Genomic DNA, 55,633 nt, shown 5'->3' with positions numbered 1-55,633 from the left:
GCCCCGCCCTCCTCACAGCAGCGCGTCCCCCCGTCCCCCGCCCCCCTCCGCCACGATCTCCCGCAAGGTCTGGGCCGGGCGGGCCTCCGTGAAGCGGGTGGCGCCGGCGGGGGACTGGGTGAAGCCGTGGACGGCCGGGCGCGGGAGGCTGTTGTAGCCGTAGTGGGCGGTGAAGAAGTACGCGCCCGTGTCCGGGATGGCGATCACGTCGCCGGGGGCGAGGAGCGGCAGCTCCCGTGCCGTGGCCAGGAGGTCGCCCGCGAAGCAGGCCGGGCCCGCGATGTCCTGGGCGACCGGCGGGCCGGTGCGCGGGGTGCCCTTGGCGTCGTACGGGAGGATGCGCACCGGCCATGCCGCCGGGGCGTACACCGTGCGCGTGGCCAGCTGGACGCCGGCGTGGGTGACGGCGATCGGGCGGCCCCCGGCGGACTTGGTGTACTCCACCCTCGCCAGCACCAGCCCGTGCTTGGCCAGCAGGGACCGCCCGAACTCCGTGACCAGGCCGTACGAGCCGTCGAAGAGGGCGGGTACCGCCTCGCGCAGGGCGGCCACGTAGTCCGCGTAGGTCGGGGTCTGTTCGTCCGAGGTGAAGTTCACCGGCAGGCCGCCGCCGATGTCGAGGGTGTCGACCTGGCGGCGCCCGGCCGCCGCGTTGATCTCCTCGGCCAGCGCGTGCAGTTCCCGTACGCCCTCCGCGATCAGCGCCAGCGGCACCCCCTGCGAGCCCGAGTGGGTGTGCAGCCGGGTCAGCCACGGCCGCTCCGCGTACGCCCGTACGAGCCATGCGCGCGCCTCCGGATCCCGTAGCGGCACCCCGAACTTCGACGTCGCCGTGGCGGTGGACAGCGCGCTGATGGTGCCCGCGCCGGTCTGCGGGTTGATCCGCACCCCGATCGGCGAGGCGGTGGTGGCGGCGGACGCGACGAGGGCGTCCAGGCGCTCCAGCTCCTGCCGGTTGTCGGCGTTGACGGCGATGCCCAGCGCCAGCGCCTCGCGCAGCTCGGCCACCGTCTTGGCGGGGGAGTCCAGGACGGTCCGCCCGGCCGGCAGCCCCGCCGCCCGGGCCAGCGCCAGCTCGCCCGGGCTGGCCACCTCGCAGCCGAGCCCGGTGTCGGCGAGCAGCCGCAGGACCGGGACGAGCGGGGCGGCCTTGACGGCGAAGGCGTGCAGGACGGGGGTGCCGGCAGGCAGCGCGGCGGCGAAAGCGCCGGTCAGGGCGGCGGCGGAAGCCCGGATCCCGGCCACGTCCAGGAGGCAGGCGACGGGATCGGAGTCCAGCAGGCCCTGCTCGACCGCGGCCCGCACGGCCAGGTCGCGGCGCTCGGCGGCGCCTTCCGTGTGCGTCTCGGCAGCCATGTCCCTCAGCCAATCATCCGGCGGGTCGGCCCGCAGCTGTTGACTGAATCTATTCAGGCAGCCAGGATGTGAATGGATTAACCAACATCGGAGGAGGCACCCGCCATGTCAGGACCCCGCCCCGTACGTGCCGCGCGAGGCACCGAGCTCAGCACCCTGGGATGGCAGCAGGAGGCCGCGCTGCGGATGCTCCAGAACAACCTCGACCCCGAGGTCGCCGAGCACCCCGACAAGCTCGTCGTCTACGGCGGCACCGGCAAGGCCGCCCGCGACTGGCGCTCGTACGACGCGATGGTCCGCACCCTCCAGACCCTCAAGCAGGACGAGACGATGCTCGTCCAGTCCGGCCGTCCGGTCGGCGTGATGCAGACCCACGAGTGGGCGCCGCGCGTCCTGCTCGCGAACTCCAACCTCGTCGGCGACTGGGCCAACTGGGAGGAGTTCCGCCGCCTGGAGCAGCTGGGCCTGACCATGTACGGCCAGATGACGGCCGGTTCCTGGATCTACATCGGCACCCAGGGCATCCTCCAGGGCACCTACGAGACCTTCGCCGCCGTCGCCGCCAAGCTGCATTCAACCGGTAAAGGAGGGGTCGACGGGACCCTCGCGGGCACCATCACCCTCACCGCCGGCCTCGGCGGCATGGGCGGCGCCCAGCCGCTCGCCGTGACGATGAACGACGGCGTCGCGATCTGCATCGACGTCGACCCGCGCGCCATCGAGCGCCGCATCGAGCACCGCTACCTGGACGTCAAGGCCGACAACCTCCGCCACGCCCTCCAGCTGGCCGTCGAGGCCCGCGACGCCCGCAAGCCGCTCTCCATCGGCCTGCTCGGCAACGCCGCCGAGCTGCTCCCGCAGATGCTGGCCGAGGGCGCGCCGATCGACATCGTCACGGACCAGACGAGCGCCCACGACCCGCTCGCCTACCTCCCCGTCGGCGTCGACTTCGACGACATGGCCGCCTACGCCGCCAAGGACCCGGCCGGCTTCACCACCCGCGCCCGCGAGTCGATGGCCACGCACGTCGAGGCCATGGTCGGCTTCATGGACGCGGGAGCCGAGGTCTTCGACTACGGCAACTCCATCCGCGGCGAGGCCCAGCTGGCCGGCTACGACCGCGCCTTCGCCTTCCCCGGCTTCGTCCCCGCCTACATCCGCCCCCTCTTCTGCGAGGGCAAGGGCCCCTTCCGCTGGGCGGCCCTGTCCGGCGAGGCCTCGGACATCCACAAGACCGACAAGGCGATGCTGGAGCTCTTCCCCGAGAACGAGTCCCTGCACCGGTGGATCAAGATGGCCGGCGAGCGCGTCCACTTCCAGGGCCTGCCCGCCCGCATCTGCTGGCTCGGCTATGGCGAGCGCGACAAGGCCGGCGAGCGCTTCAACGAGATGGTGGCCGACGGCACGCTCGCCGCCCCGCTGGTCATCGGCCGCGACCACCTCGACTGCGGCTCGGTGGCCTCCCCGTACCGCGAGACCGAGGCCATGCTCGACGGCTCCGACGCCATCGCCGACTGGCCGCTGCTCAACGCCATGGTCAACGTCGCCTCCGGCGCCTCCTGGGTCTCCCTGCACCACGGCGGCGGCGTCGGCATGGGCCGCTCCATCCACGCCGGCCAGGTCACCGTCGCCGACGGCACCCCGCTCGCGGGCGAGAAGATCCGCCGCGTCCTGACCAACGACCCGGGCATGGGCGTCATCCGCCACGTCGACGCCGGCTACGACATCGCCGAGACGGTCGCCGACGAGCGCGGCGTCCGCATCCCGATGCGCGAAGGCGACGACGCGTGACGTTCCACGAGATGTGGGCCGAGCTCGCGCCCATCGGCCGGCACGCGGAGTCCGGCGGCTACCGCCGCTTCGCGTGGACCGGCGCCGACGCCGACTGCCGGACCTGGTTCCAGGCGCAGGCAGAGGCGCGCGGGCTGACGTACGAGACCGACCGCAACGGCAACCAGTGGGCCTGGCTCGGCGACCCCCTCGCGGGGGACGCCGTGGTCACCGGCTCGCACCTGGACTCCGTCCCCGACGGCGGGGCCTTCGACGGCCCCCTCGGGGTGGTGTCCTCCTTCGCGGCCCTGGACGAACTCCGCAGGAGGGACGCGGAGTTCGCCAGGCCCCTGGCCATCACCAACTTCGGTGACGAGGAAGGGGCCCGCTTCGGGCTCGCCTGCGTCGGCTCCCGGCTCGCCGCCGGGCAGCTGACCAAGGAGAAGGCGTACGAGCTCCGCGACGCGGACGGCATCAGCCTGCCCCGGGCGATGGAGGCCGCCGGTTACGACCCCGAAGCCATCGGGGCCGACCGCGAACGCCTCGGCCGCATCGGCGCGTTCGTCGAGCTCCACGTGGAACAGGGCCGGGCCCTGGACCTGTCCGGCGACCGCGTCGGCATCGCCTCCGCGATCTGGCCGCACGGCCGCTGGCGGTTCGACTTCCGCGGCGAGGCCAACCACGCCGGCACCACCCGCCTCGTGGACCGCCGCGACCCGATGCTCACGTACGCGGCGACCGTGCTGGCCGCCCGCCAGGAGGCGGCCCTCTCCGGGGCCGTCGCCACCTTCGGGAAGATCGCGGTGGAGCCCAACGGGGTCAACGCCATCCCCTCCCTCGTACGCGGCTGGCTCGACTCCCGCGCCGCCGACCAGGTCACCCTCGACACGGTCGTCACCGCCATCGAGAAGGCCGCCCGCGAGCACGCCGACCGGGACGGCATCGACCTGGACGTCATACGGGAGTCCTTCACCCCGGTCGTCGAGTTCGAGCACGCCCTGCGCGACGAGCTCAACCGGATCCTGGGCGGGGCCGTCCCCGTCCTCGGCACCGGGGCGGGACACGACGCCGGAATCCTCTCCGCGGCCGTGCCGACCGCGATGCTGTTCGTACGGAACCCGACCGGCGTCTCCCACTCCCCGCGGGAGTTCGCCGCCGAGGACGACTGCGTGGCCGGCGTCCTCGCCCTCGCCGACGTACTGGAAGGTCTCGCGTGTCGCTGATCGCGCACAAGACGTACTGGCTGGAGCACGCCTGGCTCGGCACCCATGTCGAGCCGGGCGTCGCCCTGGAGGTGAACGGGGACGGCCGGATCGCCGCCCTGCGCACCGGCGTGGCCGTCCCGCCCTTCGGCACGGAGGTCCTGCGCGGGCTCACGCTGCCGGGCCTGGCCAACGCGCACTCCCACGCCTTCCACCGGGCGCTGCGGGGCACGGTCCAGGTGGGCTCCGGCACCTTCTGGACCTGGCGCGAGTTCATGTACACGGTCGCCCAGAACCTCACCCCGGACAGCTACTTCGCCCTCGCGCGCGCCGTGTACGCCGAGATGGCGCTGGCCGGCATCACCAACGTCGGAGAGTTCCACTACGTCCACCACGCCACCGGCGGCGCCGCGTACGCGGACCCGAACGCCATGGGCGAGGCGCTGATCGAGGCGGCCGCCGCGGCCGGCATCCGGATCACCCTCCTGGACACCGCCTACCTGTCGGCGGGCTTCGGGGAGGCCCCGCACCAGCACCAGCTGCGCTTCTCCGACGGCACCGCCGACGCGTGGGCGGAACGGGTGAGCGCCCTCAAGCCGCGCGGGCACGCGCTGATCGGCGCCGCGATCCACTCGGTCCGGGCGGTCCCGGCGGCGCAGCTGGCCACCGTCGCCCGCTGGGCCGAGGAGCGGCAGGCCCCCCTGCACGTCCACCTCTCGGAGCAGACCGCCGAGAACGACGCCTGCCAGGCCGCCCACGGCCGCACCCCGACCCAGCTCCTGGCCGACCACGGGGTGCTCGGCCCGCGCACCACCGGCGTCCACAACACGCACCTCGCGGATGCGGACATCGACCTCCTCGGCGGCGCCGCCACCGGCACCTGCATGTGCCCCACCACCGAACGCGACCTCGCCGACGGCATCGGCCCGGCGACCCGCCTCCAGCAGGCGGGCAGCCCCCTCTCGCTGGGCAGCGACAGCCATGCGGTGATCGACCTGCTGGAGGAGGCGCGGGCGATGGAGCTGAACGAGCGGCTGCGCAGCCGGACGCGGGGTCACTGGACGGCGAACGCGCTGCTGGCCGCCGCGACGGCCGACGGCCACGCCGCGCTCGGCCGGCCCGACGCGGGCCGCCTGGCGGCGGGCGCGCTCGCGGACTTCACCACGATCACGCTGGACTCCGTACGGACGGCGGGTCCGCTGCCGCGGCTGGGCGCCGAGACTGCGGTCTTCGCGGCCACGGCCTCGGACGTGCGCCACACGGTGGTGGCGGGCCGCCACATCGTCCGCGACGGCCACCACACCCTGGTCCCGGACGTCCCGTCCGCCCTGTCCGAGTCCATCGCGGCCCTGCGAGCCTGACGCCGCCTTTCCCCCACCCCGCCCCTTCCCGGCAGTACCGAATATGCGGCTCCGCCGCGTGGGGGCTCCGCCCCCGACCCCGTGCCTCAAACGCCGGCGGGGCTGATTCAGCCCGCCCGGCGTGTGAGGGCACCGGCGCGAAGCGCACGTACGGGGAAGGGCGGGGTGGGGGAAAGAACCTCGGCCGTCGGGCGCCCCGGCCCGGGCCTGGCGCTGGCCCCGCCGCCGTGGCGTCCCGCTCCCGCTCGGCCGCGACACCTGAGAGGAACCCCATGACCGGCACCACCACCGCCATCACCAACATCGGCAGCCTCGTCACCAACGACCCCGCCCTCGGCGAAGGCCCCCTCGGCCTCATCCGGGACGCCGCGGTCGTCATCGACGCCGACCGCATCGCCTGGGTCGGCCCCGCCGACAAGGCCCCCGCCGCCGACACCGCGTTCAACGCGCAGGGCCGCGCCCTGATCCCCGGCTTCGTCGACTCCCACTCCCACCTCGTCTTCGCCGGCGACCGCACCGCCGAGTTCAACGCCCGCATGTCCGGCCGCGCCTACTCCGCCGGCGGCATCCGCACCACCGTCGCCGCCACCCGCGCCGCCACCGACGCCGAGCTCGAAGCCAATCTGCTGCGCCACCTCCACGAGGCCCGCCGCCAGGGCACCACCACCTTCGAGACCAAGTCCGGCTACGGGCTCACCGTCGCCGACGAGGCCCGCGCCCTGCGCATCGCTGCCGCGCACACCGAGGAGGTCACCTACCTCGGCGCGCACATCGTCTCCCCCGACTACGCGGACGACCCGGCCGGCTACGTCGACCTCGTCACCGGCGAGATGCTGGCGGCCTGCGCCCCGTACGCCCGCTGGGTGGACGTCTTCTGCGAGAAGGGCGCCTTCGACGGCGACCAGGCCCGCGCGATCCTCACCGCGGGCGCCGCCGCCGGCCTGATCCCCCGGGTCCATGCCAACCAGCTGGGCCACGGCCCCGGCGTCCAGCTCGCCGTGGAGCTGGAGGCCGCCTCCGCCGACCACTGCACCCACCTCACCGATGCCGACGTGGACGCCCTCGCCCAGGCCGCCGGCACCACCGTCGCCACGCTGCTGCCCGGCGCCGAGTTCTCCACCCGCGCCCAGTGGCCCGACGCGCGCCGCCTGATCGACGCGGGCGTGACCGTCGCCCTGTCCACGGACTGCAATCCCGGCTCCTCCTACACGAGTTCCATGCCGTTCTGCATCGCGCTCGCCGTCCGGGACATGCGCATGACCCCCGACGAGGCCCTCTGGTCGGCCACCGCCGGCGGCGCCCGCGCCCTGCGCCGTGCCGACATCGGCTCCATCACCCCCGGATCGCGCGCCGATCTGGCCCTGCTGGACGCCCCCAGCCACGTCCACCTGGCCTACCGCCCGGGTGTCCCGCTCGTTTCCGCGGTGTGGCAGAAGGGCGTGCGCGCCCACTGACGAACGGTCAATCCCGGCCTGCCCTTTGTCTTCCCTCCGCAAGGCCCCGGGCGTACCTTGAGCCACCAATCTGATGTGTCGTCAGTAACTTGTGGTCCCAAGGTCCGAGGGGAAGACGAAGGTGTCCGACCGGAAACGCTCCACCGCGCTCGCGCTGGCCTCCGCGCTGGCGGCCGGATCGGCGGTCCTGCTGGCCGCCCCCGCAGCCCACGCCGACGTCGTCGACGTCGCGTACGACTGCAAGACCCCGATCGGGGACAAGTCGGCGGTATCGCCCATCGACATCAAGGCCGTCAAGGAGGGCGACGGGTACAAGCTGACGATGTCCTTCCAGAAGGGCGTCTCCTCCAGCCCCGTCGAGCTCGGCAAGGGCGCGATGAGCCCCAGCGCCGTCATCCTCGTCGACGGAGCCGAGAAGGCCTCCGTACCGGTCTCGGGCCCGCCCAACCCCGAGGCGGTGCCCGCCAACACACCCATCAAGATCACCGACCTCTCGGGCACCTACACGCCCAAGAAGACCGGCAAGGCCACCTTCACCGCCGGCGTGCTCACCATCAAGGCGCTGGGCACTACGACCACCTGTACTCCCGGCAACAGCCCCAAACCCTCCCTGGAACTGGACGTCACGGCCGCCGGCGGCTCCGGCGCGCAGTCCGGCGGCGGCACCGGCGAGGACACGCTCCCGCAGACCGGACCCACCGACTCCGCCCTCGCCCTCGGCACCCTCGGCGGCACCGTGCTGCTCTCCGGCGCCGCCGGCGTGCTCTGGCTGACCCGGCGCGGCCAACGGGCCCGGTCCTGAACGGAGCACCCGGCCATGCCCGTGCTCCCTACATTCCGAAGGCTCGGGGTGCTGCTCCTCGCCGCCGCCGCGCTCCACACGGCCCCCGCGGCCCCGGCCGCCGCCGAGGAGCCCGGCTGGACCGCCGAGCCCGCCGCCGGGACGGCCGCCGCCGCCCGGCCCGGCGGGGCCCGCCCGTACTTCTACCTCGCGGGCACCGCCGGCACCGTACTGGAGGACCGCCTCGCCCTGGCCAACACCACCGACCAGGAGCACACCGTCACCCTGCGCGGCGCCGACGCCTACAACACGGCTGACGGCGCCCTCGAGGTGCGCCCGGCCGACCCCGCGGCCGGAGGCCGCTCGACAGACCCCGCGACCGCCGCCGGGGCCTGGATCAGCTTCGGCGCCGGCGCCACGGTGAAGATCCCGCCCCGCACCCGCGCGGTCGTCCCCTTCACCGTCACCGTCCCGCCCGCCTCCCCGCCCGGCGACCACCCCGCCGCCGTGGTCGCCACCGAAGCCGGCCACGAGGTGGGCGTACGGGTCCACCTGCGGGTCGGCGGCCCCACCCTGGCCGCCCTCACGGTCGAGGACGTCACCGTCCGCGGCAAGGGCTCGGCCGCGGTCGTCGCGTACACCCTCGTCAACCGGGGCAACGTGGCGCTCACCCTCGAGCTCGCCCTCCACGCCGACGGCCTCTTCGGCGAGGTCCCCGGCCGCAGCCCCCGCACCCTGCCGGTGGAACTGCTCCCCGGCCAGCGCGTGGAGCTGACCGAAAGGTGGCCCGGAGCCCCGGTCCTCGACAAGGTCCGCCTCGGCCTCACGGTCACCGCCCCCGGCGGCGCCCGGGCCACCGCCACCGCCTCGGTGTGGTGCGTGCCCTGGGGGATCGCCGCCCGCACCGGCCTCGGCCTGCTCGGCCTCGGCGTGACCACGTCGGCCGCGCTGCTCCTCGTACGCAACCGGCGGACCCGCCGGGACCCGCCCGACGGCGCGGCGCCCGCGGCCGAACCGACGACCCCCGCACCGGAACACGAACTGACGGGAGCCTCCAGGTGAGAAGACTCGGAGCCCTGCTCGCCGCGGGGACGGCAGCGTGCGCGCTCATCTTGCTCCCGGCGGCCCCGGCCACCGCGGCCGTCACCACCGCCGCCGGGGCCGCCGCCGTCACCGCTGTCGCCGCCGAGCCGAAGCCCGCCGTTGCGCTCTCCCTCCAGGAGGCCGCCAAGGGCACCGAGATCACCGTCGACGGCACCGGCTGGCCCGCCAAGACGCTGGTGATGCTGCTGGTCTGCGGCCAGAACATGATCGGCGGCACCAACAGCTGTGCCAACGCGGACGGCGCCGCCGTCTCGGTCGCCGACGACGGCCACTTCACCGCCAAGCTGCCCGTGGTGGCACCGCCGAAGCCCTGCCCCTGCGTCGTCAACGTCACCTCCGTCAACGGGGACCAGTCCACCGTCGCGACCGCCCTGAAGATCACCGACCACCCGGTGGCCGAGCTGCCCGCCGAATCCGGCACGGCCCGCCTCGCGCTGCTCACCGGGGTCCGGCTGGAGGGCGACGACGGGGTGCTGACCTGGTTCGGCGCTCCGCCGAGCCGCACGTTCAAGGTCACCGTCGGCAATCTCGGCTCCGCCCCGGTCAAGGACCCGGTCTTCCAGCTCGGCACCGCCCACGGGGTGTTCGCCCCGCTGTGGGAGGAGGTCCGCTGGAAGGGCACGATCCCGCCCGGCGGCAAGGCGGAGGTCGCCCTGGACGCCACCCTGACCGCGGGGGCGTACGGCGACTACGCGCTCTCCCTCAAGTACGGCGAGACGGTCCTGGCCACCCAGCCCTGGGGCGTGGACCGCCCGTACGGGGTCCTGCTCTTCTGGGGCCTGCTCCTGCTGGTGGTCCCGGCCGCGGTCTTCCGTGTCGGCATGGCCGTCGTCGACAAGGTCCGGCCCCGCGTCCCGGGCACCGCCGGCCGCCACCGCGGCGCGCGGTTCCCCGAGGCGGCGGCGGCCGTGACGGCCCGGCTGCCGAGGATTCCCGCCGTACGGGGCCGCGCGCCGGCCGCGTCGGAGCCGCCGGCGGCATCCCCCCAGACGACCACGGCGGTCCTGCCGTGGTTCACCCCGGACAGCGCGCCGGGCCCAGCACCACAGGCGTCCGCACCGTCTGAGAACCGTTCGACGACGAAGGGACATACGTGAAGACCCAACGGAGGGTGAGCGCGGCCGTGGTCGCGCTGCTGCTCGGCGGCGCGGGTATCGCCATGGGGGCTTCTCCCGCCCAGGCCGCCGAGGCCACATTCAAGGTCAAGTGCGTTCCGCCGGCCGGCGGCGGCGACCCGGTGGAGGGTGAGACCACCGCCAAGATCACGGCTCCGGCCACCGCCAAGGTCGGGGACGAGGTCGAGGTGTCCTGGGAGACGGTGAAGCCGGCCTCGAACAACACGGACCTGATGGACATCCCGCAGGACTCGGTCCAGCCCACCGGCTGGATCACGGTGGGCGGCGGGGGAGGCGAGCTGAAGGTCGTCGGGGAGAAGAAGAACCCGCCGATCCCGAAGAAGGCGCCCATGGTGATGTCCACGATGAAGGGCAAGCTGAAGCTCACCAAGGCGGGCAAGATCACCCTGACGCCAGGCAAGTACGACGTCGCCGTCACCTTCTCCTTCGGCACGTTCGTCACCAAGTGCGCGCCGGTGGGCGAGGTGAAGGGCGGGGCCACCATCGACGTGGCGGCCGGCTCCAGCGGCGGTACCACCAGCGGCGGTACCACCAGCGGCGGTACCACCAGCGGTGGCACCACGAACGGCGGCACGACCACCGGTGGCACGACCACCGGCGGCACGACCACTGGCGGAGGCGGCGGCCAGACCGACTTCCCGGGCAAGGCCGTCGAGGTCGCCTTCGACTGCGGTCCGGTCGTCCCCGGGGGCATCAAGACCCCGGTCACGATCAACGCCAAGAAGAACGGCGGCAGCTACGACCTGACCGTCAAGACGGCGAAGGGCGCGATGGCCGCGCCCATGGCCCTGCCGGCCGGGGCCCTCAAGCCCTCGATGAACGTCAAGCTCGGCGGCGCCGACAGCGGCATGGTCAAGGTCTCCGGCCCGGCCAACGCGGAGCCGATCGCGGACAAGGCCCCGGTCAGCCTCAACGACATGACGGGGACCTACAAGCCCGGCAAGTCCGGCAAGGTCACGCTGAGCCCGGACCAGCTGACGATCGACGTCACCATGGCCCCGGGCTCGACGCCGATCAACGTCCCCTGCAAGGCGACCAGCAGCGGCGTCTCGCTGGAGCTGGACACCGCCGCCCAGCCGGGCGGCTCCGGCTCCCCGTCCACCACCGGCGCCGCCACCACCACCTCCGGCGGCCTCGCCGAGACCGGCGCCGAGGACGAGGGCGGCATCAAGGCCCTGGCCCTGGTCGCCGGCACGGTGATCCTGCTCGGCGGCGCGGTGTTCACGTTCACCCCGTGGCGCCGCCTGCGCGGCACCCGGTAGACACGGAGGCAGACACGCAGAACAGCCCGGCACACCGTGAGGAGTGCCGGGCCGTTCCGTCTATTTCTTACTGCCCGTGGGCGGGGTGCGTCAGTGGACGCCACCCATGAGGCCCTGGACCTTCTTGCGGTACGAGTAGACCGCGAAGCCGGCCAGGGCGGCGGCGGCCGCCTGCAGGGCGATCACGCCGAGGCCGTTCAGGTCCACACCGGCGATGGAGAGCAGGCTGGTGATGCAGTCACCGGCGGTGACCGCGAGGAACCAGACGCCCATCATCTGGGAGGCGTACTTCTGCGGGGCCATCTTCGTGGTGACGGAGAGGCCGACCGGGGAGACGCACAGCTCACCGATGGTCTGGATCATGTAGATCGAGACCAGCCACATCGGGGAGACCTTGGCGTCGCCGCCCGCCATGTTCATCGGGACGATGAAGACGAAGAACGAGGCGCCGATCAGGACCAGGCCCATCGCGAACTTCACGATGGTGTTCGGCTCCTGGTTCTTGCGGGCCAGCCACAGCCACAGCCAGGCGAAGACCGGGGCCAGGGCCATCACGAACAGCGGGTTCAGCGACTGGTACCAGGTGGCCGAGAAGCCGAGGCCGAAGACGGTGCTCGCGGTCTTGTCGTCGGCGAACAGGGACAGCGTGGAGCCACCCTGGTCGTAGATCATCCAGAAGACGGCGGCGGCGATGAAGAACCAGATGTACGCGGTCATCTTCGACTGCTCGGCGCCCGACAGGTCCTTGTCGCGCTTGATGCGCGTCAGCACGGCGATCGGGATGATCAGGCCGGCCAGCGTCAGCGGGACCAGGGCCCAGTTCAGGGTGTAGGCGCCGAGGGCGACCACGGCACCGTAGAAGACGGCGATGCCCAGAACGGCGAAGACGGCCTTGGTGAGGACGGCCTTGCGCTCCTCCGGCGTCAGCGGGTTCGGGACCAGGCTGCTCTTCGGGCTCAGGTGCTTGGTGCCGAGCAGGAACTGGGTCAGGCCCAGGCCCATGCCGACGGCGGCCAGGGCGAAGCCCAGGTGCCAGTTGTGCTCCTTGCCGACCGTTCCGACGACGAGCGGGGCGACGAAGGCGCCGAGGTTGATGCCGATGTAGAAGAGGGTGAAGCCACCGTCGCGGCGCGGGTCCTCCGGGCCGTCGTAGAGGTGGCCGACCATCGTCGAGATGTTGGCCTTCAGCAGACCGGAGCCGGCGGCGACGAGGATCAGACCGACGAAGAACATCGCCTGGCCGGGAAGGGCCAGCGACAGGTGGCCGGCCATGATCACGAAACCGGCGATGGCGACCGTCTTGCGGGCGCCCCAGACACGGTCGCCGAACCAGCCGCCGGGCATGGCCATGAGGTAGACCATCGACACGTACACGGAGTAGATCGCCGTGGTCGTGGCCGCCGTCATCGCCAGGCCGCCGCCCTGGCTGCCCGTGGCGGCGTCGGCGCCGCCCGAGACCAGGTAGTAGACCAGAAGTGCGCGCATGCCGTAGTAGGAGAAACGCTCCCACATCTCGGTCATGAACAGAGTGGCCAGGCCACGGGGGTGGCCGAAGAAGGTCTTCTCGGCGGACGCCGCAGAACCCTCCGTCAGGCTGGAAGCCATGGTCGATCCTTGCTTGCTCGGGACGCCTGGCTTCGTGAGCTCATCAGCGCCCGGTGGGGGGTGGCCGGCACCGGCAACAGAGGCCCTGCCCCACGCCCGGGGGTCCGCCCCCCTTGTGCGGGGAGCGAAGGAACATCCGTCACCGGGATCCACGCCCGGCCGCGCACCATCGCGCGGCGGGCCCGGCCCACAGGTCATTCACTGTCATCAAGCCCGGCAGGCCAGTCCCTCAGGACTGTCCGGTCCGGTCAGGACAGAAGTAGAGACCCTTGGCGCGCTTTTCGGCACAAAGGTCCCTGAGGTAGTGCATCAGGCGTCTCGCCACCATACGACACGACACGGCGGCATATGAATGGACTTGAGATATGGATCACAGGCGTCGCGGGAACCGCCAGACCATATTCGAAGGTGGTTGATAGGTCATAAGCGCAGATAGGCAGGGGTCTGCAGGCAGGGCTCTCGATCCACCTCCTGCGGACTACCATCACCCACATGACGCGTGTACTGCTCGCCGAGGACGACGCATCCATCTCGGAACCCCTGGCCCGCGCCCTGCGCCGGGAGGGCTACGAGGTCGAGGTCCGGGAGGACGGCCCCACCGCCCTGGACGCCGGACTGCAGGGCGGCGTCGACCTCGTCGTCCTGGACCTGGGCCTGCCGGGCATGGACGGTCTGGAAGTCGCCCGCCGGCTGCGAGCCGAGGGCCACGGCTTCCCGATCCTGGTCCTCACCGCCCGCGCGGACGAGGTCGACACGGTCGTCGGCCTGGACGCCGGCGCCGACGACTACGTGACCAAGCCCTTCCGCCTCGCCGAGCTGCTGGCCCGCGTCCGGGCCCTGCTCCGGCGCGGCGCCACCGAGGCCAGCCAGCCCCCCGCCACCCACGGCGTGCGCATCGACGTCGAGTCGCACCGCGCCTGGATGGGGGAGGAGGAGCTCCAGCTCACGGCCAAGGAATTCGACCTGCTGCGGGTCCTGGTCCGCGACGCCGGCCGCGTCGTCACCCGCGACCAGCTGATGCGGGAGGTCTGGGACACCACCTGGTGGTCCTCCACCAAGACCCTCGACATGCACATCTCCTGGCTGCGCAAGAAGCTGGGCGACGACGCCGCCAACCCCCGGTACATCGCCACCGTCCGGGGCGTCGGCTTCCGCTTCGAGAAGAGCTGACCTCCCCCTCGCCATGCGCCGCCGCCTGATCAACTCCACCCTCGCCGTGGTCCTCGTCGTGATCGCCGTCTTCGGGATCTCCCTGGTCATCGTGGAGACCCGGACCATCACCAGCAGCGCCCAGGACCGGGTCGGATCCGAGGCGCTGCGCGTGGTGGGCATCGTCGAGTCGAACGTCCTGGAGAAGAAGCCCGTCGACCCCGACGCGCTCGCCGAGCAGCTCGAAACCGGCCGCTACGCCCGGATCACCATCCCGGGGCAGCCCACCGTCGAGGTGGGCGACCGGATCCCCGGCAGCGTCATCCGGGGCACCGCACGCGGCGAGCAGGGCGAGGTCGTGGTCGTCGAGGAGCCCCGCTCCACCGTGACCAAGGAGGTCGGGCGGACCCTGGCGGTCGTCGGCGCCGTGGCCCTGCTGGCCGTCGTGGCGGCCGTCCTGCTCGCCGTACGGCAGGCGAACCGGCTGGCCTCCCCGCTCACCGACCTCGCCGAGACCGCGGAGCGGCTGGGATCGGGCGACCCGCGGCCCCGGCACAAGCGGTACGGGGTCCCCGAGCTGGACCGGGTCGCGGACGTACTGGACTCCAGCGCCGAGCGGATCGGCCGGATGCTCACCGCCGAGCGGCGCCTCGCCGCGGACGCCTCGCACCAGCTGCGCACCCCGCTCACCGCACTGTCGATGCGGCTGGAGGAGATCACGGTCACCGAGGACCTGGAGACCGTACGGGAGGAGGCGACGATCGCGCTCACCCAGGTGGAGCGGCTCACGGACGTGGTGGAACGGCTGCTCACGAACTCGCGGGACCCGCGGACGGGCTCCGCGGTCCCCTTCGACCTCGACGAGGTCGTCAAGCAGCAGGTGGAGGAGTGGCGGCCCGCCTACCGCAGCGCCGGCCGGGCCATCGTGCGCTCCGGGAAGCTGGGCGTACGGGCCTTCGGCACCCCGGGGGCGGTCTCGCAGGTCCTGGCGACGCTGGTGGAGAACGCCCTGATGCACGGGGGCGGCACGGTCGCGCTGCGCACCCGGGTGGTCGGCAACCAGGCGGTGCTGGAGGTCACGGACGAGGGCCCGGGGGTCCCGCCGGACCTCGGGAACCGGATCTTCGAGCGGGCCATCAGCGGCCGCAACTCCACCGGGATCGGCCTCGCGGTCGCCCGGGACCTGGCGGAGGCGGACGGCGGGCGCCTGGAGCTGCTCCAGGCGCAGCCGCCGGTCTTCGCCCTCTTCCTCAGCCGGACGGCGCCGGAGCGGGCCGAGCCGGAGGCCACCGTCCGCTGAGCCCGCCCGCTAGTTGTTCGCGGGCTCCGGCTCGGGCGCGGGGACCGGCTCGGGCCTGCGCTCCGGCTTCGGCAGGGGGGCCGGCTCGGGCACCGGCTCGGCAGCGGAGGCCGGGGCAGCCGCGGGCAGGGCCTTGAAGACCCACGTCCGGTACGACCAGAAGCGGAAGACGGTGGCGGTGCCGATGCCGATGAACTTGAAGACGTTGGTGGCGACCGGGCCGTCCCAGCCGAAGCCGTAGGTGGCCGTGTACAGCACGCCGTTCTCGATGACCAGGCCGATCGCGCTGAAGGCGGCGAACAGGACCAGCTCGCGGGTGCGGCCGCTCTTGGCGCGGTCCCGGTAGGCGAAGTAGCGGAAGCCGATGTAGTTGGTGGCGATGGCCACGACGGTGGCTATCACGCTCGCACGCACCACCTGGAGGTCGGTGGTGTTCCGGATCAGGTTGAAGACACCCAGGTTGACCAGGACACCCAGGCCGCCGACCGCCCCGAACTTCGCGACCTCGCGGACGAGACCGCGGGCGCGTTCGAGGACAGATCCGTTCCCCGGCGTGCTCATCAGATGGTTCAGTCCCGTCGGTCACCGCCCCGCGCGGGGCGTCCGGTGTTCGAGGTCAACCCACCCATCGTAAGTGTCGCCCCTGGGGTCCGTCTGCGCCTTCCGGCACCGTGCGACACACGGCACACCAGGCCGTGGCCGGCCCGGACCCGGGGCCGGCCGACCGGTCCGCGCCAGAGCCCGCGTCCGGATGGCGGAATACCGCCGGATATCCTGGAGGAGTGACGTTCCCGGTAGTCGGCATGGTCGGCGGCGGACAGCTCGCCCGCATGACCCACGAGGCGGGTATCCCCCTCGGCATCAAATTCAAGATCCTCAGTGACACCCCACAGGACTCGGCGGCCCAGGTCGTGAGCGACGTCGTCATCGGCGACTATCGCGACCTGGAGACGCTGCGCGCTTTCGCGCGCGGCTGCGACGTGATCACCTTCGATCACGAGCACGTACCCACCGAACACCTCAGGGCCCTGGAAGCGGACGGCATCCCCGTCCGCCCGGGGCCCGACGCGTTGGTGCACGCCCAGGACAAGGGGGTGATGCGCGCCAAGCTCGACGAGATCGGCGCGCCGAGCCCCCGCCACCGGATCGTGCGCGATCCGGCGGACGTGGCGGCCTTCGCGGACGAGGTGGGCGGCTTCCCGGTCATCCTCAAGACGGTGCGCGGCGGGTACGACGGCAAGGGCGTGTGGTTCGTCCGCACCCCCGAGGACGCGGACGCGCCCTTCCGGGCCGGTGTCCCCGTCCTCGCCGAAGAGAAGGTGGACTACGTCCGCGAACTCGCGGCCAACATCGTCCGCTCCCCGCACGGCCAGGCGGTGGCCTACCCCGTCGTCGAGTCCCGCCAGGTGGACGGGGTCTGCGACACGGTGATCGCCCCCGCCCCGAACCTCTCGGAGGCCCTGGCGGGCGAGGCCCAGACCCTCGCCCTGCGCATCGCCCGGGAACTCGGCGTGACCGGCCACCTGGCCGTGGAGCTGTTCGAGACCACCGACGGCCGCATCCTCGTCAACGAACTGGCCATGCGCCCGCACAACAGCGGCCACTGGACCCAGGACGGGGCGATCACCTCCCAGTTCGCCAACCACGTGCGCGCGGTCCTGGACCTCCCGCTGGGCGACCCGCGCCCCCGCGCCAAGTGGACGGTCATGGCGAACGTACTGGGCGGGGACTACCCCGACATGTACACGGCGTACCTGCACTGCATGGCGCACGACCCCCAGCTGAAGATCCACATGTACGGCAAGGACGTGAAACAGGGCCGCAAGGTCGGCCACGTCAACACCTACGGCGACGACCTGGACGATGTGCTGGAGCGCGCACGCCACGCTGCCGACTACCTCAGAGGAACGGTCACGCAATGAGCACCTCCCCAGCAGGCCCCGTCATCGGCATTGTCATGGGCTCCGACTCGGACTGGCCGGTCATGGAGGCCGCCGCCCAGGCCCTGGACGAGTTCGAGATCCCCTACGAGGTCGACGTCGTCTCCGCGCACCGGATGCCGCGCGAGATGGTCGCGTACGGGGAGGAAGCCGCCGGACGCGGCCTCAAGGCGATCATCGCGGGCGCGGGCGGCGCCGCCCACCTGCCCGGCATGCTCGCCTCGGTCACCCCGCTGCCGGTCATCGGCGTCCCGGTGCCGCTGAAGTACCTCGACGGCATGGACTCGCTGCTGTCGATCGTCCAGATGCCCGCCGGAGTTCCCGTCGCCACCGTCTCGGTCGCCGGGGCGCGCAACGCCGGGCTGCTGGCCGTACGGATGCTGGCCGCGCACGACACCGAGCTGCTGGCCCGCATGCGCGAGTTCCAGCAGGAGCTGAACGACCAGGCGACCGAGAAGGGCAAGCGGCTGCGTACGAAGGTCGCGGGCGCGGAGTCCTTCGGATTCGGCAAGTGAGCGCCGCGCAGCGCCTGGCCGAGGCGCGCGAGCTGCTGGCCGAGCACCCCGTCGTGGACGGCCACAACGACCTGCCCTGGGCGCTGCGCAAGCAGGTCCGCTACGACCTGGACCAGCGGGACATCGCCGGCGACCAGTCGGCGTACCTGCACACCGACATCCCGCGACTGCGGGCCGGCGGCGTCGGCGCGCAGTTCTGGTCGGTGTACGTGAGCACCGAGCTCACCGGCGACGAGGCCGTCAGCGCCACCCTGGAACAGGTGGACGCCGTCGACCAGCTGATCGGCCGTTACCCCGCCGACCTGGTACGCGCGCTGACGGCGGACGACATGGAGGCGGCCCGCGCCGAGGGCCGGATCGCCTCCCTGATGGGCGCCGAGGGCGGCCACTCCATCAACAACTCGCTCGCCACCCTGCGCGCCCTGCACCAGCTGGGCGTGCGGTACATGACGCTCACGCACAACGACACCCTCGACTGGGCGGACTCGGCGACCGACGAGCCCCGGCACGGCGGCCTCACGGACTTCGGCCGCGAGGTCGTCCGCGAGATGAACCGCGTCGGCATGCTGGTGGACCTCTCCCACGTCGCCGCGACGACGATGCGCGACGCGCTCGCCGTCTCGGCTGCGCCGGTGGTCTTCTCGCACTCCTCGGCGCGCGCGGTCTGCGACCACCCGCGCAACATCCCGGACGACGTGCTCGCGCAGCTCCCGGCCAACGGCGGGGTGGCGATGGCCACCTTCGTACCGAAGTTCATCCTCCCGGCGGCCGTCGAGTGGACGCTGGCCGCGGACGAGAACCTGCGGGCGCACGGCCTCCACCACCTGGACACCACGCCCGAGGCGATGGCCCTGCACCGGGCGTTCGAGGCGGAGCGCCCGCGCCCGGTCGCCACGGCGGCGACGGTGGCCGACCACCTCGACCACATGCGCGAGGTGGCCGGCGTCGACCACATCGGCATCGGCGGGGACTACGACGGCACGGCCTTCACCCCCTCCGGGCTGGACGACGTGGCGGGCTACCCGAACCTGATCGCCGAGCTGCTGGCGCGCGGCTGGTCGAAGACCGACCTGGCCAAGCTGACCTGGTCCAACGCGGTACGGGCGCTGCGCGACGCGGAAGCGGTGGCCCGGGACCTGTCGGCCTCCCGCGGCCCGTCGAACGCGGTGATCCAGCCCGTTTGAGGGCGCGTAACGGCGGTTGCGGCGACCGGGTGTGACCTGCGGGTTTCACCCGAACGCCGCATCCGCCGGGCGACCCGGGCGCCCCCCGTGTCACGGTGGCACCATCTCTCCCTGCTGCCGCCGAGACCGGAGCGAACGCCATGGCCGACCTGCAGGATGAACCCCACTCAGTGGGCATCGGAGCAGAAGACCTTCCCACACCCGCGGTGGTGACCGGCGCCCTCGACCGGGCCGCCGTGCTGCTGTCCGAGCATCCCGTCGCGGACGGGTGCAACACCCTCGTCTGGACGCTGCGCCAGAGCCCCTACCACGACATCGACAAGCCGGGTGACAGCGGAGTCGACACCGACATCCCGCGGCTGCGCGCCGGAGGGGTCGGGGCCCAGTTCTGGTCCCTGCTGACCCCGCCGCCCGAGCCCGAGGCCGCCGACCAGCTGCTCTCCGGCACCCTGGAGCAGATCGACGTGGCGCTCGCCCTGATGCGTCGCTACCCCGACAACCTGCGCCTGGCGCTCTCCGCCGACGATATGGCGGACGCCCGCAACCGCGGCCGGATCGCCTCGTTCCTCGGCCCGGTGCCCGGCCGCACGCTGACCGACTCCCTGAGCGCGCTGCACGCCTTCCACGCCCTGGGCGTACGGCTCCTCGCGCCGGCGGGAGCGCCCTGGGCCCAGGAGGGCCTGACGGCCTTCGGCCACGAGGTGGTCAAGGAGGCCAACCGGCTGGCGATCCTGCTGGACCTCACCGGCTGCCCGCCGGCGGCGGCCTGCCAGCTCGCGGCCGCCTCCAAGTCACCGGTGGTCATCTCCAACACGGCCGCGGCGGCGCTGAACCCGTATCCGGGGAACGTGACCGACAAGGTCCTGCTGGAACTGCGGGCCGCCAACGGCCTGGCGATGATCACCTTCGACACCGCGCGCACCGGGGACTCCCTGCACGCGGTGGCCGACCACCTCGACCACGTCCGCGCGGTCGCGGGCCCCGAGTGCGTCGGTCTCGGCGCCGCCTTCGGCACCGAACCCCGCCACCCCCGCCCGGCAGGCCTGACCGACCCCTCCGGCTACCCGCACCTGATCGCGGAACTCCTGGAACGCGGCTGGCCGGAGTCCGACATCGCCCTCCTCACCTGGGGCAACGCCCAGCGCGTCCTGCGAGACGTGGAATTCACCTCGCGAGCCGCCCACCACCGCCGCCCCGACGCCACGTGACGCGCCGCTGCGCCGGGGGCGCCTCCCACGCCCGGCGCCGACGCCGGGCATTTCCAGCCCCGCCGGCGTGTGGGGCGCGGGGTCCGGGGCGGAGCCCCGGGAAGCGGCGCGGCACCCTGCCCCAGACTCCGTCCGGGGGACTCCCAGCGGGTCAGGCCCTCGGGCGCCCCATCGCCCGATAGGTCCAGCCCGCCCCCCGCCACCGCACCGGATCAAGCGCATTGCGGCCGTCCAAAATGAGGCGGTCCGTCACCACCCCGCCCAGCTCGGCCGGATCAAGGTCGCGGAACTCGCGCCACTCCGTGAGGTGGAGGACGACCTCCGCACCCCGGACGGCCTCCACCGCGGAGCCCGCGTACCCCAGCGTCGGGAAGACGCGCCGCGCGTTGTCCATGCCCTTGGGGTCGTAGACGGTGACCTGCCCGCCCTGGAGGTGGATCTGCCCGGCCACGTTCAGGGCGGGGGAGTCGCGGACATCGTCCGAATCCGGCTTGAAAGTGGCGCCGAGCACCGCCACCCGCTTGCCCAGGAAGGACCCGCCCACCGCCTCCCGGGCCAGCTCCACCATGTGCCCGCGGCGCCGCATGTTGATCGAGTCGACCTCCCGCAGGAAGGTCAGCGCCTGGTCGGCGCCCAGCTCGCCGGCCCGCGCCATGAACGCCCGGATGTCCTTCGGCAGGCAGCCGCCGCCGAAGCCGATGCCGGCCCGAAGGAACTTCGCGCCGATCCGCTCGTCGTAGCCGATGGCCTCGGCCAGCTTGACCACGTCGCCGCCCGCGGCCTCGCACACCTCCGCCATCGCGTTGATGAACGAGATCTTGGTGGCGAGGAAGGAATTGGCGGCGGTCTTCACCAGCTCCGCAGTCGGGAAGTCGGTCACCACCAGCGGGGTCCCCTCCGACATGGGGGTCTCGTACACCTCGCGCAGCAGCTTCTCGCCGCGCTCGCCCTGTACGCCGATCACGATCCGGTCGGGGTGCAGGGTGTCCTGCACGGCGAAGCCCTCCCGCAGGAACTCCGGGTTCCAGGCCAGCTCCACCCCCTCGCCCGCCGGGGCCAGCTCCACGAGCTTCGCCGCCAGCCGCTCCGCCGACCCCACCGGCACCGTCGACTTGCCGACCACGAGCACCGGCCGTGTCAGGTGCGGGGCCAGGGATTCGATCGCGGAGTCGACGTACGACATGTCGCACGCGTACTCCCCGTGCTTCTGCGGAGTGTTCACGCACACGAAGTGGACGTCGCCGAAGTCCGCGACCTCCTCCCACGAGTGCGTGAAGCGCAGCCGCCCCGTCGACCCCGGCAGCCCGGCCACGTGCTTGCCCAGCAGCTCCTCCAGCCCGGGCTCGTACATCGGCACCCGGCCCGAGGCCAGCATCTCGATCTTCTCCGGCACCACGTCCAGCCCGAGCACCTCGAACCCGAGCTGCGCCATCGCCGCAGCGTGCGTAGCGCCGAGGTAACCGGTGCCGATCACAGTGATCCTGAGGGGGGCCATGGGTGCTCCAGAGGTGCGGGGCCGTTTGCGGCCACTGAGCATAGTCGGGCCCACCAGCGAAGACGCTCCCCAGGAGGCCACCGCTGTCACGCAACTCACGTAGGCCGCCCATATCGCCATCCGTGACCGGCCCACTAAGCTTGGGTTACTTAACGGTAGTTAGCATCACGCATCACCCTGGGGAGTGAGAGATCTTGGCGGGTTCTGCCGACTTCGACCTGTACCGCCCGGCCGAGGAGCACGACATGCTCCGCGAGTCCGTCCGCTCGCTCTGCGAGGCGAAGATCCTCCCGTTCGCCGCCGCGGTCGACGAGGAGTCCCGCTTCCCGCAGGAGGCCCTCGACGCCCTGGTCGCCAACGACCTGCACGCCGTCCACGTGCCCGAGACCTACGGCGGCGCGGGCGCCGACGCCCTCGCCACCGTGATCGTGATCGAGGAGGTGGCCCGCGTCTGCGCGTCCTCCTCCCTCATCCCGGCGGTCAACAAGCTCGGCTCGCTCCCGGTGATCCTCTCCGGCTCCGAAGAGCTCAAGGCCAAGTACCTCGGCCCGCTCGCCAAGGGCGACGCGATGTTCTCGTACGCGCTCTCCGAGCCCGACGCGGGCTCCGACGCGGCCGGCATGAAGACCCGCGCCGTGCGCGACGGCGACTTCTGGGTGCTCAACGGCGTCAAGCGCTGGATCACCAACGCGGGCGTCTCCGAGTACTACACGGTCATGGCCGTCACCGACCCTTCGATGCGCTCCAAGGGAATCTCCGCCTTCGTCGTCGAGAAGTCGGACGAGGGCGTCTCCTTCGGCGCCCCCGAGAAGAAGCTCGGCATCAAGGGCTCCCCGACGCGCGAGGTCTACCTCGACAACGTCCGGATCCCGGCCGACCGCATGATCGGCGCCGAGGGCACCGGCTTCGCCACCGCGATGAAGACCCTGGACCACACCCGCATCACCATCGCGGCCCAGGCGCTCGGCATCGCCCAGGGCGCCCTGGACTACGCCAAGGGCTACGTCCAGGAGCGCAAGCAGTTCGGCAAGCCGATCGGCGACTTCCAGGGCGTGCAGTTCATGCTCGCGGACATGGCCATGAAGATCGAGGCCGCCCGCCAGCTGACCTATGCGGCGGCCGCCAAGTCCGAGCGCGTGTCCGCCGGAGGCGGCAAGGAGGACCTCACCTTCTTCGGCGCCGCGGCCAAGTGCTTCGCCTCCGACGTGGCCATGGAGGTCACCACCGACGCCGTCCAGCTCCTCGGCGGGTACGGCTACACGCGTGACTACCCGGTGGAGCGCATGATGCGCGACGCCAAAATCACGCAGATTTACGAAGGCACGAACCAGGTCCAGCGCATCGTCATGGCCAGGAACCTTCCGTAGCAGGGTTTTCGCAGATCAGCCGCCCTCTCGGGTGATCGGGGGGCGGCGGTCGGCTTCCGGTCCGTCCAGGCCCGTTCCGGGCTGTTCCTGCCCCATTCTGGTGAGCAGCTTCCTCGCACCCAAGACTGTTGCGGTTGCGGTTGCGGTTGCTGACGCTTCCCGCATCGTTGTCGGCGTTCGCCGAAACGCTCAGGTGAAGGTGAGCAAGGACGCTCGCTTCTCCTCGGATCAGGTCGGCTTCAAGCTGACCATGCGTATGGCTGGCGTTTCCCTCGCCGAGCCTGGCTCGGTGCAGATTGTGAAGGCTGCGGCAAGCTAGGCCCGTACTTCGCAGGTCACCCGTTAGGAACGCCTCAACTCAAGATCGTTGGCCGATCTCGGCCGCGTTGGCCCAGCCGTGACAGACCGCACGGCGTCAACTATCCGATGGCGACCGATCGCGACCGGTTGATCTTCACGATCGGGTGACCTGCGAAGTCCGGGGCTAGGTCGACTGCAAGTGGAAATCCCCGCACCCGAAAGGGTGCGGGGATTCTCTGCGTTTCAGCCCCAGGCAGGCGCTAGGCGGTGTAAATCGTGGGTTGCTCCGCTACCTGGTCTGGGGTGAGCCCGTCGACGGTCAGGTTTCCTGTCCAGAGCTGGTCACGGTTGGCGTACGTCGTATCGAATCGGACGCGCTTCCCGCCCGGTTCCAGCTTCCACCCCTGATCTGGGAAATGCGCGATGAGGTCGCTGCCGCACACGAATGCCCGGGTGGCTTGAGTGAGTACCCATTGCACCAACTCGTTTTCGCTGGCCGTGGGCCGGCCGCAGTTGCGGGCCATCTGCCATAGGCGTCCCCATTCGACTCCGGGGGTTAGCGGGCCGATGATGGCCACGTCTCCGATTCGCCGTTCGTCCAGGTGATGCGTGGCATACCCGAAGGCCACGCCGAACATGGCGAATACGGTGACTCTGCTTCTCCCGGTTAGACCCTCGTCAGATGCCATGGGCGGTACCTTTGCTCAGGGTAGGACCCGGGTACCTGTGACGTGCCCGGGTCCTACTTCGTTCGAAGGGATCAGCAGCCGTCGCCGTCACCACAGCAGGCGGGCGGGTTGCAGTCCTTCGCGGCGCCCCACAGCCGTTCGTCGACGTAGAAGCCTGCGGCCTTGACCCGGTCGACCACCGAGCCGATCAGCGGACGCGTGCGGACGGTGGCCTTCGGTTCGTGGTCCAGGAAGTAGCCGAACTGCTCCTGACACCACGCCGCGTAGGCGCGGGTGTGGAGCGCGAACGAATGCCACCCAGGGTCAACGACCTGGGACGGGGTCATGTCGAACGCGCGAGCGTCGCCCATGACCTTCAGGAAGGCAAGGGCCTGGTCCACGATGCTTCGGGCCGTGGACAGTTCGTGCCCGTACTCCTCGGCGCAGAACTCGGAGACCTTCTCGAACAGTTCGGGACTGACAAGGTCCCGACCGCGCCGTAAGGTGACAGGTGATTCCACCATCGTCGTCATAGCGAGACTCCTTCTGTCGTGGGTGAAGGTCAGGCGGCAGGCGGGGGCGGGAACTGGTCCCCGCCGGTACCGCCGGACTTGCTGCCGGGGTCAGGGTTGGCTCGCATCTCAGATCACCCCCTTGCGGCTGTGGCTTGCCTTTCTGCCCGCCCTGGTGGGGGCGGGAGGCTGTGTCAGGTCGTCCCGACCCGATGAACAAGGGCGATGTCCTCGAACCCTCGTATGAAGCGGCTGTGACCGCCGTTCAGGCCCGTGTGGGTCATGCACTGCCGATCTACCTCGGCCACGTCGGGGCCGGGCACGGCCGACCATCCACACCCCTCGTAGAGGCAGCTCGCCACCACGGTGGGTGTGGACGCGGGGTCCCTGATGATTCGGTGTTCGGTGTGCCGGATGACTGAGCGGGTCATCGGCGCGATCCGTCCGCCTTGACGCACCGGGCGTGCCAGTACGCAACCCTGGGTGGGCCGTCCTTCCCGGCGAGCATCCCTCGCCGGGCGAGCTGGTGAAGGGGGATGGGCATGCTGCACGACGGGCACGTCTCGCGCTCTTTCGTGTAGGTCGCGTACTCGTACGTGTCCGCCTGCTGCGTAGCCATTGCGCACCCCTTCACCGCCGTCGTCGGGAATCGACAGCCAATGGTGGCCGGGTGCGGGGTGTGTTTCTAGCTGGTTTCCTGTTCCCTCAAGAAGTCGTCCCGGATGCGCGCGGCGAGGTCCCACATATTGTCACCTGAAAGGGCGACCGCGTGAAAAGCGTTAAACTTGTCTTCGTACAGCTCGATATCCCGTACTTCGGTGGTGGTGATTTCAGCGTGGGGGATCTCGATGATGGCGAGCCGGCTGTCGAAGAGAACAAAGGACGATGTGGGCAGCCCCGGCATGGGCTCACTCAGCGGGACAATGCCTATCTCGATGTTCGGCATCCGCGACATGGTGACGAGCTTGTCTATCTGCGCGGCCATCATGGGGGCCGGAATAAGTCGCCACCTGAGCACTGATTCGGTAATCAGAAATCGAAAGGTTCGCGCCCTGTCATAGAGTGCCTCCTGGCGGCGCAGGCGTGCGCCGATCATCTTTTCTAGAGCATCGTCGGTCAGCTCCGAACTCTGCTGTACCCCTCGGACGTATTCGGGGGTCTGGAGTAGACCGGGAATACATGAAGGCTGGAACACCCTGAGTAGGGTTGTTTGGGCCTCGACTGCCTGGATCTCTTCCTGGTGCTTGTAGAGGCCGGTACGCCGGTAGATGCGCCAGGCCGTGGCTTCTGTGGCTACCTTGCGGGCCACCTCCGCTAGCTCGGCCTTTATCTCGGCGGAGACCTCCAGGGCCTCCAGGACGCGTTCGACATCGAGAACGGAGGGAGGCAATGCCCCGTTCTCAATCTTGCTCAGTTTGCTTGGGGACATGGCTGCGCTGCGGGCGACCACTTTTGCCTGCTTTCCGCTGGCTACTCGCAATTCCCGCAGCGCTTTACCCAGGTCGGTTCTGTTCACACTTCCCCGTACTGCTCCCACCAATCGGCGAATGGTACGGCGTGACTCAGGGCTAGGTCACGGAGAGCCACCCATTCCGCAGCGGCGGAGTGGGATTCGGCCCCCAGGAACCTTCCGCCCTCTCCGTAGTTCATTGAGACCACGGATGATTCATCGAACATCCAGAAGTCCGGAACCCCTTGCAGCGGGTTCGGCTGGTCTGTGGTGTCCAGGATGAAGAACTCTTCTCCGGCCTTTGCGTTCTTGCGATAGCCCCATCCGAGCTCGAATCGGAGATAGTCCGTCATGGGACGCGAGAGGATGTGGACGCGGTACATGCGCTTTCCAGCCTGAATATTGCCGCGTACCTCGTCGGCCCATTCCTGGTTGTAGTTATCAGGCTGGTCCTCACCGGCCAGGAATGCGCGGATCATCTCTGGGTCAGATGATCCGCTGTAGTCGTCCAGTGTCTCCAGCCGGAAAGCCTGCCGGCGGAAGTTGGAGAACAGCTTCTCGAACTCAGCGGGCGAGATGCTCACGCGCGTACCTCTCGATGATCTCGGCGGGGATGCGGACCACGGACTCACCCGCAGGGATCTCGATGCCGACGACGACCCCCGCGTCCGCCACGTCGTAGCCCTGCACCAGAAGGTCTCCGGTTTCCTCCACGCGGTACAGCGTGGCGCATGTCCCCTTCTCGCACTCCCCGACCAGCCGTGTCACTGCCATGCCGTCCCCCTGCTGTGAGGTCTTCGGTTGTGTCCCGTTCGATGCTCGCGACCCCGCGCCCACGGGGTCAAGGGATCACAGTTGAGAGAACGGGAAACCGGTGAGGTCACACCCGACCCGTTCACCGACTCGGCGGACGGCCCCGTGCGCGGCCCTACGGGCTGGAGAAGGGGGGAGGTACGGTGAGAGCCCTCGCAGGCGCCGGGGGCTCCTAGGTGGGAGCGTTCCCGTACGTCGCCCCAGGCTGGCTTGGGGCGACGTGCTGGCGATCATGGGGGAATCCTGGGGAGACCCCCTCTCTAGAGGGCGTCTTCGCTGGTCAGAGCGGTGCGTACCGTGAAGCGCGCAGATTTACGAGGGCACGAACCAGGTCCAGCGCATCGTCATGGCGAGGAACCTGCCGTAACCCCTGCCTGACCCGCACGTACGCGAATGGCCCCCGGCTGCTGCCGGGGCCATTCGCGTTGCGCTGTTCGGGCTGCCCGATGACGTACGTGCCCTTCGCGGGGCAGGGTCGCCACGAGCCCGCTGAGCCCGGGGCCGACGGCCGGAGACTGCTCGTGGGCCATCCGCCCTACGGCCGGTCCAGGATGTCCGTCACGCGGTGGGCGTAGATCACGCGGCCGCAGGGGGAGCCGGTGTCGGTGCAGCCCGGGTCCGTGGTGTCCATGCGGTGCTCGGTCAGCGACCAGAGGTACTGGGTACCCGTGCCCACGGGGACGGCGCTCTGGGCGTGCTCGAAGGAGAGGTCCTCGGGCCCGACCGCATTGGTGATGTTGCCGCCGTAGTCCACGAGGCGGCCGCCGGAGACGGTGGCCCGGCGCAGGCTGCCGCTGTTGTTGAGGTAGCTGCGGTTGAAGTAGTACATACCGTTGTACCGCGCCGCGCCCTGGGTGAGGTCGCGCGGCAGGTAGTACGCGTCGGTCGCGCTGACCACGCCGTTGGCCATCTTCAGGAGCCCGGTGGCGTCGTCGATGGGCAGGGCGCCGACCCGGCCCTTCTCGGGGTGCGTGGAATCGACGTTGCAGTACTCGCCCATGACCAGCGCCGGCGCGGCGGTGTTGCTGCGGTCGATCGAGATGTAGGACGCCTTGGGGGCTCCGGTCGCCACGCAGGTCGCCGCCGACGAGGAGTTGCCCTGGGCGCTGACGAACTTGTACGAGGCCACCTGCGGCATCACATAGCGGTACGTGTGGCTGTAGTAGACGTTGCTCTGCCGGCCGATCTTGGTCTCGTCCGTGACGTTGCTCTTCAGGCCGTCGAGCGTGGTGTCGTCCACCGAGGCGTTCTGGTCCGGGTTGAGGTCCAGGATGGAGCGCATGTCGAAGACGCGCAGGCCGTTCATGGTGTCCGTGACGTACAGGTAGTACTTGTACCAGGCGATGCCGCCGGCGTGGACGTCGATCGCCTTGTAGGAGATGTGGTTGTACGAGTTGTAGTACGGCTCGACCAGCAGGACGTGACGGTACCGGCGGCCATCGGGGTCGCCCGGTACCTCGGTCTTCGGGTCGAGGAACGACAGCCGCACGCCCTTGCTGCCGACCTTGTCGTACCAGGCGGTGACCAACGGCTTGCGGGAGCCCCAGAGTTCGTCGGCCTGTGCGTCCGAGACGCCGGTGATGCCCTGGGGTATCCATTCCTCGGTGGTGGAGTCGCCCGGGTCCCAGCAGAACTTCTCGGCGGGGGCCAGCACGGTGCCGTTGTCGCCGGTGCCGAACGGGTCGGTGGTGCAGGAAGCGCCCGTCTTCGCTGTCCGGTTGGCCTGCTCGAGCAGGTTCTGAACGCCCTGCACCGGCAGGGCGGCCTTCAGGTCGGCCACGTGGCCGCTCAGATCCGGTCCGGACTTGAGATTGAACGAAGACGCGGTTGCCGCGTCGCCGGGAGCGGCCTGCGCGGGGGCGCCGAGCACGGGGACCAGGAGCACCGCCGCGGCGAGCATGGCGGCCCAACTGGCGTGCCGGAAACGGGATGGGGGGGACGTCGGCATCTCTGACCTTCACTCAGGGGAGGGGGGGAGGTCGAGATCATTCCAGTCGACGCGCTGTCATGTCCACCGAATGTCGGCGGGCCCGGCTCCGCGGGGCGGAGCCGGGCCCGGTGAGGTGACGGGAGGTCAGGGGCAGCTGATGCGGATGCCGCCCGTCACCACGGACGCCGTCCAGCTCCTCGGCGGCCATCGCTGCACCCTCGACTACCCGGTCGAGCGCATGATGCGCGATGCCAAGATCACCCGGAACGGCGAGGGCGCGAACCAGGTCCAGTGCATCGCCATGGCGCGCAACCTGCCGTAGTGGCGGGGCCCTGACCTGCGTGAACGCGAAGGCCCTCAGCTCCGTTCGGTGGTCGTTCGGGTGCCCCGTGCGGCGTGGTTAGGCTGTGCGCCGGTCAGTTGTCGGCGCGAGGTTGGGGCAGGGAAACAAGTTGTCCGTAGACAGCCAGATATCGGGGATGCTCCGGCAGATCGCCCGCCAGGACGTCATCGAGATCGGACCCGAGCAGACGGTCGGCCGGGTGGCGGCCCTGGCCCACGTCGCGGAGCAGTACGGCTTCGCGTACGGCGAAGCGCGCCGGGCGGGACACAAGAAGGCGCTCGTCCTGGTCCGGATGTACCGCGACCCGAGCCCCGAGGCGCGGGTCCGGGAGTCGGCCACCCTCGCCGCCCACCCGCAGGCGGGCCACGGCGGGACGGTGCCGGGGATGCGGCAGGGGGCGCTGAAGCCGCTGCCCGAGGCGCAGGAGGCCGTGGCCCGGCTGAAGGACCGGATCATGTACGACGCCATGGCGCAGGCCGCCGACAAGCGGCAGCAGGCGATCGCCTGGGGATACTGCGCGGTCCTCGTCCTGGTCCTGCTCATCGCCGGGATGCCGCTGGGGGCCCTGTTCGGCGGCGCCGCCCTCGCGGTGTTCCTGGGCGGCGCCTTCCGGCTGGGTACCGTCCGGCGGCAGCGGATCGCCCGGCGGCTGACGGATGCCGGGTTCGTCCCGGTACGCGACGAGGTGGGCAGGCAGCGCTTCCTGGCGCCCGGGCAGCAGCTGCCTGGCCACGCCAATCCGTTCGCATCCTGATCGCCTCCCGCCCGTTCGGCACGGCCTCGGGGCGTCCTGCGCATGGGCTAAATTTGGACCTTCGTACGCCGAATCGGTTGGGGAGAACGCAATGACGGAAGCGATCCTGCTGGTCGGCGGACAGGGGACGCGGCTGCGTCCGGTGACGGTGAACACGCCCAAGCCGATGGTCCCGACGGCAGGCGTCCCGTTCCTCGCCCACCAGATAGCCAGGGCCGCCGCCGCCGGTGTCACCCACATCGTGATGGCCACCTGCTACCTCGCCGAGGTCTTCGAGCCCTACTTCGGCGACGGATCCGACTTCGGCCTGCGCCTCGAGTACGTGGTCGAGGAGGAGCCGCTGGGCACCGGCGGAGCCATCCGCAACGCCGCGCAGCGGCTGACCGGCGGCCCGGACTCCTCCGTCCTCGTCTTCAACGGGGACATCCTCACCGGCCTGGACATCGCCGGTCTCGTCGCATCCCACCGGACCGCCGACGCCGATGTCTCCCTGCACCTGGTGCAGGTCGAGGACCCGCGCGCCTTCGGTCTGGTCCCCACCGACTCCGAGGGGCGGGTGCTGGCCTTCACCGAGAAGCCGCAGACGCCCGAGGAGATCATCACCGACCAGATCAACGCCGGCTGCTACGTCTTCCGCCGCAGCGTGATCGACTCCATCCCGGCCGGCCGCCCGGTCTCCGTCGAGCGCGAGACCTTCCCCGGCCTGCTCGCCGCCGGGGCCAGGCTGCACGGGGTCACCGAGAACACCTACTGGATGGACCTCGGCCGGCCCGAGTCCATCATCCAGGCCTCCGCCGACCTGGTCCGCGGCGTGGTCTCCTCCCCGGCCGTACCCGGCCGCCGCGGGGAGTCCCTGGTGCTGCCCGGCGCAGAGGTGGCGGCCGGGGCCAAGCTGTCGGGGGGCACCGTCGTGGGCGCCGGAGCCCGGATCGAGGCCGGAGCGGTCGTCCAGGGCTCCATCGTCCTCGACGGCGCCGTCATCGGCCCGGACGCGCAGGTGAGCGCCAGCCTGGTCGGCGCCCGCGCCTCGGTGGGCGCCCGTACGGTCCTGGACGGCGCGGTGATCGGCGACGGCGCGGTCGTGGGTGCCGACAACGAACTGCGCGCGGGCGCCCGGGTGTGGTGCGGGGCCGAGCTCCCCGCCGCCGCGATCCGCTTCTCCCCGGACGCCTGAAAGCCCTCCTGACCCCGCCCGGGGTCAGGAGGGCCGGCGCCGCCGTCAGTTTCCGCTGACGGTGACCTTCTCGTCGTTCTGGATCTGCTTCACCAGCTGCTGCACCTTCGCCTTGTCCCAGACGAGGTTTCCGGCGTGCTGGCCGGAGATCGGCATGTTCATCGAGACGCCGTCACCGCCGTTGACGCCCTTCATCGCGAAGAACATCTGGCCCATGTCCCACAGGCCCATGTCCTTGTCCACGATGAGCGTGTCCAGGCCCGCGCCCAGCAGCGGGTACAGCTCGAACGGGTTGAGGACCGTCGAGGGGGTGGCCGCCTGACTGGCCAGCGCCGACAGGAACTTCTGCTGGTTCTTGGTCCGCTGGAGGTCCGACTCCGCGAAGGCGTAGCGGGTCCGTACGAAGGCCAGCGACTGCTCGCCGTTCAGCGTCTGCTTGCCCGCCTTGAAGTCGGCCCCGGACTTCTCGTCCTTGAAGCCCTGCTCGATGTCCAGCTCCACCCCGCCCAGCGCGTCCACGATGTTCGCGAAGCCGGCGAAGCCGATCTCCGCGTAGTGGTCGATGCGCAGCCCGGTGTTGTGCTCCACCGTGCGCACGAGCAGCTCGGGGCCGTCCTCCGCGTACGCCGCGTTGAGCTTGACCCGCCGCCCCTGCGCCGGGAACTTCTTGCCCGACTGGGAGCCGACGAAGGAGGGGATCTCCACCTCCGAGTCGCGCGGCAGCGAGATCATGGTGTTCCCGCTGGAGCACTTGGCCAGGATCATCATCGAGTCGGTCCGCTTGCCCTCGGCCGAGCCCGTGTGGAGCTTCTTCTTCTCCTCGTCGGACATGCCCTCGCGGCTGTCGGAGCCCACGATCAGGTACGTCGTGCAGTCGCCCTCCTTCGGGCGCTCGATGACCTTGGAGAGGTCCACCTCGCGGCGCACCTTGGAGTCGGCCCAGAAGTAGGTGGAGACCGTGGTCACCAGCAGCGCGGAGACCAGGACGATCGAGCCGATCTTGATCCGCTTGCGCCAGTCCGGCACGGGACCGGGTGCCCGCCCGGGCCGGCCGGGCCCCGACGGGGGCTGCCCGGGCCCACCGGGCTTGCCCGGAGCGCCGCCCGCGGGCGAACCGTAGACATGGCCGGTGCTGTAGCCGCTGTCGTAGCCGCCGTAGGTGCCGGGGCTCTGCGCCTGCTGCGGGGGCACGGACGGCCTCGCCGGGCGCGGGGGCCCCTGGGGCTGCGTCGGCCGTGCGGGCTGCTGCGGGGGCCGCGGCGGCTGCTGCCGCTGCACGTGCCGCATCCGCTGCGCGCCCTCGGGCTGCGCCTGCGCGCTGCCGCGCCCGTACCCGTCGTCGCGGCGGCCGCGGTCCTCGCGGTCGCCGTTCCACCCTGCCGGCCATTCATTCATGCGCCCAAGGATGCCTGGCCGGGCGTGTCGTCCGACAGCCCGGGGCAGGTTCCGTACCGCGGCTGTTGCGAAGCTGATGCCTGCCTTGCGCATCTAAGGTGGCCGTATGACAGAGATAGCGGACGCGCCGGCCGGGAAGCCGGTGTCGGCCTCCCGGACCACCCTCAGCCACATCATGACCGCCAACGACACCAACCTCCTGGGCACGGTGCACGGCGGAGTGATCATGAAGCTGGTGGACGACGCGGCCGGCGCCGTGGCCGGCCGCCACTCCGGCGGTCCGGCGGTCACGGCGTCCATGGACGAGATGGCCTTCCTCGCCCCCGTACGGGTCGGCGACCTCGTGCACGTGAAGGCCCAGTGCAACTGGACGGGCCGCTCCTCCATGGAGATCGGCGTACGGGTCCTCGCGGAGCGGTGGAACGAGTCCACCCCCGCCACCCAGGTCGGCAGCGCCTACCTCGTCTTCGCGGCCGTGGACGCCGACGGCAAGCCCCGCCGGGTCCCGCCCGTCGTCCCCGAGACGGAACGGGACGAGCGGCGCTACCAGGAGGCCCAGATCCGCCGCACCCACCGCCTGGCCCGGCGCCAGGCCATCATGGCGCTGCGCGAGGAGCGGGCGGCCCAGGGCTTCGACGAGTGACCCCGCCGGCGGGCGCCGGCGAGTGACCCCGCCGGCGGTCGCCGACGAGGCGCCCTCACTTCCCGCAGACGACCTCGTCGCCCGTGACCACTCCGAAGGAGCCCTGGTACGGGTCCTCCGCCCGCACCGGCACCACCTTGCTGTAGTCCGCCCCCGCGATCACCAGCACCGTCCGGCCCTGGCCCGCCACCGCCCGCAGCTCGCTGCCCGGCAGCGCGGTCGCCACCGACCGGGCGGAGCGGTCCCAGCGCGGGTCGTAGGCGACCACCGTGCGCTTGACCTCGCGGCTGGCGCCGTTGCCCGGGGCCCCGGTGGTGTCGAAGCCGGTGGCGCGCAGCGCCGCGTCGACCCGGCCGCCCATCCCGTCGATCCGCGTGCCGTTCTCCACCTGGACCCGGACCTGCTGCGGGGGCACGTCCACCGGCACCGCCGCCGGCCGGGCGCCGGTCTTCCCGGGCCGGGCCGGGGCGAGCGGCCGGTCCTCCCGCAGCGCCTCGAACAGCTTGGCGGCCTTCGGTTCGTCCCACTTCACCGTGGAGCCGATGCCCTTGACCGGGAAGGAGGGGTTGCCGACGGGCACGGAGGCGAACTCCGAGGAGGACGGGGCGAAGTCGCGCATCGCCTGCCCGAGGGCGAGCATCTGCTCCGAGCCGAAGCCCTTGTCGGCCCGGACCGAGCCGAGCAGTGTGGAGCTGACCTGCTTGAACTTCACGGGGTTGAGCAGGACCCCGCCGCCGGCCGCCTGTTTGATCAGCGCGGCCATGAACCGCTGCTGGCGCTGCATCCGGCCGAGGTCGGAGGCCCCGTCGATGTGGCGGGAGCGCACGTACTGCAGGGCCTGTCCGCCGCTCAGCCGGTGGTTGCCCGGCAGCAGGTCGAGGCCGGTGTTCGCATCGCGCATGGTCTTGGCGGTGCAGATGTCCACGCCGCCGATCGCGTCGACCGTCTTCATGAAGCTGGTGAAGTCGACCTCCAGGTAGTGGTCGATCTTCACCCGGGTCATGTTCTCGACGGTCCGCACGGTCAGGTTGGGGCCGCCCTCCGCGTACGCGGCGTTCAGCCTCACCGGGTGCGCCCTGTGCGCCTTGCCGGTGACCAGGTCCCGGTGCGCGGGCACCTCGGCGTAGCTGTCGCGGGGCAGGCTGACCACGCTCGCCCGTTCCCGGTCGGCCGACAGGTGCACCAGCATGATCGTGTCCGTGCAGTGGCAGGGCGCCCCGCCGAGGCGGTACTCGCGCTTCTCCTCGGGGCTGATCTTCTCCCGGCCGTCGGTGCCGACCAGCAGGACGTTCAGGCCGTGCCCCGCCTGCGGGCGGTTCTTCATGTCCTTGAAGGGGTCCACCCGGTCGATCCCGGTGTCCAGCCCGGTCATCACGGCGTGCCCGATGGCCCCGGAGCCCAGGACCGCCACCGCCAGCCCGCCCGCGAGCCGCACCCCCCACCGGGGCCGCTCACCGCGGCGCCGGACCGGTCCGCCCGTACCGCCGCGCCGTGCGCGCTGCGGCTGGGGCGGCCTGGCGGGACGGGTGGGACGGTGCGGCTGGGGCACGGTGGACACCTCCGCGGGGATCAGCTGGAACACCAGTCGGGGGACGGGTCGGATCGGTCTGATTCGTCAGAACAGTAGGCCCATACGATCAGCCTCTGTCCGTACCGCTCACTCGGCGCGCACCCGGTTCCCCCGTACGCGGTAACGTGACACCGGTACCCGACCGTGAAGGACCACATGCCCACCCAGCAGCCCGCCGTCTCGGTGATCATGCCGGTGCTCAATGAGGAGCACTACCTCCGCGACTCCGTCCGCCACATCCTGGAACAGGAGTACGCGGGCGAGATGGAGGTGGTGATCGCGCTGGGGCCGTCCACGGACCGCACCGACGAGATCGCCGCCGAGCTCGTCGCCGAGGATCCCCGAGTCCACACCGTCCCGAACCCCACCGGCCGGACCCCGGCGGCCCTCAACGCCGCCATCAAGGCCTCACGTCACCCGATCGTGGTACGCGTCGACGGCCACGGCATGCTCTCGCCGAGCTACATCGCCACCGCCGTACGCCTCCTGGAGGAGACCGGTGCGCAGAACGTCGGCGGCATCATGCACGCCGAGGGCCAGAACACCTGGGAAGAGGCCGTCGCCGCCGCGATGACCTCGAAGATCGGTGTCGGCAACGCGAAGTTCCACACCGGCGGCGAGGCGGGCCCGGCCGAGACCGTCTACCTCGGTGTCTTCCGCCGCGCGGCGCTGGAACAGGCGGGCGGCTACAACGAGGAGTTCGTCCGCGCCCAGGACTGGGAGCTGAACTTCCGCATCCGCGAGGCCGGCGGCCTGATCTGGTTCTCCCCGGAGCTCAAGGTCCAGTACCGCCCGCGGCGCTCCGTACGGGCCCTCGCCAAGCAGTACAAGGACTACGGGCGGTGGCGGCACGTGGTGGCCCGCTACCACGCGGGCTCGATCAACGTGCGCTACCTGGCCCCGCCGACCCTGGTCTGCGCGATCGCGGCGGGCGTGGTCGTGGGCGTGGCGCTCACCCCGCTCGGTTTCGCCGTCCCGGCCGGCTACCTCGCGGCGATCGCCGCGGGCTCCGTCCCGATGGGCAAGGGCCTCTCCCTCAAGGCCCGGGCGCAGATCCCCGTCGCGCTGGCCACCATGCACATGTGCTGGGGCTACGGCTTCCTGACCAGCCCGCGCGCGCTCGCCGACAAGGTCATCGCGAGCCGCCGCCCGGCCGTTTACCGCGACTCCTCGCAGGTCTGAGGCGTACGAAGGGGCCCGGCGCGGCGGCTGTCGTGGATCACAGCCGCCGCGCCGGGCCCCTTTCGCGTACGCGGCCCCAAGGCCCCCTCACGCGAGCGGAGGGCGATCCCCGTGCGTCAGCCGGGGGAGGGCGTCACCAGGTGAAGCCGGGCTGGACCGGCATGCACGCCTTGTCGTTGTCGCCGTTGAGGGCGTGGGCGGAGTCCGGGGCCTTGGTCGGGGCGGGCGGCGGCGGGGTGGGCGCGTCGCCGGTCCGCCAGTCCTTCCCGACGAACAGGATGATCCCCGCTACCTCGTCGGACTTCTGCACGGAGGAGGCCGGCAGGCCGAGCGCGGTGGCCACGGCGGCGGCGTCCGCCGCCTGGCCGTCTCCGGCGTAGCGGACCACCGTGGTGTCCTCGGCGCCGGTCTGGGTGTCGGCGGTGGCCTTGGTGAAGCCCTTGCCCGTCAGCAGCGCCGCGACCTGGCTCGCCCGGTCCTTGGCCTTGGCCCGGGCGCCGTCCTTGCCGCCGGTGGAGTTGCGGACGCTGACCGCGATCTTGGCGGGCGCTGCGGCGGGGGCGGCCGGAGCGGTGGTCGGCGCCTGGGCCGGGGGAGCCGGGGTGGTGGCGGCGGCCGACGGGGCGCCCGTGGGGGTTCCCGAGCCCTTGCCGTCGAGCGCGATGTCCTCGCGGACCATCCTGAACACGTCCTCGGCTTCGCCCGCCATGGGCTCGACCCGTCCGTCCATGCCGGGCCGCGTGCTGTAGACCCACGGCATGGTGGTCATGGTGATCCGCCCCGGCGGGACCTTCTTGAGTTCCATGCTGAGGTCGTACAGCTTGTCGATCTTGTTCAGGCCGGGGTCCACGATCATGGCGTCGATGGCCGCCTGCGCGAGGCTGTTGAGCTTGACCGGGTTGGTGAGCTTGGCGTTCTTGCGGAACTCGCGGGCCATGGAGTTCATGTACTGGTGCTGGGCGTGGGTGCGGCCGATGTCCGTGCCGTCCTCGAAGCCGTAGCGGGTGCGCAGCCACTGCAGGGCCTGCTCGCCCTGGATGACGCTCGTGCCCGCCGGCAGCTTCAGGCCGGAGCCCTTGCCGTCGCGGGTGCGGGATTCGACGTTCTGCTCGACGCAGACCGGGACGCCGCCGATGGCGTCCGCCATCGAGACCACGCCCTTGAAGTCGATCATCATGAAGTGGTCGATGGGTATCTTCGTCAGCTCGGTCCAGGCGGCGACCGTGCAGCCCGGTCCGCCGCGCTGGAGCGACTCGTTGGTCTGGACGAGTCCCCGGCTGGCGGGGTGCACCTTGCCGTTCGGCTCGGTGCACTTGGGCATCATTAGTATCGTGTCGCGCGGCATCGACACCACGGACATGTTGCTGCGGTCCGCGGACAGGTGCAGCAGCATCTGCACGTCCGCGAGCGGCGGGCCGTCGAAGGTGTCCGTAGCCCCGCCGAGAGCCTGGTTCGCCGCGTCGTTGCGCGCGTCGGAGCCGATGAGGAGGATGTTCAGCGGGGTCTGCCCGAAGGCGTTGGGCTTGGAACCGCCCAGTTTGGTCTCGCCGAGGTTCAGCGGGTCCGTCTTGATGCTGCTGTTCAGGTGGCGGTAGTACAGGTAACCGGCCGCCGCCGTCCCGAGTATGAGCAGGGACAGGACGGACGACACCCAGCGCAGGACGCGCCGCCGGCCCCGCCGGGTCGGGCGGCCGGCCGGCCGGCGGGCCGGTCTGGACCCGCCCCGCGGTGGGGGCACCGTGCCGGGCGCGCCCGCACCGCCGCCGGATATGTCACCGGCGGCCTGGGCGGACGCCCCCTCCCCCCGCACGCTGCTCTGCCTCACGTGTCCCCCTCAAGATCCTCTTATGGTCGGCTTGGCGCCGGTCGTGCCGGCTTCAGCCCGTTATTTCGCGCAGACGGCCTTGTCGGCCTGGGCCTGCTGGACGTCCTCGGGCAGTTCCTGCGGCACCGGGGGCGCCAGCGGGGCGCCCGGTTCCTTGAAATCCGGTCCCAGCGTCAGCTTCATCGGCGTCCTCGCCGACGCGTCCGCCGTGCCCATCTTCATCGCGGTGGCCGGGAGCCCCATCATCTCGGCCAACGCCCGGGCCTGGTCGGCCTGGTTGGGTGCGTACTCGAGCTGGGTGGCGCCGACCTTCGCGGGAGCGTTCCCCTGGCTGCCGGCCTTGGCCACACCCTTGCTGTTCTGCAGCCAGTTCAGGGTGGTGGACGCGGAGCCCTTGGGGCCGCCGCCGTTGTAGACGTCCACCCGTACGTCCGCCGCCGGCGCCTTGGCGCCCTGGAGCAGCGCGTCCTGCTTGGCCTTCGCGTCCGCGCCGGCCGCGTCCTTCGCGGCCTGCTCCTTCTTCTCGACCTCCGTGAGCGAGACGTCCCCCCGGATCATCTGGAGCAGCGGACCGGCCAGGGCCTCATTGACGACGACCGTCGCCTTCTTGCCCTCCGGCTCGGCCGGGTTGTCGGACACCGGCAAGGTGGTGAAGGTGATGTTCTTCATGTCGATGTTCTTCAACTCACCCGCCAGGTCGGTGAGTTTGCCGATGGACCCGATCCCCGAGTCCACGCTCAGCGATTTGGTGGCCGCTTCCGCGAGGGACAGGAACTTCTTGGGGCTGGTCAGCGTCTCCTTCGACTTCATCTCACGCATCATCGCACCCAGGAACTGCTGCTGGATCCTGATCCGGTCGAGGTCGCTGTTGTTGCCGAAGCCGTGCCGGGTACGGACGAAGGCCAGGGCCTGCTCGCCCTCCAGCCGGTGAGGGCCGGCGGACAGGTTGAGGTGCGAACCCTCCTCGTCGTTCACGGCCTTGTCCAGGCACACCGGTACTCCGCCGACCGCCGTGCTCAGCGTCTTGACGGCGTTGAAGTCGGCCATCATGAAGTGGTCGACCTCGATCCCGGTGAGTTCCTTGACCGTGCGCATGGTGCAGCCCGCGTCGCGGCCCTCCTGGCCCAGGCTGGTGTTGAAGCGGGTGCCCTTGGTGGGGGGGATCGTCTTCGTCGAACCGTCCGGCTGCTTCGTGGGACAGGCCGGGATGTTGGCGATCAGGTCGCGGGGGATGGACAGCGCGGTCGCGTTCGTCCGGTCCTTCGCGACGTGGAACAGGATCGTGGTGTCGGCGTGGCCGACGCTGTCCTTGTCCCCGTAGCCCTCGTTGCCCGCACCGCTGCGCTTGTCGGTGCCGATGACCAGGATGTTGATGGCCTGGTCCTTCTTGAAGCCGCCGGTGCCCGCGCCCCCGACGTCGGTGATGCTGAGGTTGCCGTTCAGGTGGTCGTAGTAGAGGTACGCCCCCACCGAACCGCCGACCAGCAGGAAGGCCAGCGTCCCGCCGGTGATGACCAGCGCCTTCTTGCGCCGGCCGCCGCCACCGCCGACCTTGCGGGAACGGCCGCCGCGCCGGCCGCCGGGGGGCGGGCCGTCGCCGCGCCGGGGCCCCGGTACGCCGGGGGAGGGTGCGGTGGGCGCCGGCGCCGACGGGGAGGATCTGCGCGGCGGGGCTACCGACGTGCGGCGCGTTTGCGCTGCGGGGTTGCCCAGTCGCAATTCGTAATTGCCTGTGCGGGGGTTGAGCACCCACTGGTCTGCGGGGTCGATTTCATCGGCCCGCCCACGGCTCTGCGCATCCACGGTTGCTCGATCCTCCGTCGGGTGCCTCGCGACGCGCCTCCCCGGGGCGCACGGTCAACGATCCGGCTACGGGTGCCCGGTCTCTGGTCCGGCCGGGGCACCGGATCGCTCACCTTATCCGTCAGATTCGGCTGCAAACCATGCTGGTGACAAATTCCACTCCCCTTATAACGGGGTGAACCACCCATACCGCTCGATTCGGGCACCGGCTTTTGGGATTGCTTTACCGGCAGTCGGCGGTCCCCGCGGTGGTCCCGGTGAAGGTGGGGACGGGCACGGGGGCCGGGGTGGTTCCCCCCTCGGCCGGATCCGTCGGATCCGCGGCCGCCGCCGTCCCCGTGACCGGCGCCGGCCCGATCGTGCTCACGGGCTTCGGCTCGGGCTTCTGCTCCGGCTCGGGCGGCGGCGGGGTGACGGTGACCGGCAGGTCCATCCGCAGCTGCCGGAACAGCCGGGCCGCGTCCGGCTCGACCAGCTCGTCGCGGTTCGGGTCGGCGGCGTACGGCTTCCGGGGCACGGTCAGGAACATGACCCGGTCGGTCGGTGTGTCCCGTATGCCCCGTGCGAGTTCGTACAGGCCGCGCAGCGAGGCCAGTGCCGGGTCCGTGGTCACCGAGGAGGTCGCCGCGTCCAGCAGCGGGTACAGCCGGCCCGGATTGAGCAGAACCCCGTTGCTCTGCACCTTCCTGACGAGCGAGCCGAGGAACTGCTGCTGGCGCTCCATCCGTTCCGTGTCGCTGCCGTTGCCCAGGCTGTAGCGGGCCCGTACGAAGCCGAGCGCCTGCTCGCCCTGGAGGGTCTGGCGCCCGGCGGGCAGCCGCAGCTTGGCCTCGGAGTCGTTCATGGGCTCCTTGAGGCAGACCTCCACCCCGCCTATGGCGTCGACCATCTTCTTGAAGCCGCCGAAGTCGATCACCATGTGGTGGTCGACCCGGATTCCGGTGATCTTCTCCACCGTACGGATCGTGCAGGCGGCCCCGCCCCACTGGAAGGCCCAGTTGAACTGCGAGAACCGCTCGTCGCTGCGGCTCCCGTCCGCCTTCAGGCAGGCCGGTATCTCCGCCATCAGATCCCGGGGTATCGACACCGCTGTCGTGCTCCGCCGGTCCGCCGGCAGGTGCAGCAGGATCGTGGTGTCCGAGCGCTGGGTGCCCTGGTCCTGTCCGTACCGGGCGTTGTCGCTGCCGGAGCGCGAGTCCGAGCCGATCAGGAGGATGTTCTGGGCCCCGGCGGCGAAGTGTGCGGGCCGCTCGCGCTCGTAGCGCCGCAGCTCGGCCGCCGCCGAGGTGTCCTCGGTGATGTTCCCGTCGAGCTTGTTGTAGAGCCACCAGCCGGTGGCCGCCCCCGCCAGGACCAGGAAGGCGACCCCGAGACCGATCCAGCGCAGCAGGCGGCGCCTGCGGCTGTGCGGAGGCCTGGGACTGCCTCCGGCGGCCGCATCGAGCCCGCCCGGCGTGCCTCCGCTCTTCGTCACTGGCGTCCGTCCCCTCGCCGCTACGACAAGCAGCCGTACGAGTGAGCACGGCCACTGCCGATCCTCCCTCCGGGATGCGGCAGGGGCCCGGGGGCAGGGCCCTGTCTAGGGCCATGTGGGTGACAAATCGCCCGTTCTCGACATCAATCAGTGTGGGTGAGGGGGGCAGGCCGCCGGTCAGACCGTGTGGGTGACGCGCTCGCTCTCGGTGCGCTGTGCCAGCCCGTCGGCCGACAGCCGCTCCAGATTCCGGCACAGCACCACGGACCCGCCGGCGGCCAGCGGCGCGAAGAGCCCCGCCGACAGCCCCTCCCAGGTGTCGTAGCCGAGCCCGGTCAGCACCCGCGAGCCCTCACCTAGACCGAGCTTCGCCGCGTCCTCGCGGGCGCGGGCGGTGAGTGCCGCGTACGAGAGCTCCTCGCCGCCGACGGCCAGGCCCGGCCCCTCGGGATCCACCGGCACGAAGGGAGCGAAGCGGTCGCCCTGCCCCGGCACCTCCACGGCGTAGTCGGCGAACCCGGCCGGCGGCTGAGGGAACCGTCCGCCGAGCGGCCGCAGCGCGAGCGCCACCCGCTCCCCTCCGCACGCCAGGGCCCGGTCCAGGGTGTCCGGCCCGCTGACGACGAGGTCGGCGTCGCCCGGATCGCCGTCCACCTCGGCGACGACCCCGACGGAGGCGCAGGCGAGCAGCCACACGGCGCTCTGCCAGTGCGCGGGGAGCATCAGCGCGAGCCGGTCGCCGGGCTCGGCGCCCAGGTCGCCCTGGAGCAGATTGGCGGTCTTCGCCACCCAATTGGCGAAGGTGGCGACGGACAATTCCACCCGCTCGCCCGTGGCGTCGTCGTAGAAGGTGACGAGCGGGCGGCCCGGATCGGCGGCGAGCGCGGATCGCAGCAGGTCGGCAGGGGTGCGGTCGTTGGCGTTCACCCGCCCCAGCGTACGCGGGCCCCTCCCCCGTACGGCGGCCCCCGGCTCATCCGTCCGGGGGGCGATGCGGGCTCCGCCACCGGACGGAGCGTCAGTTCCCGGATGGCGCCGGGCGCCGGGGGTACTCACGATCCTTTTCATGCGTGGATTCCTTGCTTCCTCGATCGGCGTCGCGACGGCTGCCGCACTGGCCCTGCCGCTCGCGCTCCCTACTCCGGCCCTGGCTGAGGGCTCCCCCGTGACCCCCGCCGGGTCCACCCAGTCGCTGCCGCTCGTCCCCCTGGGACCCTCGGCCGACCGGACCCCCGGCGTCCCCGGCATGAGCGCCTCGCCCCGCCTCCCCGAGACACAGGGCCTGGCCGCCCGCGAGGTCAAGACGTTCTCGCTGGTCGGCGTCGTCTGGGACGACGTCGCGACCCAGCTCCACGGCCGGGTCCAGGTCCGCACCCGTTCCCTGCGGACGGCGACCTGGTCCGACTGGCAGGACGTCGAGACGCACAACAGCGAGCACGCGGCCGACCCCGACGCGGCGGAACGCGGCTCCGGCCGGGTCCGCGGCGCCACCGCACCCCTGTGGGTCGGCGCGTCCGACGGCGTCGAGGTCCGGGTCCAGGCGGAACCGGACGCCCCGGCCGGCCGCGCGGCCTCCCGGCTGCCCTCGGGCATGCGGATCGAACTCGTCGACCCGGGTGCGGAAACGCCGCCGTCGGCGTCGGACGGCAAGAACAGCGACCCCGAAGGCGACGACAAGGGCGAGGAGGTGGCGGTGCCGGGCATGACGATGGAGATGGCCGAGTCCTCCGCCGCGAACCTGCCGCACGCCGAGCTGGGCGCGAACGAGATCACCGCCCTCGACAAGGCCGACTCCACCGCCGACGCGATCTTCGCGAGCGAAGGCGAGCTGAGCGAGGCGGCCCGCCCCTACATCGGCCCGCGCCCGCGCATCGTCACCCGCAAGGGGTGGGGCGCGGACGAGAGCCTGCGCGAGTCGGGCTTCGTCTACACGAACACGGTCAAGGCGGCCTTCGTCCACCACAGCGCCTCCGGCAACAACTACGCCTGCAAGGACGCGCCGGCCGTGATCCGCAGCCTGTACCGCTACCACGTGCTGAGCAGCGGCTGGCGGGACATCGGCTACAACTTCGCCGTCGACAAGTGCGGCACGGTCTACGAGGGCCGCGCGGGCGGGGTCTCCAAGCCGGTGCTCGGCGCGCACACGATGGGCTTCAACACGGACAGCATGGGCGTGGCGGTCCTGGGCACCTACACCACCACGGCCCCGCCGGCGGCGGCGGTCGACGCGGTCGCCCGCCTCACGGCCTGGAAGCTCGGCTTCTTCGGCAGGGACCCGCGGGCGAAGACGACCCTGAAATCGGGCGGCGGCAACCTCTACACCAAGGGCAAGAACGTGTCGATGAACGTCATCTCGGGCCACCGGGACGGCTTCGCCACGGAATGCCCCGGCAAGAAGCTGTACGGCAAACTCCCGGCCACCCGCACGACGTCGGCCAAACTCCAGGGCCGCCCGTAGCCCCCGGCGGTCCGCAGGCCCCCTGGGCCCCACCCCTGGGCCCCACCCCTGGGCCCACCCCCGGGGCTCCGCCCCGTGCCTCAATCGCCGGCGCGGGGTCGCCGTCTGCACCGCCGCTGCGCAAGCGGCCCCGGGCTGCGCCCGGGCTCCCTGGGGCTCCGCCCCAGACCCCGCGCCTCAAACGCCGGCGAGGCTGAATATGGCCCCGCCCGCCCTTCGAGGCACGGGGCGGCGCCCCGGTCTTGTGCCGGCACGTGCCCACTGAGGAGGCAAATTCAGCCTTGCCGGGAGGCGCGGGGCGGAGGCCCGTTCCTGTGCCGGCACGTGTCCACTGAGCGGGGCAGATTCAGCCTCGCCGGCGTTTGAGGCGCGGGGTGCGGGGCGGAGCCACCGGGGGTGGGGCCGGGTCCGCCCGCCCGGCCTCAGGGATACGCTCGACGCATGGCCGGCCGCTTCGATCCCCTCACCCCCACCGCCGCGCGCGGAGGCCGCACCGACGTACCTCCCGGGCAGGGCCGCGCCGCGGGAGCCGGGGCCAAGGGCCGCCGCTGGATCCCCGACGGCCCCGTCGACCTCGGGCTCACGCTCGGCCCGCTCCGGCGCGGCTCCGCCGACCCCACGTTCCGCATCACCCCCGACGGCTCCATCTGGAAGGCGAGCCAGACCCCCCAGGGCCCCGCCACGCTCCGTGTATCCAAGAGCGGCAGCGACAACGGCGCCGGCGACATCGACGCCGAAGCCTGGGGTCCCGGCGCCGACTGGATCCTCGAACAGCTCCCCGCACTCCTCGGCGCCGGCGACGACCCCGCCGCCTTCGTCCCCCGCCACCGCCTCCTGCACGCCAGCCACCGCCGCCGCCCGGGCCTGCGCCTCACCCGCACCGGACTGGTCCTGGAGTCCCTGATCCCCACCGTCCTGGAGCAGAAGGTCACCGCCGACGAGGCCTACCGCGCCTGGCGCCGCCTCGTACGGCAGTACGGGGAGCCCGCCCCCGGCCCGCAGCATCCGCACCCGCAGGGCCTGTACGTCATGCCCGCCACCGCCACCTGGGCCCGGATCCCGTCCTGGGACTGGCACAAGGCCGGCGTCGACGCCAAACGCTCCGCCACCATCCTCCGCGCCGTCCGCGTCGCGAACCGCCTGGAGGAGGCCGCCGCCATGGCGCCCGCGCAGGCCGCCGCCCGGCTGGAGGCCGTGCCCGGCATCGGCCCGTGGACCTCCGCGGAGACCCTCCAGCGCAGCAACGGCGACCCCGACGCCGTCACCACCGGCGACCTGCACCTCCCCGGCATCGTCGGCTACGCCCTCGCGGGCGACCGCGACGCCGACGACGCCGCCATGCTGGAGCTCCTCGCCCCCTACGCCGGCCAGCGCCACCGCGCCGCCCGCCTGACCCTCCTCGCGGGCCGCGTACCGCCCCGTCGCACTCCGAAGATGCCCCGGACCGATATCGGCAAGCTCTGAGCGGTCGCTCCATGGCGCCGCCGCCCCGGCCCCGCCATGGTCAGATCCATGTGGAAGATGGTCCTCCTCCTCGGGCTCCTCAGGGGCGGTCTCCTCTTCACCGCGTCCGGCGTTCTGATGTCCTTCGTCGCCGCGTGGCAGTCGTGACCCGCCTGCCGCGCCCGCTCACCGCACCTCGATGAAGTCCTCCGCCGGCCGCCCCGGCCGCTCCCGCGGCGGCTCGGCCGCATGCCCCACCGCGACCGCCCCCATCGGGTCCCAGTCGTCCGGCAGCCGCAGCACCTCGCGCACCACGTCCCGGCAGAACATCGTCGAGGACACCCACGCCGACCCCAGCCGCTCCCCGGCCAGCGCCACCAGGAAGTTCTGCACGCCCGCGCCCATCGCGACCACGAACATCTCCCGCTCCGCCGCATCGCGCCGGGCGTCCCCGTAGTCGTGCGCCCCGTCCGCCACCAGGCACGGCACCACCAGGTACGGGGCGGCCCGCAGCACCTCCCCGCGCCGCACCCGCTTCGCGATGGACTCCTCGGACTTGCCGTCCGCCCGCAGGTCCGCGACCCACGCGTCGCGCATCGCGTCCAGCAGCTCCCGCCGCGCCGCCGCCGACTCCAGCAGCACGAACCGCCACGGAGTGGTGTGGTGCGGAGCCGGGGCCGTCACGGCCGCCGCCACCGCCCGCCGGACCGCGCCCGGGTCCACCGGACCGGCCGTGAAGGCCCGTACGGTACGCCGCTGCGTCACGGCTTCCCGTACCGCCTCCGAGGTGCCCAGCCGGAACATGTCGTCGGCCGGCGTGCGCACCAGGTCCCGGGCCGTCGACCCCTCGCCCAGTACGTGGGCCAGCCCGCGTACGACGGCCACCGGCAGACCGGCCGCCTTGCCCTTGACCAGGTCTCCGGCCGCGGCCAGCTCGTCCGCCGTCGCCACTATCGTCGCGCTCAGCGGATTGCCGTGGGCGTCGCTGCCGCCGCGCAGGTCGTCCAGGACCCGCACCCCGGCCGAGCCGATCGCCACGTCCGTCAGCCCGGTGCGCCAGGGCCGCCCGAACGTGTCCGTCACGACCACGCCGACGTCCACGGAGAGGATGTCGCGCAGCCCGGCGCGGATCGCGGCGGCCGAGGCGTCGGGGTCCTCGGGCAGCAGCAGCACCGTGCCGGGGGCCGTGTTGGACGCGTCCACCCCGGCCGCCGCCATCACCAGCCCCTGCCGGTTCTCGACGATCCGCAGGGGCCCCCGGCGCGCGACCACCCGTACGGTCTCGGCGTCGATCGCCTCGTCGCGGGAATCGGCCTCGACGATCCGGCCCTCCGCCTTCGAGACGATCTTCGAGGTGACCAGCAGGACGTCCCCGTCCCGCAGCCCGGGCGCGGCCACCGCGATCAGCTTGGCCAGGTCGTCGCCCGCCCTGACCTCCGGTATCCCGTCGACCGCCCGCACCTCGTACGAGGGCACGCGCGCCGGAGGCACGCGGTCGGGGGGCACGACCGTCACCGCGAGGCCTCCGCCAGGTCCAGCGCGGCCCGGGCCATCTCGGCGGTGGCCTCCAGGTCGGTCATCATCAGCGGCACCGCGCGGCAGGTGATCCCGGCGGCCTCCACCTCGGCGACGGCGTCCGCGTCGGCGGTGTCCACGAGCCAGCCGTCGAGCAGCCCGGTCCCGTAGTGCAGGGCGACCGCCGCGGCCGTGGACTCGACGCCGACCGCGGCCAGCACCTTGTCGGCCATGCCGCGCACGGGGGCGCCCCCGACGATGGGGGAGAGGCCCACGACCGGGGCCTGCGAGGAGGCCACGGCCTCCCGGATGCCGGGCACGGAGAGGATCGTCCCGACCGAGACCACCGGGTTGGACGGCGGGAAGATGATCACATCGGCGGCCGCGATGGCCTCCAGCACGCCGGGCGCGGGCTTGGCCTGCTCGGCCCCTACGGGGACGACGGCCTCCGCGTCGACCGAGGCGCGCAGCCGGACCCAGTACTCCTGGAAGTGGATGACGCGGCGCTCTGCAGAACCAGGCCGGCCGGCGCCGGCCTCGGTGATCGCGACGTGGGTCTCGACGCGGTCGTCGGACATGGGCAGCAGCCGGACGCCGGGCTGCCAGCGGTCGCAGAGGGCCTCGGTGACGGCGCTCAGCGGGTAGCCCGCGCCGAGCATCTGGGTACGGACGATGTGGGTGGCGAAGTCGCGGTCGCCGAGGCCGAACCAGGTGGGTCCGACCCCGTAGGCGGCGAGCTCCTCCTTGACGGTGAAGGACTCGTCGGTGCGGCCCCAGCCCTGGTCCTCGTTGATGCCACCGCCGAGGGTGTACATCACCGTGTCCAGATCGGGGCACACCTTGAGCCCGAACAGGTGAATGTCGTCACCGGTGTTGCCGATGACCGTGATGTCAGCGTCGGGCACGGCCGACTTGAGTCCGCGGAGGAACCGGGCGCCGCCTATACCGCCGGCCAGAACAACAATGCGCATGCACCGAAGTCTGTCAGGCCCGGACGGACCTGGTCAGGCAGGTACGGACTCCGGGCGGGCCGGGGAGCAGTGGTGCATCGGCATCTCGGTCAGGCCCGGGAAGTAGACGTGCAGGCTGACCGCGCCGTCGAGGCTGTCGTTGACGACCTCGTGGGCGTAGCCGGGGGCGAAGACGCGCTGCGCGCCGGGGCGGTGGGTGAGCGGTCCGCGCGGGGTGTGCTCGGTGAGCTCGCCGTCCAGGACGGTCAGCACGCCGGAGGAGGCGCCGTGGTCGTGCAGGCCGCTGCCCTGGCCGGGGACCCAGCTCAGCAGCCAGACCTCGTAGCCGGGGCCGGTGTGCAGCCGGTGGTACCAGCGGGTGGTGGCGTCGTAGCGGACGAGGTGCTCCCAGGAGGCGCGGTCCTCGGCGATGGAGCGGGCGAGGCCCACGAAATCGGCGACGGTGGCCGGGTGTTCACGGGGCGGCTGGAGGAGGTGCTGGACGGCGAGGATGTCGCCGGCGATCTGGAGGTCGCTCTCGCTGCTGCTGCTGCTGCTGCTGCTGCGGGCGGTGGGGGTGGTTCCGGGAGTGGTGGTGCTGTTCATCGTGGGGATTACCTCGACGGTGTCAGTCGTGCTGGCGGTTGCTGTGGGGGCGGCCGGAGCTCAGGGGAGCCGAAGCTCCGAAGGCATCAACAGCTGCAACAGCAACAGCGAACCTGGGCAGCGCACAGGAACCCACGAATGGGGGTCCGGGTGGCGGCTGCGGGCGCTGACATGCGGACAAGGAGACCGGGTCGCGGGCCGGGCTGTCAACCCAATGTCTGATTTGGGGCATAAGTTTCACCTCATCCGGTTACCGCGTACGGAGAAAGGTTTGTGCAGGCGGAACCGGGGGATGTGCGCTGTGCGCCAGCTCAAACCGAACCCGCCATGTCGTGATCGGAATGTGATCTAGGCCGCTTCTGTGTCCGGATCGCAACCTCCACCTCGGAGTGACACGTCGAATACGGGTGAAGGCGGGCATCGTGCGGCGCGCGTGGCATGTGTCACGATTTTTGGCGATATGAACACTTTCTGCATAACCTTGGTTCCGCAGAGTGAATAAGGGGCCCAATAGCAGATCTCGGCTTGACTGCGCTGGAGCCACGCACTTGTAATTTCACTCGTGTCGTTACGTAGCGATCAGTGACGACATGACCACGGGGACGCACAGACAGAGCGAGGGGCGCACATGACCGAGCTGTTTCAGGAACTGCTGGTCGAGGAGGCGGACGAGGAGCTCGGATGGCAGGAGCGCGCTCTGTGCGCCCAGACCGACCCCGAGTCCTTCTTCCCCGAGAAGGGCGGCTCGACCCGCGAGGCAAAGAAGGTCTGCCTCGCCTGCGAAGTCCGTTCGGAATGCCTTGAGTACGCCCTCGCCAACGACGAGCGATTCGGCATCTGGGGCGGCCTGTCCGAGCGCGAGCGCCGCCGCCTGAAAAAGGCAGCGGTCTGATACCACCCGGAAGCATCCCGCCGGGCACCTACCGCACATCGCACGACATATCGAACCGCACGACCGACAACCGCATCGCACAGAGCAAACGGTCCGCCTCCCGCACCTTCCCCGCCGGAGGCGGACCGTCGCTTTTCCAGCCGTTAGGGTGGGGCGCTGTCCAGCAGCCTCCGAGGGAACACCACCCCCGGATCCTCCCCCCGACTCCGTCCGGGGGACCCCCAGGCCGGAGGGCCCGTACAGCGATGTCCCTGCACAGCCAGTCGGCGGCCTCGTACCAGGCCCCCGCCACACCCGAGTTCCCCCGGCACGTCGTCACCGCGGTCCTCGTCGCCCACGACGGCGACCGCTGGCTGCCCCGGACACTCGCCGGCCTCCTCGGCCAGGAACGCCCCGCGCAGAACCACGTCGCCGCCGACACCGGCAGCGCCGACGCATCCGCGCGACTGCTCACCGAGGCCTTCGGAGACGACCGCGTCCTGCACCTCGCCCGCCGCACCGGCTTCGGCGCCGCAGTCGACGAAGCCGCCCGCACCGCCGGGACCCTGACCCCCGAGGACCTCCCGTACCTCAAGCGCCCCAGCGGCTGGGACCCCGTCAGCCGCACCTGGCGCGACGACGCGTACGACCTCCCCGAACTCCCCCACGGCGAACCCGTCCAGTGGCTCTGGCTCCTCCACGACGACAGCGCCCCCGAACCCGACGCCCTCACCGAACTGCTGCGCGTCGCCGACGAGAACCCCGACGCCGCGGTCATCGGCCCCAAACTGCGCGGCTGGTACGACAAGAAGCAGCTCCTCGAAGCCGGCGTCACCATCGCCCGCAGCGGCCGCCGCTGGACCGGACTCGACCGCCGCGAACAGGACCAGGGCCAGCACGACCAGGTCCGCCCCGTCCTCTCCGTCTCCACCGCCGGCATGCTGATCCGCCGCGACGTCTACGACGCCCTCGGCGGCTTCGACCGCCGCCTGCCCCTGATGCGCGACGACGTCGACCTGTGCTGGCGCGCCCACAGCGCCGGCCACACCGTCCTCGTCGCGCCCGACGCCGTCATGCGCCACGCCGAGGCCTCCGCCCGCGAACGCCGCACCGTCGACTGCGCCGGCCGTACGAGCGCCAGCCCCCACCGCGTCGACAAGGCCGGCGCCGTCTACACGATGCTCGCCAACAGCTCCGGCCGCGCCCTGCCCTACGTCCTGCTGCGCGTCCTGCTCGGCACCGTGCTCCGCACCCTCGCCTACCTCATCGGCAAGGCCCCCGGCCAGGCCGTCGACGAGTTCACCGGCCTCCTGGCCACCCTGCTGCGCCCCGGCCGCATCCTCGCCGCGCGGGGGCGCCGCCGCCGCCCCGCCGTCCCCGCCGCCGAACTGCGCCCGCTCTTCCCGCCGCCCGGCGCCTCCCTGCGGGCCAACGCCGAACAGCTCGCCGGCTACTTCGCCGACGGCCGCGACACCGACCCCGCCCCCGCCGGCCGGCACGGCGGAGGCAGCATCCTGACCGCCCCCGGAGAGGAGGACTTCCAGGAGACCGAGCGCTTCGCCCGCCTCAAGCGGATCGCCCGCAACCCCGCGCCGGTCCTCTTCGGCCTCCTCCTGCTCCTCTCCCTCGGCGCCTGCCGCGCCCTCATCGGCGGCGGCTCGCTCATGGGCGGCGCCCTGCTCCCCGCCCCCGACAGCGGCCCCGACCTCTGGCGCGCCTACACCGAGGGCTGGCAGGCCGTCTCCACCGGCTCCACCGCCGACGCCCCGCCCTACCTCGCGGTCCTCGGGGGCTTCGCCACGCTCCTCTTCGGCTCCACCCAGGCCGCCCTCACCCTGCTCCTCGTCGGCTCCGTCCCCCTCGCCGGACTCGCCGCCTACTTCGCCTCCCGGCCGCTCGTCGCCTCCCGGCTGCTGCGCGCCTGGGCGGCCATCGCCTACGCGTTCCTGCCCGCCGTCACCGGAGCCCTCGCCGGCGGCCGCCTCGGCACCGCCGTCCTCGCCGTCCTGCTGCCGCTGATCGCCCGCTCCGCCGTCACCGCCTTCGCCCTCGGGGCCGACGGCGACCGCACCGGCCGGCGAGCGGTGTGGACGTACACCCTCCTGCTGACCCTGGCCACCGCCTTCACGCCCGTTGTCTGGCCGCTCGCCGCAGTCCTCGGCGCCGCCGCGCTCGTCCTGCGCCTCGCGCGCTCCAAGGCCGCGCAGCCGAAGACGCAATGGAAGACGTACGCAGCGCGGCTGCTCGCCACCCTCGCCGTCCCGGTCCTCGTCCTCGCCCCCTGGTCGCTCGGCCTGTTCACGCACCCCGGGCGTCTCCTGGACGAGGCCGGACTGCCCTACGGAGCCGGCTCCGCCACCGCCCTGGACCTGCTCGGCACCAGCCCCGGCGGCCCCGGCACCACCGGCGGCCTGCTGCTCGCCGGCATCGTCCTGGCCGCCCTGGCCGCCCTGCTGCGCACGGACCGGCAGCTCGCCGTCCGCGCCGCCTGGGCCGTGGCCCTGGCCGCCCTGCTCCTCGCCGTCGTCCTCAACCGCAGCGGCTGGGCCGGCCCCGCCACCCTCGTCTACGGACTGGCCCTGCTGGCCGCCGCCGCGCTCGGCGCGGACGGCGCCAGGGAACGCGTGGCCGCGCGCAGCTTCGGCTGGCGCCAGCCGCTGGCCGCGCTCATCGCCCTCGCCGCCGCCGCCGGACCGCTGCTCGCCGCGGCCGCCTGGCTGGTCGCCGGCGCCGACGGCCCGCTCCAGCGCCGCGACCCCGTGCAGGTCCCCGCGTTCGTCGCCGACGCAAGCGGCGACGACAACCAGACCCGCACCCTGATCCTCGGCCTGGACCGGCCCGGCACCGTCTCCTACAGCCTCGTCCGCGGCTCCGGCGGCCGCCTCGGCGACGCCGAGACCGCCGCCCGGACCGGCAGCGACCCCCGCCTCGACAAGGTCGTCTCCAACCTCGTCGCCGGCTCCGGCGCCGACCAGTCGAGCCAGCTCAGCGCCTACGCCATCCGCTTCGTCATGTTCCGCCCCGGCGGCCCCGCGGAGATCCGCCGCGTCCTCGACGCCACCCCCGGCCTCAGCCGACGCCACCAGCAGGACGGCACCGCGTTGTGGGGCGTCGAGCCCTGGCTGCCCCGCGCCGTCATCGTCTCCGGCAAGCAGGGCGAGGCACCGATCCCGGTCGCCGCGGGCCCCGTGGAGGCCCACGGAAAGATCCCGGCCGGCGAGGCGGGCCGCACGCTGCGCATCGCCGACCGCGCCGACTCCGGCTGGCAGGCCACCCTCGACGGCAAGCCCCTCAAGCCCAAGACCCTCGACGGCTGGGCGCAGGGCTTCGAACTGCCCGCCGACGGCGGCCGCCTCGACCTCGTCCACGAGGACTCCCTCGTCAGGACAGCCTGGCACTGGACTCAGGGCCTCCTCGCCCTGGTCCTGCTGGTGATGGCCCTGCCCGGCCGCCGCGAGCGGCTCGACGACGACCTCCCCGAGGAGGAGGCCGCGATCCCCGCCCAGCCCGGCCCGGGCGAGCCCGGCGAAGGCCGCCGCGCCCGCCGGCTGCGCGCCGAGTCCGAGCCCGGCCCCGCACCCGTGGAGGCCGCGGTGGCCGCCGACCCGTATGCGGAGATCCCGGCGCAGCCGGCCTACGGCGAGGACACGTACGCCTACCCGGCCTACGGCGACCAGGGCGGCTACGCCTACGAGCAGCCGCAGCAGCCGCAGCAGCCGCCGTACGAGGAGCCGTACCAGCAGGGCTACGAGCCCCCGTACCCCCAGCAGCAGCCGGACCGGCAGCAGCCGGACCAGCAGCAGTACCCGTACCCGTACGAGCCCTATGAGACGTACGAGGCCTACGACCCCCACGCACCGCACGACCCGCGTTCCGACGGGAGCCCCCAGCAGTGAAGCAGCGCGCACCCCTGACGCTGGCGGCCGTGACCGCGGCGCTGGCAGCCCTCACCGGCATCGCCTCCCTCACCGCCCCCTCCCCCGAGGGGAAGGCGGCCGACGGCAAGGTGGCGTCCGCGCCCCGGATGCCGGTGGAGCGGTCCCTGCTGGTCTGTCCGGCGCCCAGCTCCTCGGACATCGCGGAGACCACGTACACGGCCTTCACCCCCGGCGCGGCCGCCCCGGCCGAGGGCAAGGGCTCGGCCCGGCTGCTCGGCGCCACCAAGGAGGCCAAGCCGGTTCTGGAGTCCAAGGAGGTCGGCAAGCCCTTCGGAGCCACTGCCTCCGGCGCCGATGCGCCCGCGCTGACGGGCAGCGCCGACGGGATCCTGGCCCCCGGCTGGACCGTGCAGCAGACCACCAAGGTCTCCGTCGGCCGGGCCCGCGGCGTCCTCGGCGTCGGCTGCACCGCACCCGGCACCGACTTCTGGTTCCCGGCGGTCGGCACGGCCAAGGGGCGGGAGGACTACCTCCACCTCACCAACCCGGACGACGCCGCCGCCGTCGTCGACATCAAGCTCTTCGGCCCCGACGGGCTGGCCAAGGCCGAGGCGGCCACCGGCGAGGGCATCCGGATCGACCCCAAGTCCAGCAAGTCCGTCCTGCTCTCCTCCCTGGTCCCGGGCATCCAGCTCGCGGACGCCACCGCGCACGTCACCACCCGGGCCGGCCGGGTCGGCGCCTCGGTCCAGGCCGCCGAGGAGGGCGTGGGCGCCGACTGGCTGCCGGCCTCCGCCGATCCGGCGGGCTCACTGGTCCTGCCGGGCATCCCGGCCGACGCCGCCTCAGTCCGCCTGGTCGCCTTCGTCCCGGGCGAGGAGGACGCGGACCTGAAGATCCGGCTGGCCGGGCCGGGCGGCCCCATCACCCCGGCGGACAACGAGCAGCTGCACCTCAAGGCCGGCATGACGGCGAGCGTCGACCTCAAGGACGTGACCCGCGGCGAACAGGGCTCCCTGGTACTGACCCCGGTGGACCTCAAGCGGGCCACGCCGGTGGTCGCGGCGGTACGGGTGGTCCGCGGCAACGGCGCCAAGCAGGAACTCGGCTTCGTCCCGGCCGCCGGACCGGTGGGCGCGCGGGCCACCGTGGCCGACAACCGGCCCGAGGAGAACGCGACCGTACTGACGCTCACGGCGCCCGGCGACAAGGACGCGAAGGTCAAGGTGACGGCCTCGCCCGGCACCGGCGGCGGGGAACCGGCCTCCCAGGAGGTCACGGTCAAGGCGGGCACGACACAGAAGGTCGACATCGCCCCGGCGGGCGCCAAGGGCGCCTACGCCCTCACCGTCGAAACCCTCTCCGGCGGCCCGGTCCACGCGTCCCGCACCCTGTCCCTCCCGCACGAGGGCATCGCGATGTTCACCGTCCAGACCCTGTCCGACGACCACTCCACCGTCTCGGTGCCCAGGGCCACCGAGGACCTCTCGGTCCTGACCGGGTAACGCAGGCGGCAGGGCGCGGGACGATCCCCCCGGTCATCGGGGTCGGTCAGTCCTGCCCGTACCGCGGATCCACGGTCTCGGGCGACAGCCCCAGCAGCTCCGCCACCTGCTCCACCACGATCTCGTGCACCAGCAAGGCCTTCTCGTCCCGCGACTTCGTACGGATCTCCACCGGCCGCCGGAACACCACGATCCGGGCCGGCCGGCCGTCGCGGGCCTCCTGGAGCGCGCCCAGCGGCACCGCCTCGTCGTTCCAGCCGCCGTCCGGGCCGCCCGGCGGACCGGGCACGTCGCCGACGAGGAACTCCACCTCGGCCAGCTGCGGCCAGCGCCGCTCCAGCCGCTCCACGGAGTCCCGTACGAGGTCCCCGAAGAGCTCCGCCCGGCTCGCCGACAGCGGGACCTGCGGGGGCGCCACCGGCCCGCGCATCCCGCGCCCGTGCCGGTCGCGGCGACGCGGACGCGGCTCGGCGGGGGCCCCCACAGGGGGCTCGGCGGGGTGGGGAGGCAGCGGGCTGTCGGTCACCCCCGCAGGGTAGCCCTCGCCACGACACGGGGGAGTGAGCGGCGGGAGAGTCGTCGCGGCCCGGTCAAGAGTGCGGTACCGTCCAACGTCGTGAGCCTTGTACGTCGCTGTTCGCGCACCGCGTGCGGCCGCCCTGCCGTCGCGACACTGACGTACGTCTACGCCGATTCGACCGCAGTTCTCGGCCCGCTCGCCACCTACGCCGAACCCCATTGCTACGACCTGTGTGCCGAGCACTCGGAGCGCCTGACCGCCCCGCGCGGCTGGGACGTCGTCCGCCTGTCCGACGGGTCCGCGCCGTCGCGCCCCAGCGGTGACGACCTCGAAGCCCTCGCCAACGCGGTACGCGAAGCCGCCCGGCCGCCCGAGCGCGCCGCCGAGGCGGGAGGGGCCGGCCAGAAGGGCCCGTCCACCGGCGAGACGCGTCGCGGACACCTGCGCGTCCTGAGATCGCCCGATTCCTGACGCTGTGATCATCTGAAGTACCGCTCCGGGTTCAGGGTAGGTTGACCGGACCGGACAAAACCTTCAGGAGGGGCAGGCAGTGGCCGCAGATCTTTCGAACATCGTCAAGGCGTATGACGTGCGTGGCGTTGTGCCGGACGAGTGGGACGAGTCGCTGGCGGAGCTGTTCGGTGCGGCATTCGTGGAGGTGACGGGTGCTGCGGCGATCGTGGTCGGCCATGACATGCGTCCGTCGTCCCCGGGTCTGTCGGCGGCGTTCGCGCGGGGTGCGGCGGCCCGCGGCGTGGACGTGACGCTGATCGGGCTGTGTTCGACGGACCAGCTGTACTACGCGTCGGGTTCTCTGGGTCTGCCGGGTGCGATGTTCACTGCGTCGCACAATCCGGCGCAG

At 71.9% G+C, this 55,633-nt stretch carries 47 protein-coding genes and 2 pseudogenes; 28 read left to right on the top strand and 21 right to left on the bottom strand.

Annotated features, from left to right (window positions below; genetic code table 11):
* Positions 1–12 precede the first annotated feature (12 nt).
* Positions 13–1,356 (bottom strand): diaminopimelate decarboxylase, encoded by a 1,344-nt coding sequence (locus J7E94_RS31570; protein WP_215020240.1) that lies wholly within the window; start codon positions 1,354–1,356, stop codon positions 13–15.
* Positions 1,357–1,461: 105 nt separating this feature from the next.
* On the opposite strand from J7E94_RS31570, the gene hutU reads away from it, so the two are divergent.
* From hutU to J7E94_RS31530, 8 genes are all read left to right on the top strand, one after another.
* Positions 1,462–3,147, top strand: a complete 1,686-nt coding sequence (hutU, locus tag J7E94_RS31565; protein ID WP_215020239.1) for a urocanate hydratase — start codon at positions 1,462–1,464, stop codon at positions 3,145–3,147.
* A gap of 11 nt (positions 3,148–3,158) precedes the next feature.
* Entirely contained in the window at positions 3,159–4,349 is a 1,191-nt protein-coding gene (locus J7E94_RS31560) for an allantoate amidohydrolase (protein ID WP_215020249.1), read from the top strand.
* Entirely contained in the window at positions 4,349–5,689 is a 1,341-nt protein-coding gene (locus J7E94_RS31555) for a formimidoylglutamate deiminase (RefSeq protein ID WP_215020250.1), read from the top strand. Before J7E94_RS31560 ends, J7E94_RS31555 begins: the two co-directional genes overlap by 1 nt.
* A gap of 272 nt (positions 5,690–5,961) precedes the next feature.
* Positions 5,962–7,143 carry an imidazolonepropionase gene (gene hutI / locus J7E94_RS31550; RefSeq protein WP_215020238.1) on the top strand — a complete coding sequence of 394 codons (1,182 nt, stop codon included), beginning with the start codon at positions 5,962–5,964 and terminating at the stop codon, positions 7,141–7,143.
* A 121-nt stretch (positions 7,144–7,264) separates the two neighbouring features.
* Positions 7,265–7,945, top strand: coding sequence for an LPXTG cell wall anchor domain-containing protein (locus tag J7E94_RS31545; protein WP_215020237.1), 681 nt, complete (start codon positions 7,265–7,267; stop codon positions 7,943–7,945).
* Positions 7,946–7,960: 15 nt separating this feature from the next.
* The gene (locus J7E94_RS35550; protein WP_215020236.1) at positions 7,961–8,986 is read left to right on the top strand and encodes a DUF916 domain-containing protein; all 1,026 of its coding nucleotides are present in this window, start codon (positions 7,961–7,963) and stop codon (positions 8,984–8,986) included.
* A complete protein-coding gene (locus J7E94_RS31535; protein WP_308345574.1) occupies positions 8,983–10,125 on the top strand; it encodes a hypothetical protein in 1,143 nt (380 codons plus the stop codon). Before J7E94_RS35550 ends, J7E94_RS31535 begins: the two co-directional genes overlap by 4 nt.
* A complete protein-coding gene (locus J7E94_RS31530; protein ID WP_308345572.1) occupies positions 10,122–11,426 on the top strand; it encodes a hypothetical protein in 1,305 nt (434 codons plus the stop codon). The genes J7E94_RS31535 and J7E94_RS31530 overlap by 4 nt, the downstream gene beginning before the upstream one ends.
* A 90-nt stretch (positions 11,427–11,516) precedes the next feature.
* Here the strand turns inward: J7E94_RS31530 and J7E94_RS31525 are convergent, their stop codons facing one another.
* Positions 11,517–13,031, bottom strand: coding sequence for a peptide MFS transporter (locus J7E94_RS31525; RefSeq protein ID WP_215020235.1), 1,515 nt, complete (start codon positions 13,029–13,031; stop codon positions 11,517–11,519).
* Between the two features lie 492 nt (positions 13,032–13,523).
* Between J7E94_RS31525 and J7E94_RS31520 the strand changes: the two genes are divergently transcribed.
* Positions 13,524–14,201, top strand: a complete 678-nt coding sequence (locus tag J7E94_RS31520) for a response regulator transcription factor (RefSeq protein ID WP_053681251.1) — start codon at positions 13,524–13,526, stop codon at positions 14,199–14,201.
* A 13-nt stretch (positions 14,202–14,214) separates the two neighbouring features.
* The gene (locus J7E94_RS31515; protein WP_215020234.1) at positions 14,215–15,480 is read left to right on the top strand and encodes an ATP-binding protein; all 1,266 of its coding nucleotides are present in this window, start codon (positions 14,215–14,217) and stop codon (positions 15,478–15,480) included.
* 9 nt (positions 15,481–15,489) lie between these two features.
* On the opposite strand, the gene J7E94_RS31510 is transcribed toward J7E94_RS31515, so the two are convergent.
* Positions 15,490–16,041 (bottom strand): GtrA family protein, encoded by a 552-nt coding sequence (locus J7E94_RS31510; RefSeq protein ID WP_215020233.1) that lies wholly within the window; start codon positions 16,039–16,041, stop codon positions 15,490–15,492.
* Between the two features lie 242 nt (positions 16,042–16,283).
* Here J7E94_RS31510 and J7E94_RS31505 point away from each other — a divergent pair, with 242 nt between their 5' ends.
* From J7E94_RS31505 to J7E94_RS31490, 4 genes are all read left to right on the top strand, one after another.
* Complete coding sequence (locus J7E94_RS31505) at positions 16,284–17,402, top strand: 5-(carboxyamino)imidazole ribonucleotide synthase (protein WP_251057518.1); 1,119 nt, start codon at positions 16,284–16,286, stop codon at positions 17,400–17,402.
* Complete coding sequence (gene purE, locus J7E94_RS31500) at positions 17,399–17,935, top strand: 5-(carboxyamino)imidazole ribonucleotide mutase (RefSeq protein ID WP_215020231.1); 537 nt, start codon at positions 17,399–17,401, stop codon at positions 17,933–17,935. The genes J7E94_RS31505 and purE overlap by 4 nt, the downstream gene beginning before the upstream one ends.
* Complete coding sequence (locus J7E94_RS31495) at positions 17,932–19,119, top strand: dipeptidase (protein WP_215020230.1); 1,188 nt, start codon at positions 17,932–17,934, stop codon at positions 19,117–19,119. Before purE ends, J7E94_RS31495 begins: the two co-directional genes overlap by 4 nt.
* 140 nt (positions 19,120–19,259) lie before the next feature.
* Positions 19,260–20,327 carry a membrane dipeptidase gene (locus J7E94_RS31490; RefSeq protein ID WP_215020229.1) on the top strand — a complete coding sequence of 356 codons (1,068 nt, stop codon included), beginning with the start codon at positions 19,260–19,262 and terminating at the stop codon, positions 20,325–20,327.
* A 151-nt stretch (positions 20,328–20,478) separates the two neighbouring features.
* Here the strand turns inward: J7E94_RS31490 and J7E94_RS31485 are convergent, their stop codons facing one another.
* Complete coding sequence (locus J7E94_RS31485) at positions 20,479–21,822, bottom strand: UDP-glucose/GDP-mannose dehydrogenase family protein (RefSeq protein ID WP_215020228.1); 1,344 nt, start codon at positions 21,820–21,822, stop codon at positions 20,479–20,481.
* A gap of 194 nt (positions 21,823–22,016) precedes the next feature.
* Here J7E94_RS31485 and J7E94_RS31480 point away from each other — a divergent pair, with 194 nt between their 5' ends.
* Positions 22,017–23,189 (top strand): acyl-CoA dehydrogenase family protein, encoded by a 1,173-nt coding sequence (locus J7E94_RS31480; RefSeq protein WP_215020227.1) that lies wholly within the window; start codon positions 22,017–22,019, stop codon positions 23,187–23,189.
* A 100-nt stretch (positions 23,190–23,289) separates the two neighbouring features.
* The gene (locus J7E94_RS31475) at positions 23,290–23,508 is read left to right on the top strand and encodes a phage major capsid protein (protein WP_215020226.1); all 219 of its coding nucleotides are present in this window, start codon (positions 23,290–23,292) and stop codon (positions 23,506–23,508) included.
* Between the two features lie 241 nt (positions 23,509–23,749).
* On the opposite strand, the gene J7E94_RS31470 is transcribed toward J7E94_RS31475, so the two are convergent.
* The 7 genes from J7E94_RS31470 to J7E94_RS31440 all read right to left on the bottom strand — a co-directional run bounded on the left by J7E94_RS31470 (position 23,750) and on the right by J7E94_RS31440 (position 28,880).
* Complete coding sequence (locus J7E94_RS31470; RefSeq protein WP_215020225.1) at positions 23,750–24,178, bottom strand: hypothetical protein; 429 nt, start codon at positions 24,176–24,178, stop codon at positions 23,750–23,752.
* Between the two features lie 71 nt (positions 24,179–24,249).
* On the bottom strand, positions 24,250–24,690 hold the full coding sequence (locus tag J7E94_RS31465; protein WP_251057508.1) for a hypothetical protein: 441 nt from the start codon (positions 24,688–24,690) through the stop codon (positions 24,250–24,252).
* A 406-nt stretch (positions 24,691–25,096) separates the two neighbouring features.
* Positions 25,097–25,288, bottom strand: a complete 192-nt coding sequence (locus tag J7E94_RS31460) for a hypothetical protein (protein WP_215020224.1) — start codon at positions 25,286–25,288, stop codon at positions 25,097–25,099.
* A 66-nt stretch (positions 25,289–25,354) separates the two neighbouring features.
* Positions 25,355–26,185 (bottom strand): helix-turn-helix transcriptional regulator, encoded by an 831-nt coding sequence (locus J7E94_RS31455; RefSeq protein ID WP_215020223.1) that lies wholly within the window; start codon positions 26,183–26,185, stop codon positions 25,355–25,357.
* Positions 26,182–26,703, bottom strand: a complete 522-nt coding sequence (locus tag J7E94_RS31450) for a DUF6879 family protein (protein ID WP_215020222.1) — start codon at positions 26,701–26,703, stop codon at positions 26,182–26,184. The genes J7E94_RS31455 and J7E94_RS31450 overlap by 4 nt, the downstream gene beginning before the upstream one ends.
* Positions 26,684–26,893: a hypothetical protein gene (locus tag J7E94_RS31445; RefSeq protein ID WP_251057507.1), complete on the bottom strand. Its 210-nt coding sequence runs from the start codon at positions 26,891–26,893 to the stop codon at positions 26,684–26,686. Before J7E94_RS31445 ends, J7E94_RS31450 begins: the two co-directional genes overlap by 20 nt.
* Before the next feature lie 574 nt (positions 26,894–27,467).
* Complete coding sequence (locus J7E94_RS31440; protein WP_215020251.1) at positions 27,468–28,880, bottom strand: hypothetical protein; 1,413 nt, start codon at positions 28,878–28,880, stop codon at positions 27,468–27,470.
* Positions 28,881–29,034: 154 nt separating this feature from the next.
* On the opposite strand from J7E94_RS31440, the pseudogene J7E94_RS35140 reads away from it, so the two are divergent.
* The 3 genes and pseudogenes from J7E94_RS35140 to J7E94_RS31425 form a co-directional block, all read left to right on the top strand.
* Positions 29,035–29,184 (top strand): annotated as a pseudogene (locus J7E94_RS35140) (acyl-CoA dehydrogenase family protein); the annotation flags it as partial.
* A 130-nt stretch (positions 29,185–29,314) separates the two neighbouring features.
* The gene (locus J7E94_RS31430; protein WP_215020220.1) at positions 29,315–29,959 is read left to right on the top strand and encodes a hypothetical protein; all 645 of its coding nucleotides are present in this window, start codon (positions 29,315–29,317) and stop codon (positions 29,957–29,959) included.
* Between the two features lie 91 nt (positions 29,960–30,050).
* On the top strand, positions 30,051–31,133 hold the full coding sequence (locus tag J7E94_RS31425) for an NDP-sugar synthase (RefSeq protein WP_215020219.1): 1,083 nt from the start codon (positions 30,051–30,053) through the stop codon (positions 31,131–31,133).
* Between the two features lie 45 nt (positions 31,134–31,178).
* On the opposite strand, the gene J7E94_RS31420 is transcribed toward J7E94_RS31425, so the two are convergent.
* Positions 31,179–32,528, bottom strand: coding sequence for an LCP family protein (locus tag J7E94_RS31420; protein ID WP_215020218.1), 1,350 nt, complete (start codon positions 32,526–32,528; stop codon positions 31,179–31,181).
* A 106-nt stretch (positions 32,529–32,634) separates the two neighbouring features.
* Here J7E94_RS31420 and J7E94_RS31415 point away from each other — a divergent pair, with 106 nt between their 5' ends.
* The gene (locus J7E94_RS31415; protein WP_215020217.1) at positions 32,635–33,171 is read left to right on the top strand and encodes an acyl-CoA thioesterase; all 537 of its coding nucleotides are present in this window, start codon (positions 32,635–32,637) and stop codon (positions 33,169–33,171) included.
* 55 nt (positions 33,172–33,226) lie between these two features.
* On the opposite strand, the gene J7E94_RS31410 is transcribed toward J7E94_RS31415, so the two are convergent.
* Entirely contained in the window at positions 33,227–34,606 is a 1,380-nt protein-coding gene (locus tag J7E94_RS31410) for an LCP family protein (RefSeq protein ID WP_215020244.1), read from the bottom strand.
* A gap of 291 nt (positions 34,607–34,897) precedes the next feature.
* Between J7E94_RS31410 and J7E94_RS31405 the strand changes: the two genes are divergently transcribed.
* On the top strand, positions 34,898–35,923 hold the full coding sequence (locus tag J7E94_RS31405) for a glycosyltransferase family 2 protein (RefSeq protein WP_215020216.1): 1,026 nt from the start codon (positions 34,898–34,900) through the stop codon (positions 35,921–35,923).
* Between the two features lie 133 nt (positions 35,924–36,056).
* Here the strand turns inward: J7E94_RS31405 and J7E94_RS31400 are convergent, their stop codons facing one another.
* The 4 genes from J7E94_RS31400 to J7E94_RS31385 form a co-directional block, all read right to left on the bottom strand.
* Positions 36,057–37,748, bottom strand: coding sequence for an LCP family protein (locus J7E94_RS31400; RefSeq protein WP_308345564.1), 1,692 nt, complete (start codon positions 37,746–37,748; stop codon positions 36,057–36,059).
* 60 nt (positions 37,749–37,808) lie between these two features.
* A complete protein-coding gene (locus J7E94_RS31395) occupies positions 37,809–39,551 on the bottom strand; it encodes an LCP family protein (protein ID WP_215020215.1) in 1,743 nt (580 codons plus the stop codon).
* A 223-nt stretch (positions 39,552–39,774) separates the two neighbouring features.
* Positions 39,775–41,025 (bottom strand): LCP family protein, encoded by a 1,251-nt coding sequence (locus J7E94_RS31390; RefSeq protein WP_215020214.1) that lies wholly within the window; start codon positions 41,023–41,025, stop codon positions 39,775–39,777.
* Positions 41,026–41,202: 177 nt separating this feature from the next.
* On the bottom strand, positions 41,203–41,952 hold the full coding sequence (locus tag J7E94_RS31385; RefSeq protein WP_215020213.1) for a TIGR03089 family protein: 750 nt from the start codon (positions 41,950–41,952) through the stop codon (positions 41,203–41,205).
* A gap of 139 nt (positions 41,953–42,091) precedes the next feature.
* Between J7E94_RS31385 and J7E94_RS31380 the strand changes: the two genes are divergently transcribed.
* On the top strand, positions 42,092–43,483 hold the full coding sequence (locus tag J7E94_RS31380) for a peptidoglycan recognition protein (protein ID WP_215020212.1): 1,392 nt from the start codon (positions 42,092–42,094) through the stop codon (positions 43,481–43,483).
* A gap of 441 nt (positions 43,484–43,924) precedes the next feature.
* Complete coding sequence (locus J7E94_RS31375) at positions 43,925–44,947, top strand: DNA-3-methyladenine glycosylase (RefSeq protein ID WP_215020211.1); 1,023 nt, start codon at positions 43,925–43,927, stop codon at positions 44,945–44,947.
* A 165-nt stretch (positions 44,948–45,112) separates the two neighbouring features.
* On the opposite strand, the gene J7E94_RS31370 is transcribed toward J7E94_RS31375, so the two are convergent.
* Genes J7E94_RS31370 through J7E94_RS31360 form a run of 3 tightly spaced genes read right to left on the bottom strand, consistent with a single transcriptional unit; the run spans position 45,113 to position 47,997 of the window.
* The gene (locus J7E94_RS31370; protein WP_308345562.1) at positions 45,113–46,441 is read right to left on the bottom strand and encodes a coenzyme F420-0:L-glutamate ligase; all 1,329 of its coding nucleotides are present in this window, start codon (positions 46,439–46,441) and stop codon (positions 45,113–45,115) included.
* Complete coding sequence (gene cofD, locus J7E94_RS31365; protein WP_215020210.1) at positions 46,438–47,412, bottom strand: 2-phospho-L-lactate transferase; 975 nt, start codon at positions 47,410–47,412, stop codon at positions 46,438–46,440. The genes J7E94_RS31370 and cofD overlap by 4 nt, the downstream gene beginning before the upstream one ends.
* A gap of 33 nt (positions 47,413–47,445) precedes the next feature.
* Positions 47,446–47,997 (bottom strand): cysteine dioxygenase family protein, encoded by a 552-nt coding sequence (locus J7E94_RS31360; protein ID WP_215020209.1) that lies wholly within the window; start codon positions 47,995–47,997, stop codon positions 47,446–47,448.
* A 628-nt stretch (positions 47,998–48,625) separates the two neighbouring features.
* Here J7E94_RS31360 and J7E94_RS31355 point away from each other — a divergent pair.
* From J7E94_RS31355 to J7E94_RS31345, 3 genes are all read left to right on the top strand, one after another.
* Positions 48,626–48,889, top strand: coding sequence for a WhiB family transcriptional regulator (locus J7E94_RS31355; protein WP_003983763.1), 264 nt, complete (start codon positions 48,626–48,628; stop codon positions 48,887–48,889).
* Positions 48,890–49,134: 245 nt separating this feature from the next.
* Positions 49,135–52,764 carry a glycosyltransferase family 2 protein gene (locus J7E94_RS31350; protein ID WP_215020208.1) on the top strand — a complete coding sequence of 1,210 codons (3,630 nt, stop codon included), beginning with the start codon at positions 49,135–49,137 and terminating at the stop codon, positions 52,762–52,764.
* Positions 52,761–54,251 (top strand): DUF5719 family protein, encoded by a 1,491-nt coding sequence (locus J7E94_RS31345; protein ID WP_215020207.1) that lies wholly within the window; start codon positions 52,761–52,763, stop codon positions 54,249–54,251. Before J7E94_RS31350 ends, J7E94_RS31345 begins: the two co-directional genes overlap by 4 nt.
* 46 nt (positions 54,252–54,297) lie before the next feature.
* Here J7E94_RS31345 and J7E94_RS31340 read toward each other — a convergent pair whose 3' ends face one another.
* A complete protein-coding gene (locus J7E94_RS31340; RefSeq protein ID WP_374224522.1) occupies positions 54,298–54,777 on the bottom strand; it encodes a metallopeptidase family protein in 480 nt (159 codons plus the stop codon).
* 90 nt (positions 54,778–54,867) lie between these two features.
* Here J7E94_RS31340 and J7E94_RS31335 point away from each other — a divergent pair, with 90 nt between their 5' ends.
* Positions 54,868–55,242, top strand: coding sequence for a DUF3499 domain-containing protein (locus J7E94_RS31335; protein WP_308345559.1), 375 nt, complete (start codon positions 54,868–54,870; stop codon positions 55,240–55,242).
* 79 nt (positions 55,243–55,321) lie between these two features.
* A pseudogene (manB, locus tag J7E94_RS31330) lies at positions 55,322–55,633 on the top strand (phosphomannomutase/phosphoglucomutase); the annotation flags it as partial.

The sequence above is a fragment of the Streptomyces sp. ISL-94 genome, assembly GCF_018614075.1.
Classification (GTDB): Bacteria; Actinomycetota; Actinomycetes; order Streptomycetales; family Streptomycetaceae; genus Streptomyces.
Note: the sequence above shows the minus strand (reverse complement) of the source record. Positions and strands in the feature narration are given on the sequence as shown.

What these genes read in the sequence shown, in the direction of transcription:
- J7E94_RS31570 (WP_215020240.1), bottom strand. Translation starts at nt 1,356, where the DNA reads ATGGCTGCCGAGACGCACACGGAAGGCGCCGCCGAGCGCCGCGACCTG.
- hutU (WP_215020239.1), top strand. Translation starts at nt 1,462, where the DNA reads ATGTCAGGACCCCGCCCCGTACGTGCCGCGCGAGGCACCGAGCTCAGC.
- J7E94_RS31560 (WP_215020249.1), top strand. Translation starts at nt 3,159, where the DNA reads ATGTGGGCCGAGCTCGCGCCCATCGGCCGGCACGCGGAGTCCGGCGGC.
- hutI (WP_215020238.1), top strand. Translation starts at nt 5,962, where the DNA reads ATGACCGGCACCACCACCGCCATCACCAACATCGGCAGCCTCGTCACC.
- J7E94_RS35550 (WP_215020236.1), top strand. Translation starts at nt 7,961, where the DNA reads ATGCCCGTGCTCCCTACATTCCGAAGGCTCGGGGTGCTGCTCCTCGCC.
- J7E94_RS31525 (WP_215020235.1), bottom strand. Translation starts at nt 13,031, where the DNA reads ATGGCTTCCAGCCTGACGGAGGGTTCTGCGGCGTCCGCCGAGAAGACC.
- J7E94_RS31520 (WP_053681251.1), top strand. Translation starts at nt 13,524, where the DNA reads ATGACGCGTGTACTGCTCGCCGAGGACGACGCATCCATCTCGGAACCC.
- J7E94_RS31515 (WP_215020234.1), top strand. Translation starts at nt 14,215, where the DNA reads ATGCGCCGCCGCCTGATCAACTCCACCCTCGCCGTGGTCCTCGTCGTG.
- J7E94_RS31510 (WP_215020233.1), bottom strand. Translation starts at nt 16,041, where the DNA reads ATGAGCACGCCGGGGAACGGATCTGTCCTCGAACGCGCCCGCGGTCTC.
- J7E94_RS31505 (WP_251057518.1), top strand. Translation starts at nt 16,284, where the DNA reads ATGGTCGGCGGCGGACAGCTCGCCCGCATGACCCACGAGGCGGGTATC.
- purE (WP_215020231.1), top strand. Translation starts at nt 17,399, where the DNA reads ATGAGCACCTCCCCAGCAGGCCCCGTCATCGGCATTGTCATGGGCTCC.
- J7E94_RS31490 (WP_215020229.1), top strand. Translation starts at nt 19,260, where the DNA reads ATGGCCGACCTGCAGGATGAACCCCACTCAGTGGGCATCGGAGCAGAA.
- J7E94_RS31485 (WP_215020228.1), bottom strand. Translation starts at nt 21,822, where the DNA reads ATGGCCCCCCTCAGGATCACTGTGATCGGCACCGGTTACCTCGGCGCT.
- J7E94_RS31470 (WP_215020225.1), bottom strand. Translation starts at nt 24,178, where the DNA reads ATGGCATCTGACGAGGGTCTAACCGGGAGAAGCAGAGTCACCGTATTC.
- J7E94_RS31465 (WP_251057508.1), bottom strand. Translation starts at nt 24,690, where the DNA reads ATGACGACGATGGTGGAATCACCTGTCACCTTACGGCGCGGTCGGGAC.
- J7E94_RS31460 (WP_215020224.1), bottom strand. Translation starts at nt 25,288, where the DNA reads ATGGCTACGCAGCAGGCGGACACGTACGAGTACGCGACCTACACGAAA.
- J7E94_RS31445 (WP_251057507.1), bottom strand. Translation starts at nt 26,893, where the DNA reads ATGGCAGTGACACGGCTGGTCGGGGAGTGCGAGAAGGGGACATGCGCC.
- J7E94_RS31440 (WP_215020251.1), bottom strand. Translation starts at nt 28,880, where the DNA reads ATGCCGACGTCCCCCCCATCCCGTTTCCGGCACGCCAGTTGGGCCGCC.
- J7E94_RS31425 (WP_215020219.1), top strand. Translation starts at nt 30,051, where the DNA reads ATGACGGAAGCGATCCTGCTGGTCGGCGGACAGGGGACGCGGCTGCGT.
- J7E94_RS31420 (WP_215020218.1), bottom strand. Translation starts at nt 32,528, where the DNA reads ATGAATGAATGGCCGGCAGGGTGGAACGGCGACCGCGAGGACCGCGGC.
- J7E94_RS31415 (WP_215020217.1), top strand. Translation starts at nt 32,635, where the DNA reads ATGACAGAGATAGCGGACGCGCCGGCCGGGAAGCCGGTGTCGGCCTCC.
- J7E94_RS31405 (WP_215020216.1), top strand. Translation starts at nt 34,898, where the DNA reads ATGCCCACCCAGCAGCCCGCCGTCTCGGTGATCATGCCGGTGCTCAAT.
- J7E94_RS31380 (WP_215020212.1), top strand. Translation starts at nt 42,092, where the DNA reads ATGCGTGGATTCCTTGCTTCCTCGATCGGCGTCGCGACGGCTGCCGCA.
- J7E94_RS31375 (WP_215020211.1), top strand. Translation starts at nt 43,925, where the DNA reads ATGGCCGGCCGCTTCGATCCCCTCACCCCCACCGCCGCGCGCGGAGGC.
- cofD (WP_215020210.1), bottom strand. Translation starts at nt 47,412, where the DNA reads ATGCGCATTGTTGTTCTGGCCGGCGGTATAGGCGGCGCCCGGTTCCTC.
- J7E94_RS31360 (WP_215020209.1), bottom strand. Translation starts at nt 47,997, where the DNA reads ATGAACAGCACCACCACTCCCGGAACCACCCCCACCGCCCGCAGCAGC.
- J7E94_RS31355 (WP_003983763.1), top strand. Translation starts at nt 48,626, where the DNA reads ATGACCGAGCTGTTTCAGGAACTGCTGGTCGAGGAGGCGGACGAGGAG.
- J7E94_RS31350 (WP_215020208.1), top strand. Translation starts at nt 49,135, where the DNA reads ATGTCCCTGCACAGCCAGTCGGCGGCCTCGTACCAGGCCCCCGCCACA.